Genomic DNA, 55,237 nt, shown 5'->3' with positions numbered 1-55,237 from the left:
GGCGCCGGCCGCATCGTCAACCAGGCCGGCGGCACGATACAGGGCCGCCGCGTCGATCTCGACGCGCGCACGGACCTGAGCAACGTGGCCGCGCGCATCCAGGCCGGCACGGCGACGCTGCGCGCCGGGCGCGACCTCGCCCTGACTTCGACGGCGGAATCCGAGCAGAACGGCAACACCTGGGGCACGCATGTCAGCGGCGTGGCGCGGGTGGACGCCGACCGCCTGGCCATGCAGGCCGGGCGCGACCTGAGCCTGACCGCCGCGCAGGTGCGCGTGCAGGACGACGCGCGCCTGGAGGCCGGGCGCGACATCCGGCTCGACACGCTCACCGAGCGTCACGGCGAACGCATCGTCGCCGACAGGCGCAACCGCCACGACCTCGACACCCGCAAGGAGGTCGGCACGACACTGGCCGCCGGCGGCAACCTGACGGCGGTCGCCGGTCGCGACATCGACGCCCGCGCCGCCGACGTCACCGCCGGCAAGCATCTGGGCGTGGGCGCGCAGCGCGACATCAACCTGCGCGCGGGCGAACAGGCGGGCTCCGCGCGCGACGAAAGCTACTACAAGACCAGCGGCTTCTTCTCGTCCAAGACCACGCACACCATCCAGTCGACCGACTGGACCCGCGCCCAGGGCACGACCTTCACGGGCGAGACCGCCTCGCTGCTGGCCGGCCGCGACCTGAAGCTCGCCGGCGCCAACGCCGGCGCGCAGCAGGACCTGCTCCTGTTCGGCGGGCGCGACGTCGACATCGCCGCGGCCCGCAACACCCAGGACGACTACGACTACAGGATGGTCAAGAAGTCCGGCTTCGGCGCGCTGGGCGGCCTGAGCATCGGCACGCGCAGGCAGACCGACGCCATCGACAGCAAGACGGCCTTGTCGGCCGCCAGCACCGTGGGCAGCGTCGAAGGCGACGCCCGGATCGCCGCCGGCGACCGGCTCGACATCGTCGCCGGCAAGGTGCTGGCGCCCCAGGGCAGCGTCAGCCTGAGCGGCAAACAGGTAAATATCGGCGCCGCGCTGGACACGTCCCGCGAACGCGAGGTCCATGAGATCAAGCAGTCGGGCCTGTCCATCACGGCCAGCAACCCCGTGATCGGCGCGGTGCAGACCGGCCGGCGCATGACGGAGGCCGCCGGCAAGGTCGACAACCCGGTGATGCAGGGCCTGGCCGGCGCCACCACGGGCCTGGCCGCGGTCAATGCCTACGACGCCCTGCAACAGGCGCGCGGCGCGCCCGACGCCAGCGCGCTGCAGCAGGCCGGCGGCGTGAGCATCCAGCTGAGCCTGGGCACGAGCCAAAGCCGCAGCACCACCGACCGCACCACGACCCGCGCGGCCGGCTCGCGCATCGAGGCCGACCGGGACGTGCGCGTCATCGCGCAAGGCGCGGGCCGTGACGCCGACATCACGGTCACCGGCTCGACCCTGTCGGCCGGCGGCAACGCCATGCTCCAGGCCGAAGGCGACGTCCTGCTGCAGGCCGCGAGCAACACCGTCGAACAGAAGACCGACAGCCGCAGCAGCAGCGCCAGCATCGGCCTGGGCCTGGGCGCCGTCAACAGCGGCGTCACGCTGGAGCTGGGCGCTTCCGCGGGCCGGGGCCGCGCCGATGGACGCGACCAGCGCGCCACCCCCAGCCGCGTCACCGCCGGCGACACGCTGGCGCTGCAATCCGGCGGCGACACCACGCTGCACGGCGCATCCGGCGCCGCGGAGCGCATCGTCGTCTCGGCCGGCGACGAGCTGCTGCTGCAAAGCCCGCAGGACAGCAGCCAGTACCAGGCGCAGAACCGGAGCACGGGCATCGGCGCCTCGATCTGCCTGACCGGAACCTGCGTCAGCAGCATCAGCGCCAACGCCGGCGCGGGCCGGATGCAAAGCGACTTCCAGGCCGTCGCCGAGCAGACGGGGCTGCGGGCCGGCGACGGCGGCTTCCAGATCGTGGTCAAGCGCGGCGCCACGCTGATCGGCAGCGTCATCGCCAGCGGCGACCAGGCCGTGGCCGACGCGCTGAACCAACTGAACACCGGCACGCTGGTCGCGCAGGACCTGGAGAACCGCGCCGACTACAACGCCAGCCAGGTCGCGCTAGGAGGAGGCGTCGCCCTGGGCGACGGCAAGGCCGGCATCAATGCGCCGGTGGCGCTGGGCGCCCAAGGCAGCGCCAGCTCGGCCACGCAAAGCGCGATCGGCGCCGGCCGCATCGTCATCCGCGACGCGGCCGCGCAGCAGGACCTGACCGGCATGACGCCGTCGCAGACGATCGCGTCGCTGAACCGCGACACGGCCGGCGCGCACAACGCGCTGCAGCCAATCTTCGACAAGGAAAAGATCGAGGCGGGTTTCGAGATCGCCTCGGAAGCCAGCCGGCAGGTGGGGCAGTTGCTGGCGAATCGGGCGGCCGAGATAGACGCGCTGGAGCGGCGTTCGAAAGATACGTCGCTATCACCGGCCGAACGCATCCAGGCGGCCAAAGCCTATGCCGACTTGGAGACGCAGTGGGGCCTCAACGGTACGTATCGTCAGCTGAGCACCGCGATTCTGGGCGCCGCCAGCGGCAACGTAACAGGCGGCGCAAGCGAGTTCGTTCGGGCCGCGGCCGTCAATTACCTGCAAAGCCTGAGCGCGGCCAAGATCAAGGAACTCAGTCGCCACCTTGGCGGCGAGGGATCGGCCGGGCATGCCGCCTTGCATGCCGTGCTGGGCTGCGCGGGTGCGGCCGCGCAACAGGGCTCATGCGCGGGAGGCGGTGCGGGCGCGCTCTCCGGTGTGGTGCTGAACCAGCTGCTCGAAGGCACCACAGACGCCGAAACCAAGAAGCTGAGCGCGGGGGAAAAGGATGCGCGCCTCAATCTGGCGAACAGCATCATTGCCGGCATCGCCGCACAGATCGATCCTCGGGCGGCAAGCTCGGCTTCCGTGGCTTCGCGCATAGAAAGCGAAAACAACGCGCTTTACCAAAATCGCGACAAGGTCGCGCGCATGAAGGCGCAGTTGTATCAGCAGTTGGAGCAGCGCTGCGGCAGCGACAACGCTTGCTACGAGTCAGGCTTTCAGCGAGCCGACCGAATGGCGGCGGCATATGACGTCACGCTGACGTTGCGCCATTACCCGCCGATGACCCGAGAGATGGCCGACATGCTGGCGCAAGGCGTGTTGGACCTTGCTCCAGGGGTTTCCAACATCAGTGCGCTGTATGAACTGGTGACGGGCGAGACCGCCACGGGTGACGAAGCCAATCGGTACTTCGCGGCAATGGGAATCGTGCCGGTCGTCGGCGGGGTGCTGAAAAAGGGCGCGAAAGCGCCGCAGCTCTTCGCTGCGGCGGATCAGGCAATCGATGTTGGTAAGGTTGGCAAAGCGGGCAGTTCCAGCGCAAAGGCAGCGCGTGATTTACCGCAAGTCACTCTCAATCGTCTGAATGGTCTTGCTTTTGAGCGTCAAGTTGTCGAGGCGTTGGCTCATGTCGGTGCGACGAAGAACACCCAGGCGATAACGGTTCCGCTTGCGAATGGTGCAATCGTGACAACCATTCCCGATTTGTGGGGGAAAACGGTTGGAGGGGTATTGGAGGTTAAGAACGTTATAGATCTTTCAATGTCGAACCAGCTGCGAGCACAGATTGAGTTTGCCTCCAGTGTCCGTCAACCTTTAAATCTTGTTGTGAGCCCCAGGACGACCAATGTGTCGAGGGAAGTGATTGAAAGAGTGCAAGAGACGGGTGGTGGTATTTTCAGGTATGACCCTGCTTCAGGGGAATTAACGAAATTTGAGAGACTATGAAGCCCTACATAAAAATTTCTATTAGAACGAAAATCGAAACAACCGACTGGGCTGTCGGAGAAAAATTCATTGATTCATTGGGTTTGGAAGGCGGTCTGCTGATTCCGGAATTGATTTCGCATAACGCAGACAGGTTTAGAGATCCGTTCGTGGGAAAAGCGCTTTGCAGGGACGTTTGGGCTTCTAAGGTTTTAATGCGTGGTGGAGGATTTTTGCTAGACTATTTTCAGGATTTTGCATGGAAGAGAAGGAGGTTCATTACATCAAAGGGCCGGGTGGCGCATACAAAAAAAGATATAAAAGATCAGCTGGTGCCTGGGTCGATTTCCTTCTACGCTGCTTTTACAGACAAAGTGGATTGGCATAGCGTTTTCAAAACCTGGTGCGAAATTTTTCCGCCTCAGCTAGGAATGCTTCATGTTTTCGCAGGACCCGAGCTGGCTCCGTCGGCAAAATACGATAGTTTCCAGATTGGCTCGTTTAACGCGCTCTTGAAACCTGAGGTGCCGAATATCGGCTGGGCAATGGTTTATGGTGATGAATTCGCTCAGGAGGTGAATGTCCGACGCATTGTCGAGGCGGGATTTGCTATTGAAAATATCGGCAATGGTTATCTGGTCAGGGTTACGGATAGTATTAATGACGTAGTTGACAATTTTTGGCAGTTTTCAAGGCGACGTGCCGAACTTAAGAAGTTGTTCCGAGACGGATTTTTCCTGACCGAAGATGAGCCGCTCCGAGATAAGAATGTTTCTGATGCATGAGCGATTCGGAGCAAGCCCTCGAACTAGCAAATGATTGTGGCGTTGTGGCTTATGAAGCGCTATATAGAGATATCTATTACAACAAGAAAAGAAACAATTGACTGGGCAGTCGGTGAAAAATTCATTGATTCATTGAGTATGGAAGACGGTCTGTTGATTCCGGAATCAATTTCGCATAACGCGGATAGATTCAGGAATTCGTTCGTGGGAAAAGCGTTTTGCAAGGAGGCTTGGGCGTCGAAAGCTGTGCTTCACACTGGTGATGGATTGCCGTCAGATTTTTTTCAGGATTTTGCATGGAAACGAAAGAGGTCGATTGCATCAACAGGATATGTGATGCATACGCTCGAAAACGTCCGAGGGGAGGTGGTGCCAGGGTCAATTTGCTTGACTGCTGTTTTTAGTAGGGATGTGGATTGGAATCGCCTTTTCAGGACCTGGTGCGAAATTTTTCCGCCACAACTGGGAATGCTTCACGTTTTTTCTGGACCCGAACTGGTTCCGTCAGCGCGCCGCAATAGTTTCCAGATTGGCTCGTTTAACGCAGCGTTGAAGCCTGATGTGCCGAATGTAGGTTGGGCAATGTTTTATGGTGATGAATTCGCTCAGGAGGTGGATGTTCGACGCATTGTCGAGGCGGGATTTGTTATTGAAAATATCGGCAATGGCTACTTGGTAAGAGTTACGGATAGTATTAATGACGTGGTAGACGATTTTTGGCAATTTTCAAGGCAACGTGCCGAACTTAAGAAGTTGTTCCGAGACGGATTTTTCCTGACCGAGGATGAGCCGCCTCACGATAGAAATAGATCAAGCGCATAAACGACTGGAAACGGCATCCCAGAAAGAATGCGTTAGCCAGAATAGTGAATGCCGTAGTGGCCTTCCGGTAAGAGGCGAAATAATTACGGGTAGGAAAATAGAAATTTGTCAATCGATGTAAAAAGGTGAAATCCCTCTTCGCCATCCGGTTGCGTTCGCTCGCCGCGGTTGCGTTCGATCGGTGGTGATATCGAACGCTGGAATAGCTACAAGAATAGTTTTGAAAAGGATATGAGACTCGGATTCGTGCCCTACATCACTGTAGACATGATCGATCGAGCGATCCTGATCGCTCAAAAAAAACGTGAAATCATCGAAGAATAGCCAGGATTCAATCTGATTCCTGCGTGAGGCTGTGGCAGTCAAGCGAATAAGCCAAAAAGGCAGTGACGAGACGGATGGCTTAGCGGATGCAAAGGTAGTTGCCAACGCTCATGATCGGTCCGCAGGCCACTCAGAAATTCCCGCAAGCAAACGACGGTAATTCGATCCCAAGCAGAAAGCTCGTTCAGAAATTCGGTCTTATTCCCGACGATTCGCCAAGAGGGTAGGGCTATTCTGAAGGCATTCATATCGATGCCTAACCCTTCTTGAATCAATTCTTGAAATGAACGGGACCATTCAAAAGCTGTGGGCGGAGGTCAAGGCGAATAGGGATTTCATTTTCGTGCAGACCCTATCGGGAAATGTCATTGCGCTTCCCGATCCCAAGGGAAGCAGTTTCTTTCTGTCGCGCGTATCCCCCGATAATGAATTGGGAGCGAGCCTGCTGCAGGCCCTGGCTGCAAGCCGAATGATCGACCCGGAGGACGAGCCAGGGTTTTTCGATGTCAAAGGCCGTGCCACGGAAAAATACAACGAGTGGGTGGCCGCGACGATGGCAAGGTTTTCCTATAAAAGAAAGTCGGATCTCTTTGATCGAATGAAATTCTGCTTCGTGGACGTCGTGGAGGGCGTCCTGATCATATATCCCAGCCACCGCGACAGAAGGGGAGCGTGGACCAGCAAGGGGATAACGAAGGAACACCACGTCACGCTTGCCTATAACAGTTATCCCGATGCGGTCGGCGCAGCGCTTCGTCTGGCCCTGGAACGTTGCAAGGGAAAGGTGTAGCCGGCGTGGCGGGTGCGTCGCCGGCCAGTCCGTCTCGCCGGCCCATCCTATATGCCTCAAAGCGATGAGCAACCAAATAATGATTCGTTCCGTTCAGATCGGCTAGCCCGCAAACTTGCTTCCACGTTGCTAGACACAGGGAGCAGGGATGTCTTTCAGGAAAGCCGGTTGGCTGGCCGCCGTGGCCGCCGTTACGTTGTCGTTCGCCTCCATCGCGCCCGTCCAGGCGCAGCAGAAGCAGACGCTGCTCAATGTCTCGTATGACCCGACCCGCGAGCTGTATCGCGCCATCGATACCGCGTTCGCCGATCAGTACAAGGAACAGGCCGGCGTCGAGCTGACCATACGCCAGTCGCACGGCGGCTCGGGCCGTCAGGCGCGCTCGGTCATCGACGGGCTGGAGGCCGACGTGGTGACGCTGGCCCTGGCCTATGACATCGACGCCATCGCGGACCGCGGGCTGCTGCCCGCCGACTGGCAGGCGCGCCTGCCGCAGAATAGTTCTCCCTATACCTCGACCATCGTGTTCCTGGTGCGCAAGGGCAATCCCAAGCAGATCAAGGACTGGGACGACCTGGTCAAGGACGGGGTGCAGGTGATTACGCCCAATCCCAAGACCTCGGGCGGGGCGCGCTGGAATTATCTGGCGGCCTGGGCCTATGCGCTGGATAAGAACGGCGGCAGCGAGGAGCGCGCCCGGGCTTTCGTCGGCGATCTGCTGCGGCACGTGCCGGTGCTCGATACCGGCGCGCGCGGCGCCACCACCACCTTTGTGGAGCGCGGCGTGGGCGACGTGCTGCTGGCGTGGGAGAACGAGGCTTTTCTGGCGCTCGAGGAGCTGGGGCCGGACAAGTTCGACATCGTGGTGCCGTCCCTGTCGATCCTGGCCGAGCCGCCGGTCGCCGTGGTCGACAAGGTGGTGGACAGGAAGGGCACGCGCAAGGCGGCCCAGGCCTATCTGGAGTTCCTCTATACGCCGGCGGCCCAGGAAATCATCGCGAAGAATTACTACCGGCCCATCGATCCGGCCGTGGCGGCGAAATACGCGGACAAGTTTCCCAAGGTCAAGCTCGTGAACATCGACGACAAGATCTTCGGCGGCTGGCGCAAGGCGCAGAGGGACCACTTCAGCGACGGCGGCACGTTCGACCAGATTTACCTGCCGCAGAAGAAATAGGCGCATCGACCGGACCATGGCCATGACTTCTGCCGCCACTCATACGGCCAGCGCTGCGCCGGCCTTGTTCGCCGCGCGCCGGCGCAGCCCGGGCGTGCTGCCCGGCTTCGGCATCTCGATGGGCTATGCCGTGCTGTACCTCAGCGTGCTGGTGCTCATCCCGCTGGCGGCGCTGCCCATCCGCAGCGCGGCGCTGGGCTGGCAGGGGTTTTGGGACACGGTGGCCGCGCCGCGGGTGGTGGCCTCGTACCAGCTGACGTTCGGGGCTTCGCTGGTCGCGGCGCTGGTGAACCTGGTGTTCGGCACCATCGTGGCCTGGGTGCTGGTGCGCTACCGTTTTCCGGGCAAGAAGATCCTGGACGCGCTGGTGGACCTGCCGTTCGCGCTGCCCACGGCGGTGGCCGGCATCGCGCTGACCGCGCTGTATTCCGAGAAGGGCTGGCTGGGCGCGCCGCTGGCCGAATGGTTCGGCTGGAAGGTGGCGTTCACGCCGCTGGGCATCGTGGTGGCGCTGATTTTCATCGGCGTGCCGTTCGTGGTGCGCACGGTGCAGCCGGTGCTGGAGGACGTGGAGCGCGAGATCGAGGAAGCCGCCGCCAGCCTGGGCGCGAGCCGCTGGCAGACCATTCGCCGGGTGTTGTTTCCGATCCTGCTGCCCGCCCTGATGACGGGTTTCGCGCTGGCCTTCGCGCGCGCCATCGGGGAGTACGGATCGGTGGTGTTCATCGCCGGCAACATGCCCATGGTGTCGGAGATCACGCCGCTGCTCATCATCGCCAAGCTGGAGGAGTTCGACTACGCAGGGGCGGCCGCCATCGCGACCGTGATGCTGCTGCTGTCGTTCGCGCTGCTGCTGGTGATCAACCTGCTGCAAGGCTGGCAGTCGCGCCGCAATCTGGGGAGGCTGGCATGAGCGCATCGGACCGTCCCGCCCACCTGACCGAGCCGCGCTGGGCGCGCGGCCTGCTGCTGACCGTCGCGCTGGCGTTCCTGGCGCTGTTCCTGATCGTGCCCTTGGCGGCGGTGTTCGCCGAGGCCTTCAAGAAGGGCTGGGAGCTGTACCTGGCCGCCATCGTCGAGCCGGACGCGCTGGCCGCGATCCGCCTGACGCTGCTGGTGGCGGCGATCGCGCTGCCGCTGAACCTGGTGTTCGGGGTCGCGGCGGCGTGGGCGGTCACCAAGTTCCAGTTCCGGGGCAAGCAGTTCCTGATCACCTTGATCGATCTGCCGTTTTCGGTGTCGCCGGTGGTGGCCGGCCTGGTGTTCGTGCTCCTGTTCGGCTCGCAGGGCTGGTTCGGCGGCTGGCTGCAGGCGCATGACATCAAGATCGTCTACGCCGTGCCCGGCATCGTCCTGGCCTCGCTGTTCGTGACCTTTCCGTTCGTCGCGCGCGAGCTGATACCGCTGATGCAGGCGCAGGGCAGCGAGGAAGAACAGGCCGCGCTGACGCTGGGCGCCAGCGGCTGGCAGATCTTCTGGCGCGTGACGCTGCCGAACATCAAATGGGGCCTGCTGTATGGCGCCATCCTGTGCAACGCGCGCGCCATGGGCGAGTTCGGCGCGGTGTCGGTGGTGTCCGGGCAGATCCGGGGGCTGACCAACACCATGACCCTGCACGTCGAGATTCTGTACAACGAATACCAGTACGCGGCGGCGTTCGCGGTGGCCTCGCTGCTGGCCTTGCTAGCGCTGGTGACGCTGGTGGCCAAGAACCTGGTCGAGTGGCGCAATGCGCGCCTGCTGCAGCCCGCCGACCAGCCGGCCGAGCATCCCGGCCAGACGGCCCCCATCCAGCCGGCCGCCGCCTGAGACTGGCGGCCCACACGGAGACCAGAATGAGTATCGAAGTCCGCAACCTGTCCAAGCGCTTCGGCGAATTCCGCGCCTTGAACGACGTATCGCTGCACATCGAGACGGGCGAGCTGGTGGCGCTGCTGGGGCCTTCGGGCTGCGGCAAGACGACGCTGCTGCGCATCATCGCGGGGCTGGAGTCGGCCGACGCCGGCTGCGTGCTGTTCGCGGGCGAGGACGCCACGGCGGTGGACGTGCGCCGCCGCCAGGTCGGTTTCGTGTTCCAGCACTACGCGCTCTTCAAGCACATGACGGTGTTCGAGAACGTGGCTTTCGGGCTGCGCGTCAAGCACCGGTCGCAGCGCCCGCCCGAGGACCAGATCCGGCGCAAGGTGCACGACCTGCTGGGCCTGGTGCAGCTGGACTGGCTGGCCGACCGCTATCCGGCGCAGCTGTCCGGCGGCCAGCGCCAGCGCATCGCGCTGGCCCGCGCGCTGGCCGTGGAGCCCAGGGTGCTGCTGCTGGACGAACCTTTCGGCGCGCTGGACGCCAAGGTGCGCAAGGAACTGCGGCGCTGGCTGCGGCGGCTGCACGACGAGCTGCACGTGGCCAGCGTGTTCGTGACCCATGACCAGGAAGAAGCGCTGGAGGTGTCCGACCGCGTGGTGCTGATGAACGCCGGCCGCATCGAACAGGTGGGCACGCCGCGCGAGGTCTGGGAAGCGCCGGCCACGCCGTTCGTGTATGGCTTTCTGGGAGACGTGAATTCGCTGCAGGGCGTGGCCACGCGCGGGGTCTGGAGCGGCGCCGGCCTGTCGCTGCCCGCGCCCGAACTGGCCCAGGCCGAAAGTCAGCGCGCCACCGCCTACGTGCGGCCGCACGAATTCGACATCGAACGCTACCGCGCAGGCGCCGAGGGCATCGCGGTGCGCCTGTCGCACGCCTATCTGGCCGGGCCCAGCGCCTACCTGGAACTGGCGCGCGAGGACTCGGCGGCGCTGATCGAGGCCGAGGTGCCCGAGTCGCGATACCGCGAGCTGGGCCTGCGCGACGGCGAAATCCTTCTGGCGCGTCCGCGGCGGGCGCGCATTTTTGCGGTGCCGGCATGACGACTGAATTTTTTCCCCAACTGGAAGACGGGCTGGCCGCGCGCTGGCGCGAACTGAACCTGACCCTGGCCGACATCCGGCGCCGCTACCCCGATGCGGCGCTGGCTTCGTCGCTGGCCGCCGAGGACATGGTGCTGACGCACGCGCTGTACGCCGCCGGCTCGGACCTGGAAGTCTTTACGCTGGACACGGGCCGGCTGCATGCCCAAACGCTGGGCGTGCTGGACGCGGTGCGCGAGCGCTACGGACGCGAGGTGACCGTGTACCGTCCCGACGCCGAGGCCGTGGCGCGGCACGTGGCCGAGCACGGCGCCTATGCGTTCTACGAGAGCGTGGAACTGCGCAAAGCCTGTTGCGGCATCCGCAAGGTCGAACCGCTCAAGCGCGCGCTGGCCGGGCGCGGCGCCTGGATCACGGGGCAGCGGCGCGCGCAGTCCACCACCCGCGGCGAACTGCCGCTGGAAGAGCGCGACGAGACCTTCGGCCTCTACAAGTTCAACCCGCTGGCCGAGTGGAGCGAGGAGGAGGTCTGGTCCCTCATCCGCGCTTTCGGCATTCCCTATAACCCGCTGCACGACCAGGGCTACCCGTCCATCGGCTGCGAGCCCTGTACGCGCGCCGTGCGGCCGGGCGAGGACCTGCGCGCCGGGCGCTGGTGGTGGGAGTCATCGGACTCCAAGGAATGCGGCCTGCATGCGGGCAACCGGGTCATCTCCGTCGTGGCGCGCGCCGAATGACGCCGCCCCTGAATTCGAAATCTGTTTTAGTGGAGTAGTCATGTCTGCCGTCATCCAACGCAGCCACCTGGATTGGCTGGAATCGGAAGCGATATTCATCCTGCGCGAGGTCGCCGCGGAAAGCGAAAAGCCGGTGCTGCTGTTTTCGGGCGGCAAGGATTCCGTGGTGCTGCTGCGCCTGGCGGAAAAGGCCTTCCGGCCCGGCCGCTTTCCGTTTCCCCTGATGCATATCGACACCGGACACAACTTCGACGAGGTGATCGCTTTCCGCGACGCGCGCGCGGCCGAGCTGGGCGAGACCCTGATCGTGCGCAGCGTGGAGGACTCGATCGCGCGCGGCAGCGTGGTGCTGCGCCGCGAGACCGATTCGCGCAACGCGGCGCAGGCCGTGACGCTGCTGGAGGCGATCGAGGAATTCGGCTTCGACGCCTGCATCGGCGGGGCGCGGCGCGACGAGGAGAAGGCGCGCGCCAAGGAACGCATTTTTTCGTTCCGTGACGAATTCGGCCAATGGGACCCCAAGGCCCAGCGTCCCGAGCTGTGGAACCTGTTCAACACCCGCGTGCACCGCGGCGAGAACATGCGCGTGTTCCCGATCTCGAACTGGACCGAGCTGGACGTCTGGCAGTACATCCAGCGCGAACGGCTGGCGCTGCCTTCCATCTATTACAGCCACGAGCGCGAAGTGGTGCGCCGCAAGGGCCTCTTGGTGCCGGTCACGCGGCTGACGCCGCCGCAGGAAGGCGAGCAGGTCGAGCGCCTGCCGGTGCGCTTTCGCACCGTGGGCGATATCTCCTGCACCTGCCCGGTGGCTTCCGAGGCCGCGGACCCGCTGGCCATCATCGCCGAGACCGCGGTGACCGACATCACCGAGCGCGGCGCCACCCGCATGGACGACCAGACTTCCGAGGCCTCGATGGAGCGCCGCAAGAAGGAAGGCTATTTCTGATCGCAAAGGACGCACATGAACGCACTGAACGAATCCTTTCTTTTTGGCGCCGACGCGGGCGTGCTGCGCCTGATCACCGCCGGGTCGGTGGACGACGGCAAGTCCACCCTGATCGGCCGCCTGCTGTACGACAGCAAGGGCGTGTTCGCCGACCAGCTCGACGCGATCTCGCGCGCCAAGCACAAGCGCGTGGCGGGCGACGGCATCGACTTCTCGCTGCTGACCGACGGCCTGGAGGCCGAGCGCGAGCAGGGCATCACCATCGACGTGGCCTACCGCTATTTCTCCACGCCGACCCGCAAATTCATCATCGCCGACGCGCCGGGCCACGAGCAGTACACGCGCAACATGGTGACCGGGGCATCGACGGCGGACGTGGCCGTGATCCTGATCGACGCCACCCGCGCGGCCGACGGCCAGCTGCTGCCGCAGACCAAGCGCCACAGCACCATCGCGCGCCTGCTGGGCATCCGCCACATCGTGGTGGCGGTCAACAAGATGGACCTGGTGGACTGGGATCGCGCCGTATTCGAACGCATCCGCGATGCCTATGCGGCGCTGGCCGCCAAGCTGGGCATCGCGCATTTCGACGCGCTGCCGCTGTCGGCGCTCAACGGCGACAACGTGGTCACGCTGTCTGCCAACACGCCATGGTACGAAGGGCAGCCCCTGCTGGCGCTGCTGGAATCGCTGGACCTGGCGGCCGACGGGCGCGCTGCGCCGCTGCGCCTGCCGGTGCAATGGGTCGCGCGCCATGACGGCGACCGCAAGGAAGACTTCCGCGGCTACGCCGGCCGCGTGGCCAGCGGCGTGCTGCGCCCGGGCGACGAGATCGCGGTGCAGCCTTCGGGCGTGACGGCCAGGGTGCGCGAGCTGCGCGCCTTCGACCGCCTGCTTGACGAGGCGGTGGCCGGCGATTCGATCACGCTGGTGCTGGACCGTGACGTGGACGTGTCGCGCGGCGACGTCATCGTGCACGCCGCGGCGCCCGCCACGGTTGCGCGCGAGTTCGAGGCCGAGCTGTGCTGGCTCGACGCGCAGGCCTTGAACCCGGCGCGCAAGTATCTGCTGAAGTCGGGCACGCGGCTGACGTCGGCGAAGATCCGCGCGGTGCTGTCGCATCGCGATATCCATGAGCTGCAGGAAGTGGAGAACACCGAAGGCACGCTGCGCATGAACGATATCGGCAGGGTCAGCTTCACCACGCGCGACGCGCTGGCGGTCGACCGTTATGCCGACGTGCCGGCGACCGGGGCGTTCATCCTGATCGACGAAGCCACGCACCAGACCGCTGCGGCGGGCATGCTGCGTTAGGCGGCGGGAGCGGCCGCCCGGCGGCGGCCCCACGGCCCAGATCCGCGCTGTTGTTTTTGTGCTAAACCTAGCATTGGCGCGGGTTTGCGGGCGATATCGCCTGATGAAATCGATTTGTCCTCCCGGCGCGGGCGTCTTGCGGTAAAGTGGGGTTGTCTTACGAAAAGGCTTTTGGTGCTTGTCAAAACCACTGTGTTTTTGTACAGTAGTTTTCATGGCACGCACCGATCATTCTTTTCCCGCCGGTTCTGGGTCCCCGGCTGCCGCCCCCGCCGCCTTGCGCGGTCGGGGTGCGGTTACTAATGTTCGGCATCGCTTTCAGCGCGATGACCGCGTGCAGGTCGACGACGGCTGGTCCGCCTCCGGATTACCGGCCGATTTCGTAGACACTGTCCCCGATAATTATTCCGACGCAGCCTCCACGGAAGCGCCTTCCCGGGTCATCCCCATCCTGCCCGACACGCGCCATGCGCCGGCCGCGCCCAAGACCACGGTCACGGCGGAACAGGCCCGCAAGATGCTGTCGCGCAACGATTCGCCCGACATTCCCTTCGACGCCGCGATCAACCCCTACCGGGGCTGCGAGCACGGCTGCGTGTATTGCTACGCCCGGCCCACGCATTCCTACCTGGGCTATTCGCCCGGGCTGGATTTCGAAACCCGGCTGGTGGCCAAGGCCAATGCGGTCCAGGCCCTGCGCGCCGAACTCAGCCGCCCCGGTTACAAGCCGTCGCCCATCAATATCGGGTCGGCCACCGATCCGTACCAGCCCATCGAGCGCGAGTGGCGCCTGACGCGCGGCCTGCTCGAACTCATGCTGGAAACCCGGCATCCGCTCACCATCGTCACCAAGAACGGCCTGGTCGCCCGCGACCTGGACCTGCTGGCGGCCCTGGCCGAACAAAAACTGGTGGTGGTCTACATGAGCATCACCACGCTGGACGCCGCCATGGCCCGCACGCTGGAGCCCCGCGCCGCCGCGCCCTGGCGCCGCCTGGAGGCCGTGCGCAGCCTGACCGACGCCGGCGTGCCCGTGGGGGTGCTGGTGGCGCCGGTCATTCCGTTCATCAACGACGAATCCATGGAGCACATCCTCCAGGAGTCCAAGGCGGCCGGCGCCCATTACGCCAGCTACACCGTCCTGCGCCTGCCGTGGGAGGTCAAGACCCTGTTCGAGGACTGGCTCAACGTCCATTTTCCCGACCGCGCCCAGCGTGTGCTGCACCGCGTCGAAGACCTGCGCAACGGCCGCCGCAACGATCCCAATTTCGGTTCGCGCATGCGCGGAACCGGCGTCTGGGCCGACCTGCTGCGCCAGCGTTTCGCCGTCGCCACGCGCAAGCTGGGCCTGAACCGGCACCGGCTGGCCCTGGATTGCAGCCGCTTCCTGCGCCCGGCCGGCGCGCAGGCGGGCGCAGATTTCCCTCTATCCCCGGCTGGCGCGCAAGCGTCTTCAGGGGTCCCCGTTTCCCACGTATCGCCCCGTCGCGGTTCGCCCCGTCACGTATCGCCCGCGGCCGCAGGCCAGTTGTCATTGTTCGATTGACCGCGGGCTGTCGCCGCGGAGGGTTGCCCGGGCGCCTGCCCAGGCGCTGGATCGTCTTTTCAAGGAGTTCACATGAACACCGCCGATATTTCCGTCCTGCCGGACGAGCTTGCCGTCTCGCTGAATCCGCTGCGCCGTGGCGCGCAGCGCGCCCGCATGGTCTGCGCCCGGCTGGCGGGCCTGGCCTCGCCCTGGGACGCGTCCCTGTCGGAAGGCGGCGCGCGCCGGCGTGCGCGCCCCGGTTCCATGCCGGCTCGCTGGCCGTTCCCGCCGGCGCCGGCCGAAGCGGGCGTGCAGACGCCGCCGGCCGCGCCTGCCGCGGCCCCCACGCCCGTCGGCCGTCCCGCCGCAGCCCCGGCCGCGCGCGATCACAGCCTGGGCAACGCCACGGTCGAGCCCGTCACGGCGCGGGTCACCCGCAAGCAGATGGTGGTGGACGTGATCATGGTGCTGGCCTGGGGCGCCATCATTCCCGGGCTGATGTGGCTGGGCGCGGCCGCCGGCTTCTGACCGGCCCGGCGGCTCAGGTGGAACCCAGCAGCACCACGCCCACCAGTATGGACAAACAGCCGGCCAGGCGGCCCGGCCCGACTTTTTCGCGCAGCAGGAACATGCCCGCCAGGGTGCCCAGCATCATGGACATTTCCCGCGCAGGCGCCACCAGGCTCAGCGGCGCGCCGTTGCGCAAGGCGTACAGCACCAGGATGTAGCCCAGCGGCGACAGCAGGCCCACCGCCAGCGCCAGGTGCCAATGGCCGCGCATGGAATCCCAGGCCTGGGCCCGGCGGCTCAGCATGTGGGGCGTCATCATGGCCGTGCGGGTCACGCAGGTGAACCAGTCGAACAGCACCGGGCTGATCAGCAGCACCTTTACGCCGTAGGCGTCCACCACGGTATAGGCCGCGATGAAAAGGCCGATCACCATGCCCCAGCGCACGCCGATCCAGGCCTGGGCCTGCTTGAAGATGGCCAGCCGGCCCTGGGTGGCGATCAGCAGCACGCCGATCACCACGCACAGCATGCCGGCGATGCCGGTGCCGGTGGCGGGTTCGCCCAGCAGCAGGAAGGCGCCGGTGGTCGACAGCAGCGGGCCGGTGCCCCGGGCGATCGGATACACCACCGACAGGTCCGCCACCTGATAGCCGCGCTGCAAGCACAGGCTGTAGCCCAGGTGCAACAGGCTCGAAGTCAGGATGGCGCCCACCACGGGCCAGGTCCAGGTCATGCCGTCGTGCATCAGCACCCAGGCCACCCACGGCGCGTACAGCACCGAAGCGCACAGCCCGTAGGCGAACACGAAGGGCGCGCCCACCATGGCCGCGCGCTTGGCGAGCAGATTCCACGTTGCGTGGGCCATCGCCGCCAGGACGACCAAAAGCAGGGACGAGTACGACATGTAGGGAGCCGCGCCGTGTGACGTGTTTGTTACAGAGAGTGGAAGCGTACAGCAAAGCTGCGGCGCACGCATATTCTACCCAGCGTGTTTTGGGATTTTTGGTGTAGAATCATTGGTTTGCCAAATCTCATCCTCTGCTTGCGGCAAGAGTGGGGCGGGGCCACAGGCCCGGGCTCACAGGCACGCGGCTTCTTTCGAGCGTCTTTTTTGCATCGTCAGGAGCCCGCGCGCAAACAATATCGGACGGCAAATTCAGTCCGCAATGACACGATGATCTAGGAGTTCTCATGAACCTTATCGCTATCCTGGAACAGGAAGAAATCGCCCGCCTGACCGGCGGTGTGGCCAAGCCTGAATTTGCTCCCGGTGACACCGTCATCGTGAGCGTGAACGTCGTTGAAGGCACCCGCAAGCGCGTGCAGGCCTTCGAAGGCGTCGTCATCGCCAAGCGCAACCGCGGCCTGAACTCCGCGTTCACCGTGCGCAAGATTTCGTCGGGTGAAGCCGTGGAACGTACGTTCCAGCTGTACTCGCCGCAAATCGCCGGCATCGAAGTCAAGCGCCGCGGCGACGTGCGCCGCGCCAAGCTGTACTACCTGCGCAACCGCTCGGGCAAGTCGGCGCGTATCAAGGAAAAGCTGGTCAGCAAGCAAGCCTCGGCGGCTTGATCGCTTATCGGCACACGGCCCTACCAGTGTCGGACGCTCACGCCCTCCCGCGTTTTCGTCCGGCACGGGTTTCCGGGTTAAAAAGGCACCTGCGAGGGTGCCTTTTTCTTTTCAAAAAGCCGTATGTCTGATTCCTCGTCTTCTCCGCGGCCACGCCGGCCGTTGGCGCGTCCCGGCTTCGATCCGGCGACGCAACCGTGGGTGACGGCCAACGAGGCCCTGCCCGCCGTGCCCGCCAGTCTGCTGACGCCCGACCGCTTGCGCGGCACGCTCAGCCAGCCGTCGACCTGGACGCTGGAACTGTCGCGCGATACCGACCTGCGCTATCCGGGCCGCGAAGGCGTGCCGGTGCCGGCCGCGGTGCTGATTCCGCTGGTGGCCCGCGACAACGGCGTGTCCATCATGCTCACGCAGCGCGCCGCCCACCTGCACGACCATGCCGGCCAGATCAGTTTTCCGGGCGGGCGCATCGAACTCAGCGACGCCACGCCGCAGGCCGCCGCGCTGCGCGAGGCCGAAGAAGAAACCGGCCTGCCGGCCAGCCACGTGGAAGTGCTGGGCAGCATGCCGCCTTATCTGACGGCCACCGGTTTTTCCATCATTCCCGTGGTGTCGCTGGTGCGCCCGGGCTTCGATCTGGCGCCCGACGCCTTCGAGGTGGCCGAGGTGTTCGAAGTGCCGCTGCCATTCCTGATGGACCCGGCCAACCACCGCCTGTACCAGGCCCGGCTGGACGACGGCCGGGTGCGCCAGTACTACGGCATGCCCTATGGCAAGCATTTCATCTGGGGCGCCACCGCCGGCATGCTGCGCAACCTGTATCACCTGGTGCGCCACGGCTTCGAGCCGCGCTGACGGGACGCCGGGGCGCCGGCAAGGCTAATAGCGCTGCTGGCCCGCCAGGTTTTCTTCGAGGATGCGCTGGTACAGGGCGTAGCGCGAGGGATCGATGGCGCCGGCCTGCAAGGCGGCGACCACGCCGCAGCCCGGCTCGTGCCGGTGGGTGCAGTTGTAGAAGCGGCACTGCTCGATGGGGCCGGTGAATTCCGGGAACCCGCGGATGATGTCCTCGCGGCTCAGGTGCTGCAGGCCGAAGGCCTGGAATCCCGGCGAATCTATCAGGTCGCCGCCCGGCGCGGGCAGGTGGTAGAGCCGCGTGCTGGTGGTGGTGTGCTTGCCCATGTCCAGCGCGGTGGAGTGTTCGCGGGTGGGCGCGGCCGCGTCCGGCACCAGCGCGTTCAGCAGCGTCGATTTGCCCATGCCGCTTTGCCCCAGCAGCAGGCTGGTGTGCCCGGCCAGGCGCGGCGCGAGCAGGGTGTGCACCTTGTCGGGTTCCAGCGCGCTCAGTTCGATGATGTCCACCCCCAGCGCCGCGATGGGCGCCAGGCGCGCGCGCGCCGCCGGCAGTTCGTCGGCCAGATCGGTCTTGTTCAGCACGATGATGGGGGCGATGCCGGCGCTCCAGGCCCCGGCCAGGGCGCGGCCGGTCAGGTCGTCCGAGAACGTGGGCTGCACCGCGACCACGATCAGCAGCTGGTCCACGTTGGAGGCGAACTGCTTGGAGCGCATCTCGTCGGACCGGTAGAGCAGATTGCGCCGCGGCAGGATGGCGTCGATCGCGCCTTCGTCCTTGCCCTGGGGCGTGATGCGCACGCGGTCGCCGACGGCGGCGCCGGCCTTCTTGCCGCGCGGAAAGCATTTGCGCAGCGTGCCGTCGGCCAGCTCGACCGTGTAGTGGCGGCCGTGGGCCGCGATGATGCGGCCTTCGTTCGGCCCGGGGGCCGGCTCTGCGTGGTTTACGCCCTTGGGGCGGCCCGGGCCGCTCATGCAGCGGCCGCCGTCAGGTGGCGGATGCGCACGGCGGCGGGGGGATGGCTGTCGTAGAAGGCGGAATGCACGGGATCGGGCGTCAGGGTGGCGGCGTTGTCGTCGTAGAGTTTGACCAGCGCGGAGACCAGGCGTTCGGCCGAACTCTGTTCAGCCGCGTAGCGGTCCGCCTCGAATTCGTCGCGCCGCGAGTACCAGCTGGCCAGCGGGGTAAGCATGAAGGTGAACACGGGGATCACCAGGAAAAACAGCAGCAGCGCCATCGCGTCGTTGCGTCCGCCCAGCTGCGGCAGCACGCCCAGCCCGACGTAGAACCAGGGCTGCTGGGAGACCCAGCCCAGGATGGCGAAGAACACCAGCGCCGCGGCGAAACTGAACAGCACGCGCTTGATGATGTGGCGCTTGGCGAAATGGCCCAGCTCGTGGGCCAGCACGGCCTCGATTTCGTCGCCGTTCAGGCGCGCCAGCAGGGTGTCGAAGAACACGATGCGGCGCGAGCGCCCGAAGCCCGTGAAATAGGCGTTGCCATGGGCCGAGCGGCGCGAGCCGTCCATCACGAACAGCCCGTTGAGCGCGAAGCCGCAGCGCTGCGCCAGGCGCTGGATGCGCCCGGCCAGCTCCGGATCGGACAGCGGGGTGAATTTGTTGAAGAGCGGGGCGATGAACATCGGGTAGATGACCAGCAGCGCCAGGTTGAACGCCGTCCAGAGCGCCCAGGCCCAGATCCACCAGTACGCGCCCGCGCTGCCCATCAGCCACAGCACCGCGGCCGCCAGCGGCAGGCCCAGCACCGCGGCCACGGCCAGCCCCTTGATGGCGTCGGCCGCGAACAGCCGCGGCGTCATGCGGTTGAAGCCGAAGCGGGCCTCCAGCCGGAACTGCCGCCACAGGGTGAAGGGCAGCCCCAGCAGGCCCAGCAGCAGGGCAACCGCAACCAACAGCAGCATCTGCCTGACGAAGTCGTTGCTGGTAAGCTGGGCCATCGCCAGGTCGATGAACTGCAGCCCGCCCATCAGGGTCAGGCACACCAGCAGGATGGCGTCGTAAGTGCGTTCCAGCATGCCCAGCTTGACCCGCGCCACGGTGTAGTCGGCCGCGCGCTGGTGGCTGGCCAGCCCGATCCGGTGGGAGAACTCGGACGGCACCTGGTCGCGGTTGCGCGCGACGTGACGGATCTGCCGCGACGCCAGCCACAGGCGCACGGCGATATCGGTCAGCAGGAAGGCAACGAACAGCAGAGTGAACATGGATATTGCGGTGGACTCTGAAATGTATGTGAGAAAATCGCGTGTTTTTACCGGCGGGCCGTCCCGAGGTAAAAAACCGCCCCGTTTGCCGAAGGCGCTGCGCGGGGGCATTCTCTTATAGGCAAATTATATGGCTGTGAACGAAAACCGCCTGGTCTGGCTGGACATGGAAATGACCGGCCTGGACCCTGAAAAAGAACGCATCATCGAGGTGGCCGTGGTGGTGACCGAGGCCGACCTGACGGTCGTGGCCGAAGGCCCCGTGCTGGTGGTGCATCAGCCCGACAGCCTGCTCGACGCCATGGACAACTGGAACAAGTCCACGCACGGCAAGAGCGGCCTGATCGACAAGGTCCGCGCGTCCACCATTTCCGAGGCCCAGGCAGAGGATACGCTGTTGGCATTTCTTGCGCAGCACGTGCCGGCCGGCAAGTCGCCGCTGTGCGGCAACACCATCAGCCAGGACCGCCGCTTCATGTTCGCCTACATGCCGCGCCTGGAGCAGTTCTTCCACTACCGCAACCTGGACGTCAGCACCCTGAAGGAGCTGGCGCGCCGCTGGGCGCCGGCGGTCTACAAGGGCTTCGAGAAGAAAAGCCGCCACGAGGCGCTGGCGGACATCTACGAGTCGATCGACGAGCTCAAGTATTACCGCGAGCATTTCCTGAAAGTGTAAGGGGTACGTCCCCATGCCCGCCGCCCCGTCCGCCTGCGAGCCGCTCATCGGGGACCACCCATCGATGGTGGCCTTGCGCGACCTGGTCGGCCGGGTCGCGCGCAGCAAGGCCAGCATCGTCCTCATCTACGGGGAAACCGGCACCGGCAAGGGGCTGGTCGCGCGCAACCTGCACGCGCAATCGGCGCGCGCGGCCAAGGGCTATACCGAGATCAACTGCGCCGCCATCCCGGGCAATCTGCTTGAATCCGAGCTGTTCGGCCACGAACGCGGCGCCTTCACCGGCGCCGTGGCGCGCAAGGCCGGGCTGCTGGAAGCCGCCAACGGCGGCAGCGTGTTCCTGGACGAGATCCGCGAACTGGACCCGGTCATGCAGGCCAAGATCCTGACCTTGCTGGACAGCCGCCGCTTCAGGCGCATCGGCTCGGTGCAGGAGGTCTCGGTCGACGCCCGCTTCATCGCCGCCACCAACAAGATCCTGCTGGGCGAAGTGCAGGCCGGGCGGTTCCGCGACGATCTCTATTACCGGCTGCAGGTCGTATCCATCAACCTGCCGCCTTTGCGCGAGCGGGGCGACGACGTCATCGTGCTGGCGCAGCGCTTCCTGGAACGCTATAACGCCACCCACGGCAGCCGCTTCACCGCCATCGATCCGGAAGTGCGGCGCATCTTCAAGGCCTACGCCTGGCCGGGCAACGTGCGCGAACTGGGCAATCTGCTGGAGCGGATCTGCATCCTGGAGGATGGCGACACCGTGCTGGCGCGCCATCTGCCGCAGCGCATCCTGCGCGAAGCGGGCAAGCCCGCGCCCGCGGCGCCGTCCCCGGGAGGGGGCAGCTATGCCGAACAGACCGCGCAGTTCCAGCGCGGCCTGATCCGCGCGGCGCTGCAGGCCCAGGGCGGCAACCTGGGCCGCGCCGCCGATTCCCTGGGCCTGACGCGCCACGCCCTGCGCCACCAGATGCTCAAGCTGGGGCTGGACGGCTGACGCGGCCCCGGGCGCGCACTATTGCGCGCTGATGTTGTGCTTGCGCGCGATTCCCTGCCATAGCGCCAGGTCCTCGCGCACGCGCGCGCCGAACGCGGCGCTGTCCATGCGGGCCGGCACGGTGCCGTCCAGGTCCAGCAGAGCGCGCATCTCGGAAGAGGCGGAGATTTCATTGAGCGCGGCGTTGACCTTGTCTATATAAGGCTGCGGCGTGCCCGCCGGCGCGAACACGCCCACCCAGATCTGCACCGAGTAGCCGGGCAGCGACTGCGCCGCCGGCGACAGGCCGGGGAAGGCCGGCGAGGCCGCCTGCGCGGTGGTGGCCAGCAGCTTGACCTTCTTGCCCTGCACCACGGGCGCCAGCGTGCTGTAGTTGGACAGCATGACGTCGATCAGGCCGCCCGCCAGGTCGGAGGCGGCGTTGGCCGCGCCCTTGTAGGGCACGTGCGTCATCCGGGTGCCCGCGGCGTCGTCCAGCATGACCGTGGCCAGGTGGGCCAGCGAGCCGATGCCGGCGCTGCCGTAGTTCAGGGCGCCCGGCCTGGCGCGCGCGGCGTCCAGCAGCTCTTTGAGCGAGCCGTACGGCGTTTGCGCCGAGGCGGCGATGACCAGCGGGCCCTGGCCGATCATCGCCACCGGCGCGAACTGCTTGAGGGCGTCGTAGGGCAGGTGGGGCTGGGTGGCGGCGGTGGTGAGGAAGGTCGACGAGGTCAGCAGCAGCACCGAACCGTCCTTGGCCGAACGCGCGACGTACTCGGAACCGATCGCGCCGGCCGCGCCGCCGCGGTTTTCGACGATCACCGTATTGCCGAAGCGGGCGGCCAGCTGCGGCGCGATCACGCGGGCGATCGCGTCGTTGCTGGCCCCGGCGGTGAACGGCACCACGATCTTGATCTGCTTGGGCACTTCCGGCTGGGCGGCGGCCGCGCCGGCCAGCAGGGACGCCGCCAGGAACAACGTTGTTTGCATTAGCGCATTCATGCTCGATTCTCCAGGAGGGCGGAGGGGATGGCGGGCACCGGACCCGGCGCCCGCGGCGTTCAGTCCGGCATGGGGACGGCGACGTCCAGCAGCGGCGCGTACTGCTGCGCGCCGAAGATGTCGCCGTCGCCCGCCGACCCGCTGGGAACCAGCCGGTAGATCGTGAACTTGATGGCCAGGCCGGGATCGTAATGCACGAAGTCGGAGATGCGGGCGTCGTCGATCCGGTACAGGGCCGCCACGCTGGCGCGCGTCAACGCGCCGGAGCGCTTGACCGCCTCGTAGGTCGCCGGCTCGCGGAAGATGATGTCGAAGGTGATCTTGTTCACGCCCGCGTTCTTGCTGCGGATGGTCTTGGCCAGGCTGCTGAGTTTCTGGGTGCTCATGGTCTTGCCGGCTCAGGCGCCGGCCTCGGTGAGGTGGATCGGGAAGAGTTCGCCGGCGTCCTGCACCGGCAGCGTGTGGTTCAGGGTCCAGCGGTAGGCGGCGCTGGTGCGCACCACCTCGTCCAGCGGGAAAGACACCGAGCCCGCCGTGCCCTTCACGTCGGGCAGGCGGGCGTAGAACATCTGGCGCAGGCCCGTGAGCGTCAGTTCCTCGGCCATCTCGGCCGTGGGCGCGACGCCCTGGACCATCACACAGAGTTCATGGCCGGGCTGGTCGCGCAGCGGCTCCAGCTCGCCCATGACGCCGTCGCGCCCGTAGACCTTGTAGTGCAGCTCGTAGCCCGTGTCGCCGAAACGCTCGCGCACCTTGTCGCGCGCCCAGGCGATGACGCGGTCCACGTTTTCGATGGTGTAGGGGTCGCGTATGCCGCAAAGCCCCATGTAGCGCTCGCCGACCTTGCCCGAGCCCTCCAGCTTCACGCGCACCTGGGCGGCGGGTTCGAAGCGCGAGCCGGTGATGCGGGTGGTTTTCTCGCTGAGCTGCTCGTAGCGGCATTCGGACATGTCGAGCCGCCCGCCGGCGAAGAATTCTTCGTAGGGGTTGGAGCGCTCGTACATGGCGTGGCCGGCCACCGAGGCGATGGTGCAGCGCTGGTCCGGATGCATGGCGGTGACGCGCACGTCTTCCTTCGAGATTTCGCCCATCACCGTTTCCTTGCCGCCATAGGGTTCGGCGCAGAACGAGGCGCACTCCAGCACCTTGCCCAGGTAATAGGCCTTGTCCGCGTCATAGCCTTTGTGCAGGGCCGGGGCGGCGAATACGGCGGCGTCGGAGCTGCGCCCGCCGATGATCACGTCCGCGCCCGCTTCCAGCAGTTTGATGTAGGGGTGCACGCCGGCCACCGCGACGATGCGGTCGCTGGCGTCCAGCTCGGCTTCGGTCAGGTCGGCGTAGCCGTCCAGGCCGGCCACCTGCTGGCCGTCGCGCAGCGCGCGGCGCACGCGTTTCTTGTCGACTTCCGAATAGAAATAGCCCAGCTTGAACGGCGCCAGCTTGTGCTGCGCGGCGATTTCCTTGATGAGGCTCACGTACAGGTCCACGCGGCTGTTCGCGCCGGTGTCGCCGGCCGATCCGATGATCATGGGCACGCCCAGCTTGCGCGCGGCCAGCAGCATCTGCTCCAGGTCGTGGCGCTGCCAGGCTTGCGGGCTGGTGGAGGTGTCGGAGCCCAGCGGCACGGGACCCACGTCGTCGCTGCCCGAATCGGCGGCGATGAAGTCCGGCCTGGCGGCGACGCCGAGCTGGAAGCTCTCGGTGCGCAGGGGGGCGAATCCTAAATGCCCGTTCGGGCAGATGATGCTCATGGAACGCATTGGTGTAGTCTCTTTCAGTTGGGTCGTCCGGTCCGGCTCGTCCCGGCGATGACTACAACGCAAAATGCATGCCAATCGGCCGACGCCCCGCGCCCCGCGTGTTTGCTGGGAGTCCGGGGCGGCATCTTCCAATTTGTTGGTGGAATTTCACGCAATGCGTGAAATTCACGCATAGGAGGCTATCGCCATGCCGACTTTCCTGCCCGTAGCCCGGATCCGTGACGCCGAACGCCGGGCGCTGGCCGAGGGCCGGCGGCTGATGCCGCTGGCGGGGGCGGCCGCGGCGCGTTTCGTCGCCGCGCGCGTGCCGCCGGGCACGGCGCTGCTGGCCCTGGCCGGTCCCGGCAACAACGGCGGCGACGCCCTGGAGGCGGCGACCTTGCTGCGGGCCATGGGCCACGACGTGCGCGTGCTGCTGCCGTCGGGCGCGCGCAACCTGCCTGCCGACGCCGCCCGCGCCCATGCCGGCTGGCTGGCGGCGGGCGGTCAGACCTGGTCCGCCCTCGAATCGGGCTTCACGCCGGGACTGGTCATCGACGGCCTGTTCGGCATCGGGCTGAACCGTCCGCTGGGCGCGGACTGGCAGGCGCTGGCGGACCAGGCCAATGCCTGGGGCGTGCCGGTGCTGGCGCTGGACGTGCCCAGCGGCATAGATGCCGATACCGGCGCGGCGCTGGGCCGGCCGGTGCGGGCGCGCTGGACCCTGTGTTTCATTGCGCGTGCGCGCGGGCTGGCGCAGGGCGCCGGCGCCGACGCCGCCGGCGAAATCCACCTGGACACGCTGGGCGTGACGCTGCCGCCTGCCGGCGGCGGCTGATCGGGCGGCCTCAGGCGGGACGGCCGCCGAAGCGCGATTCGACCTCGCCGGTCAGCGGCGTATAGCGTTCGTTGTCGCGCCCGGCCAGGGCGTCCAGGTGCGCTTCCGAGGCGTCGAACACCTGCCAGTAGATGCGTCCGCAGATCTCGCGGGCGGCGTGGCCGGGCCAGTCGTCGGGCAGCATGGGGCCCGGCAGCTGGGGGTCGTGCAGCACGATCCGGCGCCAATTGTGCAGCAGCATGACGCGGATGATGAAGGCCTCGGCGGGCGAGGGCGGGGCGTCGAGCAGCTTTTCCAGCGGCCCGAAATTGCGGGTGAACTGCCGGTACTGTTCGGCCAGGTCTTCCAGGTTCCAGCAGAGCGAGGCCAGGCTGGCTATGGGCAGGCCGCCGGCGCCGGCCAGGTCGCGCGCCGACAGCACCAGCGCGCGGTCGGGGATGCCCAGCTTTTCCAGGATGTCGTGCGCCGCGCTCGCCTCGGTGTGCGGATGGGCGAAGAGGCCCGGCGCGATCATGCCGAACCCTTCCCAGACCAGTTCGCGGCGCAGTTCCGCGCGCTCGGCCAGGCCGTTGCCGGTGCGTGGCAGCGCCACCAGCGTCCATTCCCCGTTCCATTCCTGAGGCGCGCCTTCGTAGATGCGCTGGGAGGCGTGCGCGGTGTGGCGCAGGCCCTGTTCGGAAATCAGGTACAGGCTGCGCCGGCCGTGGCGTTCGGATTGCAGCCAGTTCTGCGCAACCAGCCGGAACACGCTGGTGCGCAGCAGGCGCTCGTTGATGCCCAGCGGCGCCAGCAGTTCGATCAGGTCGCCCAGCCAGATGGCGCCGCCGTGCGGGGCCAGGGCGTCTCCCAGCAGGCTGACGCAGAGCGATTTCGCGCGCGGCGGATCGTTCTTGATCAGACGGGAAAGAAAGCGCTCCAGGGACGACTGAGGGTTTGCCATTAGAGGGGGCCGCGGGCGGCCGATATCGGTATCCGCAATATGATACATAAATCCAATGTGATACAGATTTGAGTTTGACAATGGATTTTTTGTATTAAATAATCCGCCTATGACATGACGGCATTGCGCAACGTTTGCTTTGCGTTTTCGCAAACTGCCTCAAGGAGACAAACATGTACGCACAACTCGTCGAAACCGGCGTCAAGCAGGTCAAGACCGCGGACCAGCTCGAAGGCCAGGAACAGGCGTTCCAGCGCCGCATCGACGACGGCATCCGCATCGAGGCCAAGGACTGGATGCCCGAGGCCTACCGCAAGACCCTGGTGCGCCAGATTTCCCAGCACGCGCATTCCGAAATCGTGGGCATGCTGCCCGAAGGCAACTGGATCACCCGCGCGCCTTCGCTCAAGCGCAAGGCCATCCTGCTGGCCAAGGTCCAGGACGAAGCCGGCCACGGCCTCTATCTGTACAGCGCCGCCGAAACCCTGGGCGTGTCGCGCGACGACCTGGTCGACGACCTGCACGCCGGCCGCGCCAAGTACTCCAGCATCTTCAACTACCCCACGCTCAGCTGGGCCGACATCGGCATGATCGGCTGGCTGGTCGACGGCTCGGCCATCATCAACCAGATCCCGCTGTGCCGCTGTTCCTACGGCCCGTACGCGCGCGCCATGGTGCGCGTCTGCAAGGAGGAATCCTTCCACCAGCGCCAGGGCTACGACCTGCTGATGCAGATGTGCCTGCACGGCACGCCGGAACAGAAGGCGATGGTGCAGGATTCGCTCAACCGCTGGTGGTGGCCGGCGCTGATGATGTTCGGCCCTTCTGATGCCGACTCCCCCAACAGCGCCCAGTCCATGGCCTGGAAGATCAAGCTCTTCTCCAACGACGAGCTGCGCCAGAAGATGGTGGACCAGACCGTGCCGCAGGCCGAGTACCTGGGCCTGACCATCCCCGATCCCGAGCTGAAGTGGAACGCCGAGCGCGGCCACTACGACTTCGGCGAAATCGACTGGGCCGAGTTCTACGCGGTGCTCAAGGGCAACGGCCCGTGCAACCGCGAACGCCTGGCCGCGCGCGTCAAGGCGCACGAGGACGGCGCCTGGGTGCGCGAAGCCCTGGTGGCCTACGCCGACAAGCAGGCCGAGCGCAAGGCCGCCTAGGCCGTCTCGCGGCCGCGACTCTCTCTCCATCATTGCAGACCGGTGCGCGCGGGGCGCGCCCGGCATTCGAGGATATCCATCATGAGCAAAGACTGGCCTTTGTGGGAAGTGTTCATCCGCAGCCAGCACGGCCTGGCGCACAAGCACGTCGGCAGCCTGCACGCGCCCGACGCCGAAATGGCGATCAACCACGCCCGCGACGTCTACACCCGCCGCAACGAAGGGCTGAGCATCTGGGTGGTGCGCGCCAGCGACATCTCGGCCAGCAGCCCGGGCGACAAGGACCCCTTGTTCGAACCGGCCAACAGCAAGGTCTACCGGCATCCCACGTTCTTCCCGATGCCCGAAGAAATCAAGCACATGTAAGGCGGCGGGGCAGACATGGACAAGACGCTGTTTGAATACCTGCTGCGGCTGGGCGATTCCTCGCTCATCCTGTCGCAGCGCCTGGGCGCCTGGACCGGCCACGGCCCGATCCTGGAAGAAGACCTGGCGCTGACCAATACCGCGCTGGACCTGCTGGGCCAGGCCCGCATGTGGCTGACGCTGGCCGGCGAGGTCGAAGGCGCCGGGCGCGACGAAGACGCGCTGGCCTACCTGCGCGACGCCCACCAGTTCCACAACGTGCTGCTGGTGGAGCGCCCCAACGGCAATTACGCCGACACCATGGCGCGCCAGTTCCTGTTCGACGTCTGGCACTACTTCCTGCTGCAGCGCCTGGAGCAGTCGAGCGACGAGCGCGTCGCCGGCATCGCGGCCAAGTCCATCAAGGAAGTGACCTACCACGTGCGCCGCTCGTCGGACATGGTGGTGCGCCTGGGCGACGGCACGGCGGAAAGCCATGCCAAGATGCAGGCGGCCATCGACGACGCCTGGCGTTTCACCGGCGAGCTGTTCACCGACGACGCCGTCGATCAGGACGTGGCGGCCCGCGGCATCGGCTGTGAGCTGGCCTCGCTGCGCCAGCCCTGGCTGGCGCACGTGCGCGAAGTGCTGGAAGAAGCCACCCTGACCGTGCCCGACGAAGCCGCCGCCGGCCATCCGGCGCACCGCGGCGGACGCCAGGGCAAGCACACCGAGGAACTGGGCTACGTGCTGGCCGAAATGCAGTTCCTGCCGCGCGCCTATCCGGGAGCCAAGTGGTGAACGCGCTGGCGCCCGTGTCCGCCGACCAGGTCTACGCCTGGCTGCAGGAGGTCCCCGATCCGGAGATCCCCGTGCTGTCCGTGGTGGATCTGGGCGTGGTGCGCGAGGTGTCCTGGGACGGCGACGCCTGTGTCGTGGTCATCACGCCCACGTATTCCGGCTGTCCGGCCATGCGCGAGATCACCCAGGACATCGAACGGACGCTGGCGCGCCACGGCATCGCCGAGGTGCGGGTGCAGACCCGCCTGGCGCCGGCCTGGACCACCGACTGGATGAGCGAGAAGGGGCGCCAGGCGCTCAAGGGCTACGGCATCGCCGCGCCGGCCGAACGCGCCGTCGACATCTCCGGCATCAGCCGCCGCGCGGCCGGCCCGGCGATCGCCTGCCCGCGCTGCGGGTCGCGCGATACGCGCCTGGTGAGCAATTTCGGCTCCACGTCGTGCAAGGCGCTGTATCGCTGCGTCTCCTGCCGCGAGCCCTTCGATTATTTCAAGACTCACTAAGAGCGGTTTCGAAATGAGCCAGAATCAATTCCATTCCCTGAAGGTGGCGTCGGTGGCGCGCAACACGCGCGACGCGGTCGTCGTGACCTTCGACCTGCCCGAGGCGCTGGCGGACGAATTCGCCTTCCTGCCGGGCCAGTACCTGACCCTGCGCACGCAGCTCAACGGCGAGGAACAGCGCCGCTCCTATTCCATCTGTTCGGCCCCGCACGACAAGCTGCTGCGCGTGGCGATCAAAAAGGTGGACGAGGGCGTATTTTCCAGCTGGGCCAACCACGAACTGCAGCCCGGCCAGACCCTGGACGTGATGGCCCCGGCCGGCAACTTCACCGTCGACTTCGCGCCCGGAAACCGCCGCCACTATGTGGCCTTCGCCGTGGGCAGCGGCATCACGCCGGTGTTTTCGCTGGTCAAGACCGCGCTGTCGACCGAGCCCCACAGCAAGTTCACGCTGTTCTTCGGCAACCGCGCCTCGTCGGCGGTGCTGTTTCGCGAAGAGATCGAAGACCTGAAGAACCTCTATATGGAGCGCTTCTCGCTGGTCTACATCATGAGCCGCGAAACCCAGGACATCGAGCTCTTCAACGGCCGCCTGGACGGCGACAAGGTCGACCAGCTGATGTCGGCCTGGATGAGCCCCGAGGATATCGATTACGCTTTTGTGTGCGGTCCGCAGACCATGACCGAAAGCGTGGTCGAGCGGCTGCAGGCCCGCGGCATTCCGAAGTCGAACATCAAGTTCGAACTGTTCGGCGCGCCCAAGGGGCCGCGCGCGCTGCGCACCGGCCACGACGCCCGCCAGGCGCCGGGCAAGGGGCAGTGCGAGGTGACGGTGGTGCAGGACGGCCACAGCCGCATGTTCGTCATCGACAAGAACAAAGACAGCGTGCTGGATTCGGCGCTGGCGCAGGGCATCGAGCTGCCGTATTCGTGCAAGGGCGGGGTGTGTTCCACCTGCCGCTGCAAGGTGATCGAAGGCGAGGTCGACATGGACGCCAACTTCGCCCTGGAAGACTACGAAGTGGCGCGCGGCTTCATCCTGAGCTGCCAGAGCTTTCCGGTCAGCGACCGCCTGGTGATCGACTTCGACCAGGAAACCTGACCCGGCCCGCGCCAGGCAGAAAAACCTACTTATCTGGAGAGACGCAGTGTCCCAACAATTCTTCGAACGCCATCAGCCCCTGCTGGAACAGGCACTGGCCGCGGCCGCGCTGCGCGGCTACTGGAGCCCGTTTGCCGAGTCGCCCAGCCCCCGCAACTATGGCGAGACCGCCAACGACGAGGGCCGCGCCGCCTTCGAAGCGTTGCAGGGCAAGCCTTTCCCGCTGAACCTGCATGACGCCGACGGCGTCGTGGGCGGCGAAAAATCGCCTTACGGCTTCGACCTGGGCATCACCTATCCGCGCGTGCCCGCCGACAAGCTCATCGCCGCCTCCAAGCGCGCGCTCGAGGACTGGCGCCGCGCCGGCCCGCGCGCCTGGGTCGGTGTGTCGCTGGAAATCCTGGCCCGCCTGAACAAGCTCAGCTTCCAGATCGCCTACGCGGTCCAGCACACCACCGGCCAGGGCTTCATGATGGGCTTCCAGGCCGGCGGCCCGCACGCGCAGGACCGCGGCTTCGAAGCCGTGACCTACGCCTGGCAGGAAATGTCGCGCATCCCCGGCGTGGCCGTCTGGGAAAAGCCGCAGGGCAAGAACGAACCGATCCGCATGGAAAAGCAGTTCACCGTGGTGCCGCGCGGCGTCGCGCTGGTGATCGGCTGCTCCACCTTCCCGACCTGGAACGGCTACCCCGGCATGTTCGCCAGCCTGGCCACCGGCAACACCGTGATCGTCAAGCCGCACCCCGGCGCGATCCTGCCGCTGGCCATCACCGTCAAGGTGGCGCGCGAAGTGCTGCAGGAAGCGGGCTTCGATCCCGACGTGGTGCAACTGGCCGCGCATGAAGCCGGCGACGACACCGCGCAGAAGCTGGCGCTGGACCCGGCCGTCAAGATCGTGGACTTCACCGGCAGCACCGCCAACGGCGACTGGCTCGAGAACAACGCCCGCCAGGCGCTGGTCTACACCGAGAAGGCCGGCGTCAACCAGGTCATCATCGACTCCACCGACGACCTCAAGGGCGTGGCCCGCAACCTGGCGTTCTCGCTGGCCCTGTATTCGGGCCAGATGTGCACCGCGCCGCAGAACATCTACGTGCCGCGCGACGGCATCCAGACGCCGGAAGGCCGCGTCAGCTTCGACGACGTCGTGGCCGCCCTGGGCGCCGCGGTCGAGAAGCTGGGCGCCGACCCGGCCAAGGCCGTCGAGCTGACCGGCGCGATCCAGAACGAAGGCATCGTCGAGCGCATCGAAAAGGCGCGCGCGCTGGGTCTGCCCGTGGTGGCCGACAGCAAGGCGCTGACGCACCCGCAGTTCGAGAACGCCCGCGTGCGCACGCCGCTGCTGCTGCGCACGGAAGCCGGCAACGCCGCCATCAGTCAGGAATGGTTCGGCCCGATCGCCTTCGTGGTGGCCACCGATTCCACCGCCCACAGCATCCAGCTGGCGCGCGACAGCGTCATCCAGCACGGCGCGCTGTCGCTGTCGGCCTACACCACCAGCGACGCCGTCGCCGAGCAGGTGCAGGACGCGGCCGAGGTCTCGGGCGTGTCGCTGTCGCTGAACCTGACGGGCGCGGTGTTCGTGAACCAGACGGCCGCGTTCAGCGATTTCCATGGCACCGGCGCCAACCCGGCGGCCAATGCGGCGCTGTCCGATACGGCTTTCGTGTCGAATCGCTTCCGGGTCGTGCAGACGAGAAAACACATCTAATCTCCCCTTCCCCCCCCGGAGCGCTACGCGCTTCCCCCCCCAGGGGGGGCACCGCCTCGTTATTCGTTAGTGTTTCGTATTTGGATGCTATTGGCGTGCGCGCCATGGATACCGACATGAGCTACCAAGATATCCAGTTCGACCTGTCAGGCGGCATCGCGCGCCTGACGCTGAACCGTCCCGACAAACTCAACAGCTTCACCGCCAACATGCACGGCGAAGTGGCCGACGCGCTGGCGCGCGTGGAAGCGGAAGGCGCGCGCGTGCTGGTGCTGACCGGCGCCGGCCGCGGCTTTTGCGCCGGGCAGGACCTGAGCGAGCGCCGGCCCGCCGCCGACGGCACGCCGCCCGACCTGGGCGAGACCGTCGACAAGTACTACGCGCCGCTGGTGCGCCGCATCAATGCCCTGCCCATGCCGGTGGTGGTGGGCGTGAACGGCGTGGCGGCGGGGGCGGGCGCGAACCTGGCTTTCGCCGGCGACATCGTCATCGCCAAGGCCTCGGCCAGTTTCATCCAGTCGTTCTGCCGCCTGGGCCTGATCCCGGACACCGGCGGCACCTTCGTGCTGCCGCGCCTGGTCGGCCGCGCCCGCGCCATGGGGCTGGCCATGCTGGGCGACAAGCTCAGCGCGCAGCAGGCGCAGGACTGGGGCCTGATCTGGCAATGCGTGCCGGACGAGGAATTCGACGCCGCGCTGGAACGCCTGGCGCAGCACTTTTCCAAGGCCCCGACCAAGGGGCTGGCATACACCAAGCGGGCCATCCAGGCCAGCCTGGCCAACGATCTGTCGACCCAGCTGGACCTGGAGCGCGACCTGATGCGCGAACTCGGGCGCAGCGCCGATTACGCGGAGGGCGTGGACGCCTTCCTGAACAAGCGCGAACCGCAATTCAAGGGGCAATGATGAACGCACACGTACCCGCCGTCGAGGCGCCCACCGATCCGCAGGAGCTTGCGCAGGCCGTCGGCGCCGTGATGTACGCCGGCGATGCCGCCTCGCAGGGCCTGGACATGAAGGTCGAAGAAATGGCGCCGGGTTACGCGCGGCTGAGCATGCGAGTGCGCGCCGACATGCTCAACGGGCACAAGACCTGCCACGGCGGCTTCATCTTCGCCCTGGCCGACAGCGCCTTCGCGTTCTCCTGCAATTCGCGCAACGTCAGCACCGTGGCCTCGGGCTGCACCATCGACTACCTGGCCCCGGGTTTCGAAGGCGACCTGCTGACCGCGGTGGCGCAGGAGCGCTCGCTGGCAGGGCGCACCGGCGTCTATGACGTGACCGTCACCAACCAGGAGGGACGCAACGTGGCCTTGTTCCGCGGCCGCTCTTATCGAATCAAAGGCCAGATCGTCGGCGCTCCCGCGGACGCCTGAGGCCGTCATCCAACCAAAGACGAGGCCGCCGGCCCGGCCGCACGCGCGCTTGCGTATCCGCGCGCATGCGGCCGGGCCGGCGTAGTGAGAATTTCAGGAGAGAGATAACCATGTCCAACACCATGAGCAAGCCGGGACTGGACCCCATCGAACATGCCAGCGAGGACGAGCTGCGCGCCTTGCAGCTGCAGCGGCTGAAGTGGTCGCTCAAGCACGCCTACGAGAACGTGCCGCACTACAAGAAGGCCTTCGACGAGGCCGGCGTGCATCCGGACGACCTCAAGCAGCTGTCCGATATTTCCAAGTTCCCCTTCACCACCAAGAAGGAACTGCGCGAGAACTATCCCTTCGGCATGTTCGCCGTGCCGCGCGAGCGCGTCTCGCGCATCCACGCTTCCAGCGGCACCACCGGCAAGCCGACGGTGGTGGGCTACACCAAGGGCGACCTGGACAACTGGGCCAACCTGGTGGCGCGCTCGATCCGCGCCGCCGGCGGCAAGCCCGGCGACACCGTGCACGTGGCCTACGGCTACGGCCTGTTCACCGGCGGCCTGGGCGCGCACTATGGCGCCGAACGCCTGGGCTGCACCGTCATCCCGATGTCCGGCGGCCAGACCGAAAAGCAGGTGCAGCTGATCAATGATTTCCGTCCGGACATCATCATGGTCACGCCCTCGTACTTCTGCAATATCCTCGAAGAGCAGCGCCGCCAGGGCATCGACCCGCGCCAGAGCTCGCTGCGCATCGGCATCTTCGGCGCCGAGCCCTGGACCGGCCAGATGCGCGCCGACATCGAAACCGAGGCCGGCATCGACGCGGTGGACATCTACGGCCTGTCCGAAGTGATGGGCCCCGGCGTGGCGAGCGAATGCGTCGAGACCAAGGATGGCCCCGTGGTCTGGGAAGACCATTTCTACGCCGAGATCATCAATCCGGATACGGGCGAGCCCGTGGCCGACGGCGAGCCGGGCGAACTGGTGTTCACCTCGCTCACCAAGGAAGCGATGCCCATCATCCGCTACCGCACGCGCGATCTCACCCGCCTGCTGCCGCCGACGGCGCGCAGCATGCGCCGCATCGGCAAGATCACCGGCCGCAGCGACGACATGCTGATCGTGCGCGGCGTGAACATGTTCCCCACGCAGGTCGAGGAACTGGTGCTCAAGATCGCCCAACTGGCGCCGCACTACCAGCTGGTGCTGTCGCGCACCGGCAACCTGGACGAGCTCGAGATCCTGACCGAACTGCGGGCCGAGTTCTCGACCCTGTCCGACGCCGAGCGCGCCAACCTGGGCAAGCAGCTGCAGCACGCCGTCAAGACCCACATCGGGGTCAGCGCGCGCATCCAGGTGTCGGACGCCGGCCACGTGGAACGCACCCTGACCGGCAAGGCCCGCCGCGTCATCGACAAACGCCCGAAGTAGGATGGGTGGAGCGCGAGAGTCTTTAAGCAAGAACACGAATACCCAGCGCGCGAAACCCATCAGGCGGCGCCAGCCGCCGCCTTTCGTGGCACGAGACAAACGCCGGCTGTCGCCGGCCGATGGGTTACGCGCGCTCGATGGTTGAGTTCTTGCCCAAGAACTCTCGCGCTGCACCCATCCTACCCCCGCACCTGCCGCACGATCCGCCGATACCAGAAGTGCAGCAGCGCCGCCGACAGCCCCAGGCCGGCCATAGCCATGAGCCACATGCTGCCGGCGCCCTGGGGCGAACCGGGCACCAGCACGGCGCGGATGCCGTCCAGGCCGCCGCGGCCCGGACCGAAACCGAACCACCAGCCGCCGGCCAGGCCCACGCCGGCCAGCGCGACCGTCTGCAGGATCAGCGGCACCACCGCCACCTTGTAGGCGCGCAGCAGGTACGAGTTGATGCATTGCATCGAGTCGAACAGGTGGAATAGCGGCAGCACGGCAAGCAGGGTGGTGGCGACGGCGGCCACGCCGGCATTGTCGGTGTAGGCCGCCAGGATCAGCGGACGACCGGCCAGCAGCACGGCGGCGGTCAGCAGCGCGCCCAGCAGGCCCAGCGCCAGGCCGGCCATGCCGGTGCGGTGCGCGTGCTCCAGATTGCCGGCGCCGATGGCCTGGGCCGTCAGCGCGGCGGTGGCCACGCCCAGCGCCATGGGCATCATGTAGCACAGCGCGGCCAGGTTCGACATGATCTGGTGGCCGCCGGTCACGAAAGTGCCTTCGCGCGCCACCAGCAGGGCCATGAAGGTGAAGGCCGAGACCTCGACCAGATACGACCCGCCCATCGGCAGGCCCAGGCGCAGCAACTCCTTGAGCGTCTTCCAGTCGGGCCTGCCCACGCGCAGCTGGAAGCGCCGGTAATAGCGGTCGTGGGTGATGACCCACAGCCCCAGGCCCAGGCTGATCCAGGAAACCAGCGCCGTCGCCAGCCCGGCCCCGGCCGCGCCCATGGCCGGCAGCCCCAGGTTGCCGTAGATCAGCAGCCAGTTGAAGAAGGCCTTGAAGCCGATGGCGGTCAGGTTGATCGCCATGACCAGCTTGGGGCGCGAGACCGCCGTGCCCAGCGCGTAGATTGTGCGGAACACCAGCGCGGCGGGCAGGGCCAATACCAGCGCCCGGAGATAGGCGGCGATGCGCTCGCGCACCGCCGGATCGACGTCGCCCGACAGGGACAGCCACATGTCCGGGAACAGCATCAGCGCGGCGCCGGCCACGGACAGGCCCAGCGCCAGCCACACGCCCTGGCCCCAGCTGCGGCCGACTTCGGCGTTCTGGCCGGCGCCGAAATGCTGCGCCAGGATGGGGATGAGCGCATGCACGACGCCCATCAGCCCGACGAAGATGGTGATGTAGATGGACGCGGACAAGGCCATGGCCGCCAGGTCGCTGGCGCTGGAATGGCCCGTCATGGCCGTGTCCAGCACCCCGAAGGAGATGCCGGCCCATTGGCTGACCAGCACCGGCCAGGCCTGCCTGGCGATGCCGCGCAGGGTGGCGCCGAAAGTCATCGGCGCGGCGGTCGGCGGCGTCATCGGTTCGAACCGATGCGCAGCAGGCGGAACACCTCCTGGCGGTCCGCGCGCCGGCCGCCCTGCCACAGCACGTCGGCGCCCTCGCTATAGGCGGCGGTGTTGTCCCGCAGGCTCTGGTTGTTGGTCTGCTGCAGGATCACCGTGCACTTGGCGTCGAAAGTGAAGGTGAGGTTGTTGAAGATCAGGAACGAGGCGCGCTGGCCGCTGCCCAGGCTCAGCCCGCGCACGCATTCGCCGGGGCGCAGGTTCTGCTCCAGCGCCTGGGCCAGCTGGCCGGAGACGGTGCGGTAGCTGCGCGCGTAATCCACCGCCGGCTGCCACAGCAGCACCAGCAGGATCCAGGTCACGGTGAGCCCGCCGGCCGACAGCACGGTGCCGCGCCACAGCGCCTGCGGCTTGACGCGCAGGCGCCACACCACCAGCGCGATCCAGGCCAGCGTGAACGCCACGCCCAGCGCGAAGGCGATCCAGGAGATGACCGGCTCGTAGCCGGTGGTCTGGCGGGCGATGTTGCGCGAGATCTGCGCGGGCCAGTGGAAGTGCAGGGCGACCCAGCCCAGCCAGACGGTGGCCGCGGTCAGCGAAAAGCACATCACGGCGAACCAGTCCAGCGTGTTGACCACGCCGCGGCGCAGCGTCGGCAGCGAAAACGCGCCCAGCACCGCGCAGGGGACGGCGAGCAGCACGTATTCGGAGTCGGTGGCCTCTTCCAGGCCGAACAGCACCAGCGTCGCGCAGGCCAGCAGCGTCAGCGGCAGCCAGATGTGCGGCGCGTAGATCCACGAACGCCAGCGCCAGATCGCCACCAGGGCCAGCGGCCAGGTCGGCCACAGATACCAGGGCAGGTCGCGCAGCGTGCGGCCGATGTCGTGCCAGGACGGCGGCGCGAAGGACGCCAGGTTCCAGGTCTTCCAGTTGCGGATCCAGTATTCGCTGCCCTGGCTGGCCGGAATCCACCAGGCCAGGATCAGCACGGCGGTCACCAGCGCCGCCCAGGGCAGCCAGCGCCGGCTTTGCCACAGCAGGCTGCGCGGGTAGAAGGCCAGCAGCGCGCCGATCATGATAGGGACCGCGCCCACCCAGCCGCGGGTCAGGAAGCTGGCGGCCAGCGCGAAGCCCAGCGTGGTGCAGCCCGTGAAAGGACGGTCCACGCTGCGCGCCAGCGAATAGAAGGCCAGCGCCTGCCAGGCCATGATGGCCGGCACCACGGTGGTTTCGTGGGTGCGCTGCAGAATGCCCACCGTGGCCAGCAATAGCAGCAGGGCGGCGTCGGCCAGCATGCGGCCGTAGTCGCGCGGCTCGGGTTCGCCGCCGAAGGGCAGCGCCAGCGGCTGGGCTTCGGCGCGCCGGCCCAGCAGATAGGTGCCGTACCACACGCTGGTGGTGGTGATGGCGAACCACAGCAGGTTGGGCAGGCGGCCGGCCGTGATGTCGCCGATGAACGGGCCGAACAGCCAGATGCAGATCGCGCCCACCCAGGTGATCAGCGGACCTTCCTCGGCGTGGGCCAGCAGCCCCACCTGCGGCAGCAGCCAGGTCAGCCCGCCCTCGCGGATCGCCGTGATCATGGTCGCCAGTCCGACCGCATCGTCCGTTTTCCAGGGGTCGCGCATGAACAGGCCGGCCACGATATAGGCCAGCAGCAGCCCCAGCAGGATCAGGCGGGGCAATTTCGCGGTAGCCACGGACGTCAGCCGGGCCGGGGTGGAAAGGGAGATTGGGGACACGGGCGTTAATGTAACCGAGTGGTCGGGTTGCGCTAGCCCCCCAGCAGAAGAATAGGTCGCTAGGGAGGAAAAAAAAGCAGCCCGAAGGCTGCCTTTTTGCTGTGGCTCCTGCGGGAGCGACAGGATCAGGAAGCGGACTTGACCGTGCCGGCCGTACGGGCGAAGCGGGCGCGGAACTTTTCCACGCGGCCGGTTTCGACGATGCGGGTCTGGGCGCCCGTGTAGAACGGGTGCGATTCGGAGGTCACGTCGCACTTGAAGAGCGGGTACGTCTTGCCGTCGAGTTCGATGGTTTCGCGCGTTTGCACGGTCGAACGGGTGATGAACTTGCTGCCCGTTTGCAGGTCGGCGAAGACGACTTCGCGGTATTCGGGGTGAATGCCTTCTTTCATGGTGCTTTCCTAGGGCTCGTTCGAGCCTCTCTCGGTTGTTAGGGTCGCCAGCCGGGGGCCATAGAGGCATGTATCCTCTTCCTTACCCAGCAACGTATCCAAAAAGTAACCCTGAATTGTAGCATGGAGATTCCGGCCCGGCCAAGGGGCGAAGGCAAGGCGGGGCCGGATCGCCGTCAGAGATCGGTGCGCAGCTTCCAGATTTCCGGGAACAGCACCACTTCCAGCATGCGCCGCAGATAGGCCACGCCCGAGGTGCCGCCGGTTCCGCGCTTGAAGCCGATGACGCGCTCGACCGTGGTGACGTGGCGGAATCGCCACAGCCGGAAGGCGTCTTCCAGGTCGGTGAGCTTTTCGCCCAGCTGATACAGGTCCCAGTAGCGCTCGGGCTGGCGGTAGACCTCCAGCCAGGCCGCCTCGACTCCGGCCGAGGCCTGGTAGGGCTGGGTCCAGTCGCGTTCGAGATGGTCGGCCGGCACGTCCAGGCCCTGGCGCGCCAGCAGCCGCAGGGCTTCGTCGTACAGCGAGGGGGCCTCGTAGGCGCTCTGCACCTGGGCCAGCAGGTCGGCGCGGTGTTCGTGCGGCTTGAGCATGGCGGCGTTCTTGTTGCCCAGCAGGAATTCGATCTGCCGGTACTGGTAGCTCTGGAATCCGCTGGAGCGGGCCAGGTAGGGGCGCAGGGCGGAATACTCGGGCGGGGTCATGGTCGCCAGCACGTCCCAGGCGTGGACCAGCTGCTCCATGATCTTGCTGACCCGGGCCAGCATCTTGAAGGCCGGCGGCAGGCGGTCGGCCGCCACGTTGGCGATGGCGCCGCGCAGCTCGTGCAGCATCAGCTTCATCCACAGCTCGCTGGTCTGGTGCTGGATGATGAAAAGCATCTCATTGTGCTCGGGCGACAGCGGGTGCTGCGCGCCCAGCAGGGCGTCCAGGTGCAGGTAGTCGCCGTAGGTCATGTCGCGCGCGAAGTCCAGCTGCGCTTTTTCCTCGCGGACGATGTCTTCGGGGCGTTGGGTGTCGGTCATGGGGGCTTCCTGAATCGCGGCGGCGGGATGTCGTCCCGCCGCCCTGAAGTTCGGACCGGCCCGGGCCCTGGCGGCAGGGCCTACAGTTCGCGCAGGACCGCGCGGACCGGGCTGGCGTCAGCCTGGACCAGCGCCAACGGCAGCGCGATCAGCTCGTAATCGCCTTCCGGCACGGCATCGAGCACCAGGTTTTCCAATACCCGCATGTCGTGCCGCAAGATCGCGTGGTGGCTGTCCAGGGTCTTGCTGGAGGCGGGGTCGATGCTGGCCGTGTCCAGCCCGATCAGCATGACGCCGCGCTCGGCCAGCCATTCGATGGTCTGGGGCGCGTAGGCGGAGAAATCGTCGGTCCACCAGTCTTGCGCGGCATGCTTGGCGGTGCGCACCAGCACGCGCGGCGGCAGGTTCAGCGCGGCGTGGGCGATGTGCTCGACCGTGATCAGCGGCCCGCAGTCGATGGCGTGGATGACGCGGCACGGGCCCAGGAAGGGTTCCAGCGGGACGGCGCCGATGGCGGCGGCGTCATTCTGGTAATGCAGCGGCGCGTCGGCATGGGCGCCGATGTGCGGCGACAGCGTGATCTCGCTGACATTGACCGGACAGCCGGGCGCAAGCGACCACTTCCATTGCTGGCGGTAGGGCGTGTCGCCGGGAAAGACCGGCGAAGCGGCGGAGACGGGCGGGGAAATATCCCACAGGCGCTTCATGTCGGGCGTAGAGACTGGAATTACGTTAAGCCTAAAGCAATCGCGGGCGGTAGTCTAACGAATTCCGGCGCGCCGCGCAGCGCTCAGAGGCAGCCCCGTTCCGCCAGGGAAACCACCGTGTCGCCGGCCACGATCAGGTGGTCGACCAGCTTGATGTCGACCAGCGCCAGCGCCTGCTTCAGGTGGCGGGTGAAGCCCTGGTCGGCGGCGCTGGGCTCGGCCATGCCGGAAGGGTGGTTGTGGGCGACGATGAGGGCGGCCGCATGGTGGCGCAGGGCCTCGCGCACGACTTCGCGCGGGTAGACGGAAGCCTGCGACAGCGTGCCGCGCGCCAGCTCGCCGGTGGCGATCAGGCGCAGCTGGTTGTCCAGGTAGAGCGCGATGCAGTGCTCCACCCGGCGATGGCTCAGCGCCAGCTTGCAATATTGTTTCACTTGCAGGGGACGGTTCAGGTTGTCGGCCTGGGGCAGGCCTTCTTCGACGGCGCGGCGCGCCAGCTCCAGCAGGGCGGCCAGCATGCAGGCCTTGGCCGAGCCCAGGCCGGGGACCGCCATCAGCTCCTCGGGCGCGGCGCCCAGCAGGCCCCGCAGGCCGCCGAATTGCTGCAACAGGCGGTTGCCCAGGGTCGTGACGTGCACCCCGGGCAGGCCCGTGCGCAGGGCGATAGCGAGCAGTTCCGCGTCCTGCAGCGCGCAGGCGCCGTGGCGCAGCAGGCGCTCGCGGGGGCGCTCGTGTTTGGGCATCTGGACGGACAATTTCATAAGAGGCTCTAAAATCAAGGTTGATTCAATTGCCTATACGGTGGCAGATCGTGAGTACCGCCTCTAATGAAGTGAACGTTTTGGTCCGTCCGGATTCCTACCTGACGCTGCACTACCGGATTACGCTGGCGTCCGGCCCGGGCAAGGATTCGGTGTTCGCCGATACCTTCGACGGCCGCCCCGGCACCCTGCAGATGGGCAGCGGCCAATGGGCGCCCGGCCTGGAGGCGGCGCTGGTCGGCCATGCCGAAGGCGAGCGCTTCAGCGTCACGGTCGCGCCGGCCGACGCCTACGGCGAACGCAACCCCGAACTGATCCAGCGCGTCACGCGCGCGATGCTGGCCGAGCACGCCGGCGCCGACGCCACGTTCGAGCCGGGCGACCTGGTCGAGTTCTCCGCGCCCAACGGCGCGCGCTACTCGGGCATCCTCAAGGAAATCAACGACGAAACCGCGCTGTTCGATTTCAACCACCCGCTCGCCGGCGTCAGCCTGCGGGTCGACGTGGCGCTGCTGGGGATACTCTGATGAGCCAGGCCGTCACCGCTCCCGGCGCCGAGGTCCTGCTGGCGCAGCCGCGCGGCTTCTGTGCCGGCGTGGACCGCGCCATCGACATCGTCGAACGCGCGCTCGAACTGCATGGCGCGCCCATTTACGTGCGCCACGAAATCGTCCACAACCGCTACGTGGTGGAAGACCTGCGCGCCAAGGGCGCGGTCTTCATCGACGAACTGGAGGACGCGCCCGCCGGCTCCATCGTGGTGTTTTCCGCCCACGGCGTGTCCAAGGCGGTTCGCGTGCAAGCGCAGGAACGCGGTCTGCAGGTCTTCGACGCCACCTGCCCGCTGGTCACCAAGGTCCACATCGAAGTGGCGCGCATGCGCGCGGCCGGCCGCGAGATCATCATGATCGGCCACAAGGGCCACCCGGAGGTCGAGGGCACGCTGGGCCAGGCCCAGGGCGGCATGTACCTGGTCGAGACCGTGGAAGACGTCGCCGGCCTGCAGGTGCAGGACCCCGAGAACCTGGCCTACGTCACCCAGACCACGCTGTCGGTCGACGACGCCGCGGCGGTGTCGCAGGCCCTGAAGGCGCGCTTTCCCAACATCGCCGAACCCAAGAAAAGCGATATCTGCTACGCCACCCAGAACCGCCAGGACGCGGTCAAGGTGATGGCGCCGGAATGCGACCTGGTGCTGGTGGTGGGCAGCCCCAACAGCTCCAACTCGAACCGCCTGCGCGAGGTGGCCGAACGCAAGGGCGTGGCCTCCTACCTGATCGACGGAGCGCAGTCCATCGACCCGGCCTGGCTGGCCGGGCGCACCCGGGTGGGCGTGACCGCCGGCGCCTCGGCGCCCGAGATCCTGGTGCAGCAAGTGATCGAGCGCGTCAAGGAACTGGGCGCGGTGTCGGTGCGCACCATGGCGGGGCTGGAAGAAAACGTGGCGTTCCCGCTGCCCAAGGGCCTGTCGCGCAAATCGGCGCAGACGGAATCGCTGGAATAGGCCCGGACAAGAAAACCAAGGAGACTTCATGCAGTTGTACAGCTACTTTCGCAGTTCGGCCGCCTACCGCGTGCGCATCGCCCTGAATCTGAAGGGCCTGTCCTACGAGTACCTGCCGGTGCACATGCTCAAGGACGGCGGCCAGCAGCTGACGCCCGAATACCGCAAGGTGAATCCCACGGCGCTGGTGCCCACGCTGGTCGACGGCGATGCCGTCATCGGCCAGTCCCTGGCCATCATCGAATACCTCGACGAAACGCATCCCGAGCCGCCGCTGCTGCCGGCCGACGCGCTGGGCCGCGCGCGCGTGCGGGACCTGGCGTTGGGCATCGCCTGCGACACCCATCCGCTGAACAACCTGCGCGTGCTGAAGTACCTGAAGCACACGCTGGGCGTGGACGAGGACGCCAAGAACGCCTGGTACCGCCACTGGGTGCAGCAGGGCCTGGGCGCCCTGGAGGCGCAGCTGGCGGCGTCCAGCGCCACCGGCCGCTTCTGCCACGGCGACACGCCGACCATCGCCGACCTGTGCCTGGTGCCCCAGGTCTTCAATGCGCAGCGCTTCGGCTGCGACCTGTCGGCCATGCCGAACGTGCTGCGCATCGACGCCGCCTGCCGCGAACTGCCGGCCTTCGACGCGGCCGCGCCGGGCAAGCAGCCCGACGCGGAGTAATCCGGCCGCGGGCACGCGCCCGTCAGCCGACCTGCACCGGCACGAAGATCTTGTCCTCGCCGCGCTGCACCAGCAGCGCGACCGTCTTGCCGGCCTTGGACAAGGCTTCCCGCACCTGCCCGACGCTGTGCACGGGCACGCCGTTCAAGGACAGCAGCACATCGCCGGGCTCGATGCCGGCGCGCGCGGCCGGCCCCACCGAACGCTCGATCAGCAGGCCCTCGGCGCCCGCCGCCTGCTGTTCCTGCGGGCTCAGCGGCCGCAGCGCCAGGCCGAGCTGGCCGCGCTGCACGTCCTGGTCGCCCGCCGACGCCTGGGTCTTGTCGGTCGGAACGCTGCCCAGCGTGGCGGTCAGCTGCTTGTGCGCGCCGTTGCGCCAGATGTCCAGCTTGATCTTCTCTCCCGGCGAGGCCAGCGTGATGGTCGAGGCCAGGTCGCCCGACGACAGGATGGTCTTGCCGTCGATCTCGCGCACCACGTCGCCGGGCTGCAGACCCGCCTTGGCCGCGGCGCTGCCTTTCTCCACGCTGGACACCAGCGCGCCCGAGGGCGTATCCAGCTTGAAGGAATCGGCCAGGTCCTGATTCACTTCCTGCACCGTCACGCCGAGCCTGGCGTGCTGCACCTTGCCGTGCTCCAGGATCTGATCCTTGATCTTGTAGGCCACGTCGATCGGGATCGAGAACGACAGGCCCTGGAAGCCGCCGGTGCGGCTGTAGATCTGGGAGTTGATGCCCACCACTTCGCCGCGGTCGTTGAACAGCGGGCCGCCGGAGTTGCCCGGGTTGACGGCCACGTCGGTCTGGATGAACGGCACCGAGGTGTCGTCGGGCAGCGAGCGGCCCTTGGCGCTGACGATGCCCGCGGTGGCGGTGTTCTCCAGGCCGTAGGGCGAGCCGATCGCCAGCACCCATTCGCCGACCTGCAGCTGGTTGACGTCGCCCACCTTGACGGTAGGCAGGTTCCTGGCGTCGATCTTCAGCACCGCCACGTCGGTCTGCGGGTCCGAGCCCAGCACCTTGGCCTTGTATTCGCGCCGGTCGGTCAGCTTCACCGTGACTTCCTTGGCGTCCTGAACCACGTGCGCATTGGTCAGGATGATGCCGTCGGCGCTGACGATGAAACCGGAACCCTCGCCGCGCATGGGCACCTCGCGCGACGGCATCTGGCCGCGCGCGCCGGGGAACTGGCCGAAGAACTGGGCGAACGGGTCGCCATCGCCCAGGGACACCTTGCGGGTGCCGCTGACGCTGATGTTGACCACGGCCGGCCCGTAGTCGCGCGTGATCTGCGCGAAGTTGGGCGGGGTGGACGGATTGATCGCCTGCAAGGGGGCGGATACGGCCGGCGCGCCGGCCGCCATCGAAACGCCGCCGATGACGGCGGTGGCGCCGGCGCCGCCGATGGCGCCGGCGGCCAGCAGCGCCATCACCAGGCGCGAGGGCTTCATTTGGGAGGTCTTCATGTCGGCTCCTGCGTTCATGTTGAAGGACATGGCGCTATCTTCGGGCCCGACACTTAGGGGAATCTTAAATCCGGCCATCCGCGGCGCATCAGGCCGGGAACACCACCTTCACGCGCAGGCCCTGGCCGGACGGCGCGTCCTGCAGCGCGATCGTGGCGCCGTGGCGGGCGGCGATGGCGCGCGCGATGGCCAGTCCCAGGCCGCTGCCGGGTTCGGCGTTGCCTTCCACGCGGTAGAAGCGGTCGAACACGCGCTCGCGTTCGGCCGGCGCGATGCCCGGCCCCTCGTCGTCGATCAGCAGTATGGCCTGGCCGGGCGCCTGCTCCAGCCGCAGGCGCACGCGCTTGCCGGCCGGCGTGTACTTGACCGCGTTGTCCAGCAGGTTGCGCGCCAGCAGCGCCAGCGCATCCCGGTGGCCCTGCACCCAGAGCTGCGGCGCGCCGTCCAGCTCCACGTCGATCGACTTCGCATTGGCCAGCGGCAGGGTTTCGGACAAGGCCTGGCGCAGCACGTCGGCCAGGTCCACGGCCTCGGCCGGCGCCTGCTCGGCCGCGCCCTCGTGCCGCGCCATCGACAGCAGCTGTTCCACCAGGCGCGTGGCGCGGTCGATGCCGGCGGCCAGGCGCTGCTCGGCCAGCCGGCGGGCGTCCGCGTCGCCGGCGCGCTGCAAGGCCTGCAGCTGCAGGCGCAGCGCCGCCAGCGGCGAGCGCAGCTCGTGCGCGGCGTCGCCCACGAACTGCTTCTGCTGCGCGAAGGCGCCGCGCATGCGTTCCAGCAGCAGGTTCAGCTCCTGCACCAGCGGCCGGATCTCGTCGGGCAGGCCCTGCACGCTGACCGCCGAGAGATCCTCGGGCTGGCGCGCCGCCACCTGGGCCCGCGCGCGCTTGACCGGCCGCAGCGACCAGCTCACCACGCACCATACGATCAGCATCAGCAGCGGCGCGGCCGCCGCGATCGGCGCCACCGTGCGCAGCGCCAGCGCCCGCGCCATGTCCCGGCGCACTTCCATGTCCTGCGCGACCTGGATGACCTGGAACGGCGTGGCCAGCGAATACACGCGATAGGTGCTGCCTTCCATGCGGGCGTCGGAAAAGCCCAGCACGATCTGGTCGGGCAGCGGACGGCGCGAGCGCGAATTGAAGACCCGCACGCCGTCGGGCGTCCAGATCTGGATGATGAGATCGTCGGCCATGGGCGACGCCGCGCCGCGCGCCTGGTGCGGGCCGGTGCTGAGCAGTCCGTCGCCGGTGCCCAGCGACAGGGCGGTGCGCTGCAACAGCGAATCGAAGATGTCGTCGGCCTGCGCCAGCGTGCTGCGATAGGCGATCGCGCCCTGTACCAGCGCGCCGATCACGATGGCGGCCAGCAGGAAAAACAGCAGACGGGCCCGCAGCGAATAGCTAAGCGGAATGCTCATGTTTTGGGGATGACATAGCCGACGCCTCGGACGTTCTGGATCAGGTTGGAGCCCAGTTTCTTGCGCAGGCCATGAATATAAACCTCAACCGCGTTGCTGCTGATGCTGTCTTTCCAGCTGTAGAGTTTTTCTTCGAGCTGGGCGCGCGAGAAGATCATGCCGGGACGCGCGATCAGCGGCTCGAGCACCGCCCATTCGCGCGCCGTCAGCGCCACCGGCGCGCCGTCGACCATGGCGGCATGGGATTGCGGATCGATGGTCACGCCTTCGTGCTCGAAAACCGGCTCGGCCCGGCCCGCGCTGCGCCGGATCAGCGCGCGCATGCGGGCCAGCAGTTCGTCCACGTCATAGGGCTTGACGATGTAGTCGTCGGCGCCGGCGTCCAGCCCGGCGATGCGGTCGCTGACCGCGTCGCGGGCGGTGGCGATCAGCACCGGCGTGCGGTCCTTGCGCGCGCGCAGCTCGCGCAGCAGCGCCAGCCCGTCGCGCTTGGGCAGGCCCAGGTCCAGCAGGATCAGGTCGTAGCTGTCGGTGTGCAGCGCCAGGTCGGCGGCATTGCCGTCCTTGACCCAGTCGACGGCATAGCGCTCGGCGCGCAGGAAGTCCAGCACGCTCTCGCCGATCATGAGGTCGTCTTCGACTAGCAGGATGCGCATGGCGGTGTCCGCGGTTATGGTCCGAAAAGTTGGACGCGGCGGGGAGGGCGGGAGTTCCCTTCGTGGCGTGGCTTGGTGGCGTTGTTCGGTTTAATGTTCGTACATAATGAGCCGCCTGATTCTTGTTGTCGCTCCGAAATATCAACAGAATTAGCCATGATTGCCGAATGATTTGGTTTTTCTGGCAGGTTTTCGCGTACTATGTACGTACCTAGTTTCAAATAAAGCTGGGATGCACGAAAAAACCAGGCGCCAGATGCGCCGATACGGAGGTGACAACATGGACTTTGCTGGACTGGCGTCGCGCCTGCTGCTGGCGGCATGCGCGCTGTGGGCGGGCGCGGCGGGCGCCCAATACCCGGAGAAAGCGGTGCGCATGCTGGTGGGGTTTCCCGCCGGACAGACCACCGACGTGATCGCGCGCATGCTGGCGCAGGAATTGACGAGCGACCTGGGGCAGACTTTTTTCGTCGAGAACAAACCCGGGGTGGGCGCGGGCCTGGCGGCCGAGGAAGTGGCGCGGTCGCGGCCCGACGGCTATACGCTGCTGGCCACTTCGAGCGGCCCGCTGGCGGTCAACGGCTGGATCTACAAGAACCTGCGCTACGACAGCCGGTCGGACTTCCAGCCGCTGGCGATGATAGGCATCTTTCCGCTGGTGCTGGTCGTCAACCCGGCCTCCCGCTTCAATAGCGTGGCCGACCTGGTCGAGTACGCCAGGCAGCATCCGGGGGCGGTCAACTATGCCTCTGGCGGCAATGGCGTGACCAATCACCTGGTGATGGAAATGTTCCAGCAGCGCGCCGGCGTGAAGCTCAACCATATTCCGTACAAGGGCGGCGTGGCGGCCATGACCGACGTGGTGGGCGGGCAGGTGGACGTGATGTTCGAAGTCGCCTCGATCGCCGAGCCGCTGGTGCGCAGCGGCAAGCTCAGGGCGCTGGCCGTGGCCAGCGAGCATCGCGTGGCGACGCTGGCGAACGTGCCGACCATCGCCGAGTCGGGGTACGCCGGATTCCGCGGCGACCCCTGGATAGGCGTGGTGGGCCCGAAGGATCTGCCGCAGCCCGTCGTCGACAAGCTGGCCGGGGAGATCGTACGCATCGCCCGCAAGCCGCAATGGACCAGGCGGATGGCGGAGCTGGGCGCGATTCCCCAGGTGATGGAGCCGGCGCAATTCGGCGCCTTCATCGGCGCCGAGGTCGAGCGCTGGGGCGAGGCGGTGAAAGCGGCCAACGCGAAAGCGGAATGAGGTCGTCCGGGCCGCGCCGCCGGCAGGCGGCGATACTGGTCTGCACGCTGGCGATCCAGGCCGTCGGCACGGCCGCCACGCTGGCGTTCGCCGTGCTGGCGCCGCTGATCCCCGGCGCGCGCACCGCCGAGGTGGGCCTGTTCCTGGCCCTGGTCTATGGCGGGGCGATGGTGGGCAGCGCGCTCAGCAGCGCCTTGATCGGACGGCTGGGCGCGGTGCACGTGTCGCAGGCGGCGCTGCTGCTCCAGGGCGCGGGCCTGGCGCTGCTGACGGCCGACGCCGGGCTCGCGCAGACCGGCGCCGCGCTGCTGTGCGGCCTGGGCTACGGCACCATCACGCCGGCCAGCTCCCATATTCTCGCGCGCACGACCGCGCCGCAGCGGATGTACACCGTGTTCTCGCTCAAGCAGACCGGCGTGCCGCTGGGCGGCATGCTGGGCGGGGCCATGCTGCCGGTGCTGGCGGCGTGGTCGTCGTGGCGCACGGCCCTGCTTCTGCTGGCCGGGCTGGCGCTGGCGGTCGCGCTGGCCAGCGGCTGGCTGCGCGCGCAGCTGGACGAGCCCGCGGCGCCGCGCACGGCCGGGATGGGGCAATGGCGGCAGCCCGTCGTCGAGGTATGGCGCAACGCGCAGCTGCGCGCCATGGCGGCCGTCTCCCTGCTGTTCTCGGCTTGCCAGCTTTCGGTCAGCGGCTACCTGATGGTGTTCCTGTTGCGCGAACTCCAGATGGGCGCGGCGCGCGCCGCGCTGATCTACGCCGTGTCCCAGGCGGCGGGCGTGCTGGGACGCATCGTCTGGGGGCGGATCGCCGACCGCACGCGCGCTCCGCGCGGCGTGATGATGCTGATCGGCGTGCTGATGGCGCTTGCAGCCCTGGGGCTGGCCTTGCTGCCGGCGCATCCCGATCCGGTCGTGCTGGCAGTGCTGGCGGCTGTGCTGGGCGCGACCGCGATAGGCTGGAACGGCGTTTTTCTGGGCGAGCTGGCGCGGCTGGCGCCCGCCGGCAAGGTGGCGTCGGTGACCGGCGGCGCGATGTTCTTTACTTATATCGGCGTGGTGCTCGGCCCGCCTGCGTTCGGCTATCTGGCCGAGCGCGCCAGCCTGGGCGCGGCCTATGGCGCGCTGGCCGCGCTGCCGCTGATCGCGCTGCTGCTGCTCGGCCTGCGCGGGCGCGGGCCGGTCGCCCGAGCCGGCTAGGAGGACAGGCCGGGTTTGAGGCCGCGCTTGAGCTGGAAGGCCACGGTCACCCGGTCGGCCGGATAGGTCGTGTCGGTGATTTCCAGGATTCTGCCGGTGGCGTCCTTGTAGTGCCGGATGAGCCGCAGGCCGGCGCTGCCCGCCTGCACGCCCAGGCGTTCGGCCAGCGGCGCATCGATCAGGGTAGCCGTGACCATCTGGCGGATTTCGTCGATGGCGACGGCATATTCGCGTTCGATCAGCGAGCTGATCAGGGTCTGCGGCTGGCGGCGGATGGTGTCGACCAGTCCGGCAAGCGAGGCGTCGATATAGATGTCGGCCTGCGCCACGGGCGTGCCGGCCTTCCTGGCGTCCTCGCGCGTGCCGCTCAGCAGGACCCACGCGCTGCCCACCGGCGCCTCCAGCCGCCGCGCCTTGTTCCGGTCCAGCGTGACGTGGCGCACGGCTTCGATGGCGCGCACCTCGGTGGCCGCGACGCGGACCAGGTCTTCGGGCGTGCCGAAGGACTGCACGAACGCGGTATCCGGATTGGCGCTTTCGACCAGCGTGCCCACCGCCTTCTTGCGCGAGATATAGCCCAGGTCTTCCAGCTTCTTCAGGGAGGCGCGCACCGTATGCCGGCTGACGCCGTACTGCTCGGCCAGTTCATGCTCGGTGGGCAGCAGGCTGCCCACCACGTGACGGCCTTCCTGGATGTCCCGCACCAGCGTGTTGGCCAGCTCCACGTATCGCGGTTGCGCGCCGGCGGATTCCTGCGGGAACTTCTTGCGGATGGCTGTCATGGACATGTCGGACGGGGGGCATGGACTTGCGGCGTATTGTAAGGCGGCCCGTCCGGCCGCGCGGTTCAGTCGGCGAAGAATCGGCGCCGCGCCTCGTCCGGCAGCGGCATGCCGGTGATCTTCGCCTTTTGCAGGACTTCCCAGAAGTAGCGGTAGGTTGCGCGGTCGTGGAGTTCGCCGCGGTATTGGATGGGCCCCCAGTCTTTGTCCTGCGCGGCCAGCAGGATATTGGCGGCGTCCTCGACTTCGTCGAAATCGGGCTGCATGGCCTGCACGATGGGCTGGATCTGCGCCGGATAGATGCTCCACATGCGCAGAAAGCCGAACTCCCGGCGCGCGCGGCCGGCGTCGTCGGCGATGACGGCGGGGTCCTTCAGATTGAGGCAGACGTTGTGGGACGGAACGACACCATGGGCCAGCGCCGCGGCCGCCACGTCGGCCTTGGCCCGCACCAGCAGCGCGTGTTCGAACTGGCCCGGGCTGCGCATGGCGCTGGCCGCGATGGCGCCGTGGTGGCCGCTGACGAAATCCATGAGGCCGAAATCCAGCACCTCGACGCCGGGCAGGGCGGCGATCGCGAACGCGTCGCGCAGCGCGCCGTGGGTCTCCACCAGCACGTGCGCCGGTATCTGCCTGTCCAGTCCGGCCTTGTCCGCGGCCTCGCCGATATAGGCGATGACTTCGGCGGCCTGCTGCCAACTGGTGGCCTTGGGAATGGTGATGTACGCCAGGCGGCGGCCGGCCTGGCCCACGATGATGTCCACGTCCTGGCGCCAGGCCGGATGGGATGGATCGTGGATGCGCGCGCCGGCGCGGTCGTGGCGGTTGCGCGCCGAGTCGATCATGCGCGCCACCATTTCGGCGTGGCCGCGTTCCTGGCCCGCCGCCGCGCCGTCCTCGCAGTCGCAGGTGATGTCGAAGATGGGGCCGTAGTCGGCCTGCAGGTCCATGGCCTTGCCGATCAGCTTCTCGCTGCCGGCGAAATGTTCGCAGGCCGGCAGGATGGGGAAGGGCTTTTCGCCGCTGAAAAGCGCGTCGCGGGGATGGGAGGCGGTGGTCATGTTGGGGGCTCGTGGAGTGAAGTGAAGAAACGGGGCGGCGTCAGGCCTGGCGCCGCGGCATGGCGATGGTGTAGTCCAGGTCCAGCACGACCTGCGCGGGATGTGCTGCGCGGCCTGCGCCGGTATCGGGAAAGACGATGGACGCCGCGTCGGCGTTCTTGACTCCTATGGTGCGCAGGCGCAGCGCGCCGACTTGCGACGGTCCCAGGTCGATGCGTTGCAGCACTTGCGTGGCGCAGGCGATGGTGTCGCCGGCATGGGTGGGATTGACGTGGCTGCCGCCGTTGATGGCCAGGATCGAAAGGCTGTTCTCCAGGCCGTCGTAGGCCAGGGCGCGGCACAGCGAGATGACGTGCCCGCCATAGACCAGCCGCTGGCTGTCTTGCGCCGCCATGGCGCGGCCATCGAAATGCGCGCGGGCGGTGTTCTGGTACAGGCGTGTCGCGATGCTGTGGTCGCTGTCGTTGACGGTCATGGCGCCGGGGTGATCGATGCGCTGGCCCTCGGCGTAGTCTTCCCATAGCTCGTCGGCGCCCGTCACTTCGGTGATGCGCCGTACCGAGGGCTTGTATCCGTGGCGGGCCAGTTGCGCGGCCTCGATGGCCGGCAGCGTCGACGGCGCCAGGCTTTCGGCGCAGACCGCCTGCGGGTCGCGCTTATGCACCATGACCCAGCGCACCCATTGCAGGATCTCTTCCTGGCGCTGGTTGCGGGCGGTGGAGCGCACGTAGACGACGCCGGTCCTGCGGCTGGAGTTCTCTTTCAGGCCGATTACTTCGGACTCGACCGCAAGCGTGTCGCCGGGGTACATGGGCGCGATGAAGCGCAGCTCGGCATAGCCCAGGTTGGCGACCGCGTTCAGCGAAATGTCCGGCACCGTCTTGCCGAAGGCGGTGTTGAACACCAGCAGGTCCTCCAGAGGCCAGCCGTCGCAGCCCAGCAGCTCCGCATTGCTGCGGGCCGTGAACAACGCGCTGCGGCTGCCGGTCAGGCCGATGTAGAGGCTGCGGTCGGCGTCGGTGAGGGTGCGCGGCGTGGCATGCCGCAGCTTCATGCCCAGCCGGAAGTCCTCGAAATAGTTGCCCTTGCGGTCTCTGCTCAATCCCACTTTGGCTCTCCTGTGCGCCTTAATGTTCGTACATAGTGCATATCAAATTCGCCTATGTCAAATAGTCGGTCGAAAAAAAGAATCGGCTGTTTTAAGCGTAAATTTTCCGATCTCCACTTGTGCTTTCGGAATTTTCAGTTCTATTATGTACGTACATTGAAAGTTCTAGATGCGAGGAAAGCATGCAGGGACAGAGCGAAGAGCGACGCATGATCCAGGAGGCGGCGCGGCAGTTCACGATGGAGCGCGTGCTGCCCGTGGCCAACCGGCTGGACCCCGACAAAGGCAAGATTCCCCGCGAACTGATCGAGGAAATGGCCGAGCTCGGTTTCTTCGGCATCCTGATCCCCGAGGAGTACGGCGGATTGGGGCTGGGCGCCTACGAGTACTGCCTGGTGGCCGAGCAGCTCTCGCGCGGATGGATGAGCGTGGGCAGTCTGATTGCGCGCGGCAACGGCCTGATCGGCGCGCTCAAGGGCCTGACGCCGCAGCAGAAGGCGCATTACCTGCCGCGCATGGCGCGCGGCGAATTCCTGGGCGCGTTCTCCCTTTCCGAACCCAATGCCGGATCGGACGTGGCCAATATTTCCTGCCGTGCCGTGCGCGATGGCGACGGCTGGCTCATCACCGGCAGCAAGTACTGGTGCACCTTCGCCGACGATGCGGACTTCATCCTCGTGATCTGCCGCAGCGACCCGGTCGTGGACCCGAAGGCGCGTCACAAGGGGCTTTCCGCCTTCATGATCGAGAAGCCGCGCGGCGAGCTGCCGCCGGGCGTCAAGGGCAGCGTCATTCCCAAGATCGGCTATCACGGCTGGACCACCTGGGAGCTTGCGTTCGACGGCTGCCGCGTGCCGCATTCGTCCCTGGTCGGCGAAGAGGGCAAGGCTTTCTACCTGGCCTGCGCCGGCCTGGAGACGGCGCGCGCGCATACCGCGGCGCGCTCCATCGGCCTGGCGCAGGGCAGCCTGGAGGATTCCATCCAATATGCCAGGGAGCGCGCGCAGTTCGGCGCGCCGATCGCGAATTTCCAGGCCATCCGGTTCAAGATCGCGGAGATGGCGACGCAGATCGAGGCCGCGCGAGCCTTGCTTTATTCCGTGTGCGAAAAGATCGACAGCGGCGTGCGCGCCGACACCGAGGCCTCGATGGTGAAGCTGCTGGCCAGCGAAATGAGCGAACGCGTGACCAGCGAAGGCCTGCAGATCCATGGCGGCGCCGGCTACACCACGCATTTCGCCGCCGAACGCTATTGGCGCGATGCGCGCCTGACGAAGATCTTCGAAGGCACGTCCGAGATCCAGATGCGCATCATCTCCGACGCGCTATTGGGAAAGGTGCCGACGTGAGCGATTCGATCCGGCAAGACAATGGCGGCGCAGCGGCCGCGGACCGGGCGGGCTCGCTCGCCGGATTGCGGGTCATCGACCTCACCCAGATGCTGGCGGGCCCGTTCTGCACCCAGATCCTGGCCGATCATGGCGCGGACGTCATCAAGGTCGAGACGATGGCCGGCGACGGCACCCGGGTGACCGGGCCGTTCCTGTCCGAGGACCAGGCCAGGGACTACGGCGGCTATTTTCAGAGCATCAACCGCAACAAGCGCTCCATCGTCATCGATCTGAAGCGCGAGGAGGGGCGGGACGTCCTGCGCAGGCTGATCGACGGGGCGGATATCGTCATCGAGAATTTCCGCGCCGGCGTGATGGAGCGGCTGGGGCTTTCGTACGAGACGCTGCGGCAGACCAATCCCAGGCTCATCTATGGCGCCGTGCGCGGCTTCGGCGATCCGCGCAGCGGGGTCAGTCCGTACGCCGACTGGCCCGCCTACGATGTCGTGTCGCAGGCGATGGGCGGCATGATGGGCATCACCGGACCGGATGCGCAGACGCCCACCAAGGTGGGTCCGGGCGTGGGCGATACGGTGCCGGCGCTGATGCTGTGCGTGGGCGTGCTGGCGGCCGTGCATCACATGCACCGGACTGGACGCGGGCAATTTGTCGATGTGGCCATGACCGACGCCGTGCTGGCCTTGTGCGAGCGCATCGTCTACCAGTATTCGTATACCGGCCAGGCGCCGCAGGCGCAGGGCAACCGGCATCCCTTGCTGTGTCCGTTCGGGCTGTTCCGGGCGCGCGACGGCCACGTGTCCATCGCCTGCGCGACTGACGCGTTCTGGGAAGCGCTGGCGGGTTTCATCGGACGTCCCGACATGGCGCGGGACCCGGCATTCGCCACCAATGCGGCGCGCGTGCAGCGCCAGCAGCAGGTCATCGACGCCGTGGAGGCGTTCACGTCGGTGCGCACCAAGGACGAGATCGCCGCGGTGCTGGGCGGCAGAGTGCCGTTCGGTCCGGTCTACACGGCCGCGGAGATTTTCCAGGATGAACACTATGCGCGACGGCAAATGCTGGTGGAGGTGGAGCAGCCCGGCGCTTGCGCCGCCGTGCAGATCGTGGGCGTTCCGATCAAGCTGAGCGAGTCGCCGGGCGCGGTGCGCCGGCGCGCGCCGCTGCTGGGCGAGCACACGGGCGAAGTCCTGCGCGCGGCGGGCTATGACGAAGACGGCGTGGTGCGCCTGCGCGCGGCAGGCGTGGTCCGCTGATGCGTGGGCATTGGCGGTGATGGGGTTATGTAATGGGAGGTGGTTCGATGAAAGTGCTGGTGCCTGTCAAGCGCGTGGTTGACTACAACGTCAAGGTGCGCGTCAAGTCTGATCAAACCGGCGTGGACATCGCCAACGTGAAGATGTCCATGAATCCGTTCGATGAGATCGCCGTCGAGGAAGCGACGCGCCTGAAGGAAAAGGGCGCGGCGGCCGAGGTGGTTGCGGTGTCTTGCGGCGTTGCGCAATGCCAGGAGACGCTGCGCACGGCCATGGCCATCGGCGCCGACCGCGGCGTGCTGGTGCAGACCGACGCGGAGCTGCAGCCGCTGGCGGTGGCCAAGCTGCTGCGCGCGCTGGTCGACAAGGAGCAGCCGCAGCTGGTGATCCTGGGCAAGCAGGCCATCGACGACGACGCCAACCAGACGGGCCAGATGCTGGCCGCGCTGCTGGGCTGGCCGCAGGCCACGTTCGCCAGCAAGGT

At 67.0% G+C, this 55,237-nt stretch carries 55 protein-coding genes (2 of these 55 running past the window's edge); 36 read left to right on the top strand and 19 right to left on the bottom strand.

What is annotated here, in order from left to right; genetic code table 11:
• The 14 genes from AC1M14_RS19515 to AC1M14_RS19450 all read left to right on the top strand — a co-directional run.
• Positions 1-3,795, top strand: the 3' end of a protein-coding gene (locus tag AC1M14_RS19515; protein ID WP_479730289.1) for a two-partner secretion domain-containing protein. 4,365 nt of this gene lie to the left of the window's left edge; only the last 3,795 of its 8,160 coding nucleotides appear in the window; the start codon falls outside the window, past its left edge; its stop codon occupies positions 3,793-3,795.
• Positions 3,792-4,559 carry a hypothetical protein gene (locus tag AC1M14_RS19510; RefSeq protein WP_479730288.1) on the top strand — a complete coding sequence of 256 codons (768 nt, stop codon included), beginning with the start codon at positions 3,792-3,794 and terminating at the stop codon, positions 4,557-4,559. Before AC1M14_RS19515 ends, AC1M14_RS19510 begins: the two co-directional genes overlap by 4 nt.
• A gap of 51 nt (positions 4,560-4,610) precedes the next feature.
• Positions 4,611-5,381 carry a hypothetical protein gene (locus tag AC1M14_RS19505; protein WP_479730287.1) on the top strand — a complete coding sequence of 257 codons (771 nt, stop codon included), beginning with the start codon at positions 4,611-4,613 and terminating at the stop codon, positions 5,379-5,381.
• Between the two features lie 231 nt (positions 5,382-5,612).
• Entirely contained in the window at positions 5,613-5,705 is a 93-nt protein-coding gene (locus AC1M14_RS19500; protein WP_479730286.1) for a DUF6990 domain-containing protein, read from the top strand.
• A gap of 283 nt (positions 5,706-5,988) precedes the next feature.
• Positions 5,989-6,495, top strand: a complete 507-nt coding sequence (locus AC1M14_RS19495; RefSeq protein ID WP_479730285.1) for a contact-dependent growth inhibition system immunity protein — start codon at positions 5,989-5,991, stop codon at positions 6,493-6,495.
• Between the two features lie 148 nt (positions 6,496-6,643).
• On the top strand, positions 6,644-7,672 hold the full coding sequence (locus AC1M14_RS19490; protein WP_479730284.1) for a sulfate ABC transporter substrate-binding protein: 1,029 nt from the start codon (positions 6,644-6,646) through the stop codon (positions 7,670-7,672).
• Positions 7,673-7,694: 22 nt separating this feature from the next.
• Positions 7,695-8,585 (top strand): sulfate ABC transporter permease subunit CysT, encoded by an 891-nt coding sequence (cysT, locus tag AC1M14_RS19485; RefSeq protein ID WP_102774956.1) that lies wholly within the window; start codon positions 7,695-7,697, stop codon positions 8,583-8,585.
• A complete protein-coding gene (gene cysW / locus AC1M14_RS19480) occupies positions 8,582-9,481 on the top strand; it encodes a sulfate ABC transporter permease subunit CysW (protein WP_209166666.1) in 900 nt (299 codons plus the stop codon). Before cysT ends, cysW begins: the two co-directional genes overlap by 4 nt.
• A 26-nt stretch (positions 9,482-9,507) precedes the next feature.
• Entirely contained in the window at positions 9,508-10,572 is a 1,065-nt protein-coding gene (locus AC1M14_RS19475; RefSeq protein ID WP_479730283.1) for a sulfate/molybdate ABC transporter ATP-binding protein, read from the top strand.
• On the top strand, positions 10,569-11,309 hold the full coding sequence (locus AC1M14_RS19470) for a phosphoadenylyl-sulfate reductase (RefSeq protein WP_479730282.1): 741 nt from the start codon (positions 10,569-10,571) through the stop codon (positions 11,307-11,309). Before AC1M14_RS19475 ends, AC1M14_RS19470 begins: the two co-directional genes overlap by 4 nt.
• A 40-nt stretch (positions 11,310-11,349) precedes the next feature.
• Positions 11,350-12,258 carry a sulfate adenylyltransferase subunit CysD gene (gene cysD / locus AC1M14_RS19465; protein WP_102774859.1) on the top strand — a complete coding sequence of 303 codons (909 nt, stop codon included), beginning with the start codon at positions 11,350-11,352 and terminating at the stop codon, positions 12,256-12,258.
• Positions 12,259-12,273: 15 nt separating this feature from the next.
• Entirely contained in the window at positions 12,274-13,572 is a 1,299-nt protein-coding gene (locus tag AC1M14_RS19460; protein ID WP_111827297.1) for a sulfate adenylyltransferase subunit 1, read from the top strand.
• A gap of 214 nt (positions 13,573-13,786) precedes the next feature.
• A complete protein-coding gene (locus tag AC1M14_RS19455) occupies positions 13,787-15,118 on the top strand; it encodes a PA0069 family radical SAM protein (protein ID WP_247747884.1) in 1,332 nt (443 codons plus the stop codon).
• Positions 15,119-15,190: 72 nt separating this feature from the next.
• Positions 15,191-15,628 (top strand): hypothetical protein, encoded by a 438-nt coding sequence (locus AC1M14_RS19450; protein WP_168202336.1) that lies wholly within the window; start codon positions 15,191-15,193, stop codon positions 15,626-15,628.
• Between the two features lie 13 nt (positions 15,629-15,641).
• Here the strand turns inward: AC1M14_RS19450 and AC1M14_RS19445 are convergent, their stop codons facing one another.
• The gene (locus AC1M14_RS19445) at positions 15,642-16,514 is read right to left on the bottom strand and encodes a DMT family transporter (RefSeq protein WP_102774855.1); all 873 of its coding nucleotides are present in this window, start codon (positions 16,512-16,514) and stop codon (positions 15,642-15,644) included.
• 287 nt (positions 16,515-16,801) lie between these two features.
• Between AC1M14_RS19445 and rplS the strand changes: the two genes are divergently transcribed.
• Together rplS and AC1M14_RS19435 are read left to right on the top strand one after the other, a co-directional pair.
• Positions 16,802-17,182 (top strand): 50S ribosomal protein L19, encoded by a 381-nt coding sequence (rplS, locus tag AC1M14_RS19440; RefSeq protein WP_043543023.1) that lies wholly within the window; start codon positions 16,802-16,804, stop codon positions 17,180-17,182.
• Positions 17,183-17,305: 123 nt separating this feature from the next.
• Positions 17,306-18,037, top strand: a complete 732-nt coding sequence (locus AC1M14_RS19435) for a CoA pyrophosphatase (protein WP_102774854.1) — start codon at positions 17,306-17,308, stop codon at positions 18,035-18,037.
• Between the two features lie 24 nt (positions 18,038-18,061).
• Here AC1M14_RS19435 and rsgA read toward each other — a convergent pair whose 3' ends face one another.
• Positions 18,062-19,009, bottom strand: a complete 948-nt coding sequence (gene rsgA, locus AC1M14_RS19430; RefSeq protein ID WP_102774853.1) for a ribosome small subunit-dependent GTPase A — start codon at positions 19,007-19,009, stop codon at positions 18,062-18,064.
• Entirely contained in the window at positions 19,006-20,256 is a 1,251-nt protein-coding gene (locus AC1M14_RS19425) for a M48 family metallopeptidase (RefSeq protein WP_111827301.1), read from the bottom strand. Before AC1M14_RS19425 ends, rsgA begins: the two co-directional genes overlap by 4 nt.
• Positions 20,257-20,386: 130 nt before the next feature.
• Between AC1M14_RS19425 and orn the strand changes: the two genes are divergently transcribed.
• Together orn and AC1M14_RS19415 are read left to right on the top strand one after the other, a co-directional pair.
• Complete coding sequence (orn, locus tag AC1M14_RS19420) at positions 20,387-20,932, top strand: oligoribonuclease (RefSeq protein WP_049072382.1); 546 nt, start codon at positions 20,387-20,389, stop codon at positions 20,930-20,932.
• A gap of 13 nt (positions 20,933-20,945) precedes the next feature.
• A complete protein-coding gene (locus tag AC1M14_RS19415) occupies positions 20,946-21,920 on the top strand; it encodes a sigma-54 interaction domain-containing protein (protein ID WP_479730281.1) in 975 nt (324 codons plus the stop codon).
• An 18-nt stretch (positions 21,921-21,938) separates the two neighbouring features.
• Here AC1M14_RS19415 and AC1M14_RS19410 read toward each other — a convergent pair whose 3' ends face one another.
• The 3 genes from AC1M14_RS19410 to AC1M14_RS19400 form a co-directional block, all read right to left on the bottom strand.
• The gene (locus tag AC1M14_RS19410; RefSeq protein WP_102774850.1) at positions 21,939-22,889 is read right to left on the bottom strand and encodes a tripartite tricarboxylate transporter substrate-binding protein; all 951 of its coding nucleotides are present in this window, start codon (positions 22,887-22,889) and stop codon (positions 21,939-21,941) included.
• A 71-nt stretch (positions 22,890-22,960) separates the two neighbouring features.
• On the bottom strand, positions 22,961-23,287 hold the full coding sequence (locus AC1M14_RS19405; RefSeq protein ID WP_102774849.1) for a DUF4387 domain-containing protein: 327 nt from the start codon (positions 23,285-23,287) through the stop codon (positions 22,961-22,963).
• 12 nt (positions 23,288-23,299) lie between these two features.
• Positions 23,300-24,661, bottom strand: a complete 1,362-nt coding sequence (locus AC1M14_RS19400; RefSeq protein WP_479730280.1) for an acyclic terpene utilization AtuA family protein — start codon at positions 24,659-24,661, stop codon at positions 23,300-23,302.
• A 187-nt stretch (positions 24,662-24,848) separates the two neighbouring features.
• Here AC1M14_RS19400 and AC1M14_RS19395 point away from each other — a divergent pair, with 187 nt between their 5' ends.
• Positions 24,849-25,478, top strand: coding sequence for an NAD(P)H-hydrate epimerase (locus AC1M14_RS19395; protein ID WP_102774847.1), 630 nt, complete (start codon positions 24,849-24,851; stop codon positions 25,476-25,478).
• Between the two features lie 10 nt (positions 25,479-25,488).
• Here AC1M14_RS19395 and paaX read toward each other — a convergent pair whose 3' ends face one another.
• Positions 25,489-26,418, bottom strand: a complete 930-nt coding sequence (gene paaX / locus AC1M14_RS19390) for a phenylacetic acid degradation operon negative regulatory protein PaaX (protein WP_102774846.1) — start codon at positions 26,416-26,418, stop codon at positions 25,489-25,491.
• A 173-nt stretch (positions 26,419-26,591) separates the two neighbouring features.
• Here paaX and paaA point away from each other — a divergent pair, with 173 nt between their 5' ends.
• The 9 genes from paaA (at position 26,592) to paaK (ending at position 34,842) form a co-directional block, all read left to right on the top strand.
• Positions 26,592-27,581: a 1,2-phenylacetyl-CoA epoxidase subunit PaaA gene (gene paaA / locus AC1M14_RS19385; protein ID WP_102774845.1), complete on the top strand. Its 990-nt coding sequence runs from the start codon at positions 26,592-26,594 to the stop codon at positions 27,579-27,581.
• Positions 27,582-27,662: 81 nt separating this feature from the next.
• Positions 27,663-27,947: a 1,2-phenylacetyl-CoA epoxidase subunit PaaB gene (gene paaB, locus AC1M14_RS19380; protein WP_006388300.1), complete on the top strand. Its 285-nt coding sequence runs from the start codon at positions 27,663-27,665 to the stop codon at positions 27,945-27,947.
• A 15-nt stretch (positions 27,948-27,962) separates the two neighbouring features.
• Entirely contained in the window at positions 27,963-28,727 is a 765-nt protein-coding gene (gene paaC, locus AC1M14_RS19375) for a 1,2-phenylacetyl-CoA epoxidase subunit PaaC (protein ID WP_102774844.1), read from the top strand.
• The gene (paaD, locus tag AC1M14_RS19370) at positions 28,724-29,230 is read left to right on the top strand and encodes a 1,2-phenylacetyl-CoA epoxidase subunit PaaD (RefSeq protein WP_102774955.1); all 507 of its coding nucleotides are present in this window, start codon (positions 28,724-28,726) and stop codon (positions 29,228-29,230) included. The genes paaC and paaD overlap by 4 nt, the downstream gene beginning before the upstream one ends.
• A 13-nt stretch (positions 29,231-29,243) precedes the next feature.
• A complete protein-coding gene (gene paaE, locus AC1M14_RS19365; RefSeq protein ID WP_479730279.1) occupies positions 29,244-30,332 on the top strand; it encodes a 1,2-phenylacetyl-CoA epoxidase subunit PaaE in 1,089 nt (362 codons plus the stop codon).
• Between the two features lie 46 nt (positions 30,333-30,378).
• Complete coding sequence (gene paaN, locus AC1M14_RS19360; RefSeq protein ID WP_479730278.1) at positions 30,379-32,043, top strand: phenylacetic acid degradation protein PaaN; 1,665 nt, start codon at positions 30,379-30,381, stop codon at positions 32,041-32,043.
• 116 nt (positions 32,044-32,159) lie between these two features.
• Positions 32,160-32,948: a 2-(1,2-epoxy-1,2-dihydrophenyl)acetyl-CoA isomerase PaaG gene (gene paaG, locus AC1M14_RS19355; RefSeq protein WP_102774954.1), complete on the top strand. Its 789-nt coding sequence runs from the start codon at positions 32,160-32,162 to the stop codon at positions 32,946-32,948.
• Positions 32,948-33,418, top strand: a complete 471-nt coding sequence (gene paaI, locus AC1M14_RS19350) for a hydroxyphenylacetyl-CoA thioesterase PaaI (protein WP_102774841.1) — start codon at positions 32,948-32,950, stop codon at positions 33,416-33,418. The genes paaG and paaI overlap by 1 nt, the downstream gene beginning before the upstream one ends.
• A gap of 110 nt (positions 33,419-33,528) precedes the next feature.
• Positions 33,529-34,842: a phenylacetate--CoA ligase PaaK gene (paaK, locus tag AC1M14_RS19345; protein WP_102774840.1), complete on the top strand. Its 1,314-nt coding sequence runs from the start codon at positions 33,529-33,531 to the stop codon at positions 34,840-34,842.
• 179 nt (positions 34,843-35,021) lie between these two features.
• Here paaK and AC1M14_RS19340 read toward each other — a convergent pair whose 3' ends face one another.
• From AC1M14_RS19340 to radC, 6 genes are all read right to left on the bottom strand, one after another.
• Positions 35,022-36,422, bottom strand: coding sequence for an MATE family efflux transporter (locus AC1M14_RS19340; RefSeq protein WP_102774839.1), 1,401 nt, complete (start codon positions 36,420-36,422; stop codon positions 35,022-35,024).
• Entirely contained in the window at positions 36,419-38,149 is a 1,731-nt protein-coding gene (locus AC1M14_RS19335) for an ArnT family glycosyltransferase (protein ID WP_102774838.1), read from the bottom strand. Before AC1M14_RS19335 ends, AC1M14_RS19340 begins: the two co-directional genes overlap by 4 nt.
• A 125-nt stretch (positions 38,150-38,274) precedes the next feature.
• Complete coding sequence (locus AC1M14_RS19330; protein WP_006388310.1) at positions 38,275-38,541, bottom strand: type B 50S ribosomal protein L31; 267 nt, start codon at positions 38,539-38,541, stop codon at positions 38,275-38,277.
• A gap of 176 nt (positions 38,542-38,717) precedes the next feature.
• Positions 38,718-39,566 carry a tryptophan 2,3-dioxygenase gene (kynA, locus tag AC1M14_RS19325; RefSeq protein ID WP_102774837.1) on the bottom strand — a complete coding sequence of 283 codons (849 nt, stop codon included), beginning with the start codon at positions 39,564-39,566 and terminating at the stop codon, positions 38,718-38,720.
• 80 nt (positions 39,567-39,646) lie between these two features.
• Positions 39,647-40,273, bottom strand: a complete 627-nt coding sequence (gene kynB, locus AC1M14_RS19320; RefSeq protein WP_102774836.1) for an arylformamidase — start codon at positions 40,271-40,273, stop codon at positions 39,647-39,649.
• An 83-nt stretch (positions 40,274-40,356) separates the two neighbouring features.
• The gene (radC, locus tag AC1M14_RS19315) at positions 40,357-41,034 is read right to left on the bottom strand and encodes a RadC family protein (RefSeq protein ID WP_102774835.1); all 678 of its coding nucleotides are present in this window, start codon (positions 41,032-41,034) and stop codon (positions 40,357-40,359) included.
• A 50-nt stretch (positions 41,035-41,084) separates the two neighbouring features.
• On the opposite strand from radC, the gene AC1M14_RS19310 reads away from it, so the two are divergent.
• Genes AC1M14_RS19310 through maiA form a run of 3 tightly spaced genes read left to right on the top strand, consistent with a single transcriptional unit; the run spans position 41,085 to position 43,211 of the window.
• A complete protein-coding gene (locus tag AC1M14_RS19310; protein WP_102774834.1) occupies positions 41,085-41,561 on the top strand; it encodes an FKBP-type peptidyl-prolyl cis-trans isomerase in 477 nt (158 codons plus the stop codon).
• Positions 41,561-42,538: a 4-hydroxy-3-methylbut-2-enyl diphosphate reductase gene (gene ispH, locus AC1M14_RS19305; RefSeq protein WP_209165592.1), complete on the top strand. Its 978-nt coding sequence runs from the start codon at positions 41,561-41,563 to the stop codon at positions 42,536-42,538. The genes AC1M14_RS19310 and ispH overlap by 1 nt, the downstream gene beginning before the upstream one ends.
• Positions 42,539-42,566: 28 nt before the next feature.
• The gene (gene maiA / locus AC1M14_RS19300) at positions 42,567-43,211 is read left to right on the top strand and encodes a maleylacetoacetate isomerase (protein ID WP_102774832.1); all 645 of its coding nucleotides are present in this window, start codon (positions 42,567-42,569) and stop codon (positions 43,209-43,211) included.
• Between the two features lie 22 nt (positions 43,212-43,233).
• On the opposite strand, the gene AC1M14_RS19295 is transcribed toward maiA, so the two are convergent.
• The 3 genes from AC1M14_RS19295 to AC1M14_RS19285 all read right to left on the bottom strand — a co-directional run bounded on the left by AC1M14_RS19295 (position 43,234) and on the right by AC1M14_RS19285 (position 46,749).
• Entirely contained in the window at positions 43,234-44,676 is a 1,443-nt protein-coding gene (locus AC1M14_RS19295) for a DegQ family serine endoprotease (RefSeq protein WP_111827310.1), read from the bottom strand.
• 88 nt (positions 44,677-44,764) lie between these two features.
• Positions 44,765-46,093: an ATP-binding protein gene (locus AC1M14_RS19290; protein ID WP_111827311.1), complete on the bottom strand. Its 1,329-nt coding sequence runs from the start codon at positions 46,091-46,093 to the stop codon at positions 44,765-44,767.
• On the bottom strand, positions 46,090-46,749 hold the full coding sequence (locus AC1M14_RS19285) for a response regulator (protein WP_102774830.1): 660 nt from the start codon (positions 46,747-46,749) through the stop codon (positions 46,090-46,092). Before AC1M14_RS19285 ends, AC1M14_RS19290 begins: the two co-directional genes overlap by 4 nt.
• A gap of 280 nt (positions 46,750-47,029) precedes the next feature.
• On the opposite strand from AC1M14_RS19285, the gene AC1M14_RS19280 reads away from it, so the two are divergent.
• The gene (locus tag AC1M14_RS19280; RefSeq protein WP_102774829.1) at positions 47,030-48,001 is read left to right on the top strand and encodes a Bug family tripartite tricarboxylate transporter substrate binding protein; all 972 of its coding nucleotides are present in this window, start codon (positions 47,030-47,032) and stop codon (positions 47,999-48,001) included.
• Complete coding sequence (locus AC1M14_RS19275; protein WP_479730277.1) at positions 47,998-49,197, top strand: MFS transporter; 1,200 nt, start codon at positions 47,998-48,000, stop codon at positions 49,195-49,197. The genes AC1M14_RS19280 and AC1M14_RS19275 overlap by 4 nt, the downstream gene beginning before the upstream one ends.
• On the opposite strand, the gene AC1M14_RS19270 is transcribed toward AC1M14_RS19275, so the two are convergent.
• The 3 genes from AC1M14_RS19270 to AC1M14_RS19260 form a co-directional block, all read right to left on the bottom strand.
• Entirely contained in the window at positions 49,194-49,979 is a 786-nt protein-coding gene (locus AC1M14_RS19270; RefSeq protein WP_479730276.1) for a GntR family transcriptional regulator, read from the bottom strand. The two genes, AC1M14_RS19275 and AC1M14_RS19270, sit on opposite strands and share 4 nt — an antisense overlap.
• Positions 49,980-50,044: 65 nt before the next feature.
• Entirely contained in the window at positions 50,045-51,040 is a 996-nt protein-coding gene (locus AC1M14_RS19265; RefSeq protein ID WP_111827315.1) for an HpcH/HpaI aldolase/citrate lyase family protein, read from the bottom strand.
• Positions 51,041-51,080: 40 nt separating this feature from the next.
• A complete protein-coding gene (locus AC1M14_RS19260; protein WP_479730275.1) occupies positions 51,081-52,148 on the bottom strand; it encodes a MaoC family dehydratase in 1,068 nt (355 codons plus the stop codon).
• A gap of 182 nt (positions 52,149-52,330) precedes the next feature.
• Here AC1M14_RS19260 and AC1M14_RS19255 point away from each other — a divergent pair, with 182 nt between their 5' ends.
• The 3 genes from AC1M14_RS19255 to AC1M14_RS19245 form a co-directional block, all read left to right on the top strand.
• Complete coding sequence (locus tag AC1M14_RS19255; RefSeq protein ID WP_479730274.1) at positions 52,331-53,497, top strand: acyl-CoA dehydrogenase family protein; 1,167 nt, start codon at positions 52,331-52,333, stop codon at positions 53,495-53,497.
• An 89-nt stretch (positions 53,498-53,586) separates the two neighbouring features.
• Positions 53,587-54,753, top strand: a complete 1,167-nt coding sequence (locus AC1M14_RS19250; RefSeq protein WP_479731821.1) for a CaiB/BaiF CoA transferase family protein — start codon at positions 53,587-53,589, stop codon at positions 54,751-54,753.
• A gap of 47 nt (positions 54,754-54,800) precedes the next feature.
• On the top strand, positions 54,801-55,237 hold the 5' portion of the coding sequence (locus AC1M14_RS19245) for an electron transfer flavoprotein subunit beta/FixA family protein (protein ID WP_479730273.1). The gene runs 313 nt beyond the window's last position; 437 of the gene's 750 nt are visible here — the first part of the coding sequence; the start codon lies at positions 54,801-54,803; the stop codon falls past the right edge of the window.

The sequence above is a fragment of the Achromobacter sp. SX5 genome, from assembly GCF_056711425.1.
This window is presented reverse-complemented; position numbering and strand designations above follow the sequence as displayed.

What these genes read in the sequence shown, in the direction of transcription:
- AC1M14_RS19510 (WP_479730288.1), top strand. Translation starts at nt 3,792, where the DNA reads ATGAAGCCCTACATAAAAATTTCTATTAGAACGAAAATCGAAACAACC.
- AC1M14_RS19505 (WP_479730287.1), top strand. Translation starts at nt 4,611, where the DNA reads ATGAAGCGCTATATAGAGATATCTATTACAACAAGAAAAGAAACAATT.
- AC1M14_RS19500 (WP_479730286.1), top strand. Translation starts at nt 5,613, where the DNA reads ATGAGACTCGGATTCGTGCCCTACATCACTGTAGACATGATCGATCGA.
- AC1M14_RS19495 (WP_479730285.1), top strand. Translation starts at nt 5,989, where the DNA reads ATGAACGGGACCATTCAAAAGCTGTGGGCGGAGGTCAAGGCGAATAGG.
- AC1M14_RS19490 (WP_479730284.1), top strand. Translation starts at nt 6,644, where the DNA reads ATGTCTTTCAGGAAAGCCGGTTGGCTGGCCGCCGTGGCCGCCGTTACG.
- cysT (WP_102774956.1), top strand. Translation starts at nt 7,695, where the DNA reads ATGACTTCTGCCGCCACTCATACGGCCAGCGCTGCGCCGGCCTTGTTC.
- cysW (WP_209166666.1), top strand. Translation starts at nt 8,582, where the DNA reads ATGAGCGCATCGGACCGTCCCGCCCACCTGACCGAGCCGCGCTGGGCG.
- AC1M14_RS19475 (WP_479730283.1), top strand. Translation starts at nt 9,508, where the DNA reads ATGAGTATCGAAGTCCGCAACCTGTCCAAGCGCTTCGGCGAATTCCGC.
- AC1M14_RS19470 (WP_479730282.1), top strand. Translation starts at nt 10,569, where the DNA reads ATGACGACTGAATTTTTTCCCCAACTGGAAGACGGGCTGGCCGCGCGC.
- cysD (WP_102774859.1), top strand. Translation starts at nt 11,350, where the DNA reads ATGTCTGCCGTCATCCAACGCAGCCACCTGGATTGGCTGGAATCGGAA.
- AC1M14_RS19460 (WP_111827297.1), top strand. Translation starts at nt 12,274, where the DNA reads ATGAACGCACTGAACGAATCCTTTCTTTTTGGCGCCGACGCGGGCGTG.
- AC1M14_RS19455 (WP_247747884.1), top strand. Translation starts at nt 13,787, where the DNA reads ATGGCACGCACCGATCATTCTTTTCCCGCCGGTTCTGGGTCCCCGGCT.
- AC1M14_RS19450 (WP_168202336.1), top strand. Translation starts at nt 15,191, where the DNA reads ATGAACACCGCCGATATTTCCGTCCTGCCGGACGAGCTTGCCGTCTCG.
- AC1M14_RS19445 (WP_102774855.1), bottom strand. Translation starts at nt 16,514, where the DNA reads ATGTCGTACTCGTCCCTGCTTTTGGTCGTCCTGGCGGCGATGGCCCAC.
- rplS (WP_043543023.1), top strand. Translation starts at nt 16,802, where the DNA reads ATGAACCTTATCGCTATCCTGGAACAGGAAGAAATCGCCCGCCTGACC.
- AC1M14_RS19435 (WP_102774854.1), top strand. Translation starts at nt 17,306, where the DNA reads ATGTCTGATTCCTCGTCTTCTCCGCGGCCACGCCGGCCGTTGGCGCGT.
- rsgA (WP_102774853.1), bottom strand. Translation starts at nt 19,009, where the DNA reads ATGAGCGGCCCGGGCCGCCCCAAGGGCGTAAACCACGCAGAGCCGGCC.
- AC1M14_RS19425 (WP_111827301.1), bottom strand. Translation starts at nt 20,256, where the DNA reads ATGTTCACTCTGCTGTTCGTTGCCTTCCTGCTGACCGATATCGCCGTG.
- orn (WP_049072382.1), top strand. Translation starts at nt 20,387, where the DNA reads ATGGCTGTGAACGAAAACCGCCTGGTCTGGCTGGACATGGAAATGACC.
- AC1M14_RS19415 (WP_479730281.1), top strand. Translation starts at nt 20,946, where the DNA reads ATGCCCGCCGCCCCGTCCGCCTGCGAGCCGCTCATCGGGGACCACCCA.
- AC1M14_RS19410 (WP_102774850.1), bottom strand. Translation starts at nt 22,889, where the DNA reads ATGCAAACAACGTTGTTCCTGGCGGCGTCCCTGCTGGCCGGCGCGGCC.
- AC1M14_RS19405 (WP_102774849.1), bottom strand. Translation starts at nt 23,287, where the DNA reads ATGAGCACCCAGAAACTCAGCAGCCTGGCCAAGACCATCCGCAGCAAG.
- AC1M14_RS19400 (WP_479730280.1), bottom strand. Translation starts at nt 24,661, where the DNA reads ATGCGTTCCATGAGCATCATCTGCCCGAACGGGCATTTAGGATTCGCC.
- AC1M14_RS19395 (WP_102774847.1), top strand. Translation starts at nt 24,849, where the DNA reads ATGCCGACTTTCCTGCCCGTAGCCCGGATCCGTGACGCCGAACGCCGG.
- paaX (WP_102774846.1), bottom strand. Translation starts at nt 26,418, where the DNA reads ATGGCAAACCCTCAGTCGTCCCTGGAGCGCTTTCTTTCCCGTCTGATC.
- paaA (WP_102774845.1), top strand. Translation starts at nt 26,592, where the DNA reads ATGTACGCACAACTCGTCGAAACCGGCGTCAAGCAGGTCAAGACCGCG.
- paaB (WP_006388300.1), top strand. Translation starts at nt 27,663, where the DNA reads ATGAGCAAAGACTGGCCTTTGTGGGAAGTGTTCATCCGCAGCCAGCAC.
- paaC (WP_102774844.1), top strand. Translation starts at nt 27,963, where the DNA reads ATGGACAAGACGCTGTTTGAATACCTGCTGCGGCTGGGCGATTCCTCG.
- paaE (WP_479730279.1), top strand. Translation starts at nt 29,244, where the DNA reads ATGAGCCAGAATCAATTCCATTCCCTGAAGGTGGCGTCGGTGGCGCGC.
- paaG (WP_102774954.1), top strand. Translation starts at nt 32,160, where the DNA reads ATGAGCTACCAAGATATCCAGTTCGACCTGTCAGGCGGCATCGCGCGC.
- paaI (WP_102774841.1), top strand. Translation starts at nt 32,948, where the DNA reads ATGAACGCACACGTACCCGCCGTCGAGGCGCCCACCGATCCGCAGGAG.
- paaK (WP_102774840.1), top strand. Translation starts at nt 33,529, where the DNA reads ATGTCCAACACCATGAGCAAGCCGGGACTGGACCCCATCGAACATGCC.
- AC1M14_RS19340 (WP_102774839.1), bottom strand. Translation starts at nt 36,422, where the DNA reads ATGACGCCGCCGACCGCCGCGCCGATGACTTTCGGCGCCACCCTGCGC.
- AC1M14_RS19330 (WP_006388310.1), bottom strand. Translation starts at nt 38,541, where the DNA reads ATGAAAGAAGGCATTCACCCCGAATACCGCGAAGTCGTCTTCGCCGAC.
- kynA (WP_102774837.1), bottom strand. Translation starts at nt 39,566, where the DNA reads ATGACCGACACCCAACGCCCCGAAGACATCGTCCGCGAGGAAAAAGCG.
- kynB (WP_102774836.1), bottom strand. Translation starts at nt 40,273, where the DNA reads ATGAAGCGCCTGTGGGATATTTCCCCGCCCGTCTCCGCCGCTTCGCCG.
- radC (WP_102774835.1), bottom strand. Translation starts at nt 41,034, where the DNA reads ATGAAATTGTCCGTCCAGATGCCCAAACACGAGCGCCCCCGCGAGCGC.
- ispH (WP_209165592.1), top strand. Translation starts at nt 41,561, where the DNA reads ATGAGCCAGGCCGTCACCGCTCCCGGCGCCGAGGTCCTGCTGGCGCAG.
- maiA (WP_102774832.1), top strand. Translation starts at nt 42,567, where the DNA reads ATGCAGTTGTACAGCTACTTTCGCAGTTCGGCCGCCTACCGCGTGCGC.
- AC1M14_RS19295 (WP_111827310.1), bottom strand. Translation starts at nt 44,676, where the DNA reads ATGAAGACCTCCCAAATGAAGCCCTCGCGCCTGGTGATGGCGCTGCTG.
- AC1M14_RS19290 (WP_111827311.1), bottom strand. Translation starts at nt 46,093, where the DNA reads ATGAGCATTCCGCTTAGCTATTCGCTGCGGGCCCGTCTGCTGTTTTTC.
- AC1M14_RS19285 (WP_102774830.1), bottom strand. Translation starts at nt 46,749, where the DNA reads ATGCGCATCCTGCTAGTCGAAGACGACCTCATGATCGGCGAGAGCGTG.
- AC1M14_RS19280 (WP_102774829.1), top strand. Translation starts at nt 47,030, where the DNA reads ATGGACTTTGCTGGACTGGCGTCGCGCCTGCTGCTGGCGGCATGCGCG.
- AC1M14_RS19275 (WP_479730277.1), top strand. Translation starts at nt 47,998, where the DNA reads ATGAGGTCGTCCGGGCCGCGCCGCCGGCAGGCGGCGATACTGGTCTGC.
- AC1M14_RS19270 (WP_479730276.1), bottom strand. Translation starts at nt 49,979, where the DNA reads ATGACAGCCATCCGCAAGAAGTTCCCGCAGGAATCCGCCGGCGCGCAA.
- AC1M14_RS19265 (WP_111827315.1), bottom strand. Translation starts at nt 51,040, where the DNA reads ATGACCACCGCCTCCCATCCCCGCGACGCGCTTTTCAGCGGCGAAAAG.
- AC1M14_RS19255 (WP_479730274.1), top strand. Translation starts at nt 52,331, where the DNA reads ATGCAGGGACAGAGCGAAGAGCGACGCATGATCCAGGAGGCGGCGCGG.
- AC1M14_RS19250 (WP_479731821.1), top strand. Translation starts at nt 53,587, where the DNA reads ATGCTGGCGGGCCCGTTCTGCACCCAGATCCTGGCCGATCATGGCGCG.